We start from the raw sequence: 46,134 nt of genomic DNA, 5'->3' as shown, positions 1-46,134 counted from the left end.
GCCATCGCACCTGACAAGATCAAGGCTGATTTAGGCTGGGAGCCTGAGACCATGTTCAAGGAAGGTATCAGAAAGACCATTAAATGGTTCTTTGCGCATGAGGACTGGATGGAGCATGTTACAAGTGGTGACTATCAGAAGTATTACGATAGTATGTATAGTGGAAAATTATAATCATATATGTTACATTACTTAATGATGTATGGGGAGCTCTGTGTGGTATTAAAACCAGACAGAGCTTCGTGATTTAAAAATGTATTTCAGTTAGGAGTAAAGAAAATGAAAGGAATAATACTCGCCGGAGGATCCGGTACAAGACTTTATCCGTTAACAAGAGCGATTTCAAAGCAAATCATGCCTGTTTATGACAAGCCAATGATATATTATCCGCTGTCAACACTTATGCTGGCAGGCATCAGGGAAGTTCTCATTATTTCTACTCCCAGAGATCTGCCCATATTCGAAGATCTTTTCGGAACAGGCGAGCAGCTTGGCATGAATTTCTCATACGCAGTTCAGGAAGAGCCCAGAGGACTTGCTGATGCTTTCATAATAGGTGAGAGCTTCATCGGCAGTGACAGTGTTGCACTTGTTCTTGGAGATAACATTTTCTATGGCCAGAGCTTTAGTAAGCTCCTTAGAGAGGTGGCTTCAAGAGATAAGGGTGCCACTATTTTCGGATATTATGTTCGTGATCCCAGAGAATACGGTGTTGTTGAGTTTGATGAGAACGGTAAGGCACTTTCAATCGAAGAGAAGCCTGAGCATCCAAAGAGCAATTATGCCGTTCCCGGACTTTATTTCTACGACAATGATGTAATTGATATTGCTAAGAATGTTAAGCCTTCAGCAAGAGGTGAGATAGAGATTACCAGCGTTAATAATGAGTATCTTCGCCGTGGAACCCTCAGAGTAGAGACCATGGGCCGAGGCTTTGCATGGCTTGATACAGGTAACCACGATTCTCTTCTTGATGCAGCTGACTTTGTATGCGCATTCCAGAAGAGGCAGGGACTTTATGTGTCATGTATTGAGGAAATTGCGTATAAGAGAGGATTTATTACCAAGAAACAGCTTCTTAAACTTGCTGAGCCACTTATGAAAACGGATTATGGTAAATACTTAATAGAAATTTCAAAAGGGTTATAAGATGTATTGCTAATGATATTATTTATGTTTGTGTTATAAAATGATGGGGCAGTGTTGAAAAATATAGGATTGCAGTATTTACGCGCGATCAGTTGCATGGGGATTTTGGTTGCGCACTCTTTTGCATATGCAGAAATGAATTTTGAAGGAATGGTCGTTGCTGATATGTTGGATTATTTTGGCAGATATGGCATGCTTCAATATGTGGCATTCTTTTTTATGATTACTGGCTATTTTACTGCAAGGCAGATTAGAGAAGGTAACTGTACCGTAAAAGAGTATTATGTGAAACGTTTAAAAAGTATTTATCCTACATATTGGTCAATAGCAGCATTTTGTATTTTTATTAATCTCTCTTTTTTTCATAACTTTGAGACTACTGAGGAATTTTTAAATCATTACTTCTTTTAGCTGGTAACAGCAACACATCCTGTAGAGATGAATGGACTTTATATTTGACGATTCTGTTTTACGCTATTGCTGGACTATTTCTTATTGGAGACGCTAAAAGGTTTTATAAGCTTTTTGTTATGGTAATATTTGTGGCAATTTTAATTTACAACTCGTTTACGGTGCCGGCAATGATAGGGACTACATACGATGTTCTTGTTAAATCGGTTCCGATGGGGAGCATATTGCTTGGAGGAGTATTGTTCTTTACTGAGGAACGAGGATATGTAGCGTTTAAAAGTAATATCTGGGTGGCGATTTCTTCATTACTGGTATTTACTATAGCGTATGATTGTCTGAGGGATAAGACGCCTGTAATTATGGTTTCGGGTTACTACTTATTAGCAACTATAACTTTTTTGAGTTTTAAAAATCTAAGTATTGTTAATGAAAATAAAATATTGATGAGAATTGCTGACAATTCATATTGGATTTATCTATTACATTCGACTTTGTATATGGTTGGCTATTCTTTTCTCGTTCAGAATGGAAAGGCTTATAGAATGGTTTTACATACTTTTATTCTAGGGCTTACAGCGGGTACATCATTTTTATTGCATTGATTGTGAAAAAATCAAGAAAAGAGTTTTGCAATTAAATATATATCAAAGGGAAATTATATTAAATAAGTTGAATGTAAATTGAAAAGGTGATAAAGTACAAAGAGTTTTTTGCTTTTTGGGTATTATGAATTTAAAGGGATAGTCTAGGAAATGAGCAGGATATTGGTATCCTATTCATCGAAAATACCAACAGCTTCGCTGATATGTCATTTGATGAGTAAGGTAAAAAATGAATATGGATGTGAAACTAGGGAAATTGCAGTTGTAGATGTTCTGACCAAAGATATAGAATGGGCAGAGGTTATTCTCTTTGTGAGACCATTTGAGGTAGGCGCTTATAGGATAATCGAAGCGGGCAAAAGAGCAAATAAAAAAATAGTTGTATATCTTGATGATGATCTGCTCAATCTTCCTGAAATATATCCTAATATGGTAAGGAAAGCTCTGACAAAGTCATTATATTCAAGAAATTGCGAATATTTAATAAAAAGTCTTAAAATGTGTGATGTTTTATGGGGATCAAATCCATTCTTATTAGAGAAGTACAGTAAATATGTAGAGAATGGAAGATGCGAAATCTCAGATGTGGCATATGATTTCGACCATGTGGTAAGTCCTGTTCCTTGCGATGGAGAATTTAAGATTCTTTTTGCGGGCAATGGGGATCATGTTAAGTATTTGAATGATTTTATTATTCCTTCAATAAATAACTTGGTTGAGAGAAAGCATAGTATTTCTTTTACTTGTATAGGGATTGATCCAGGAGCACTTGATAAATGCAGGGGGAAGACTGAATACATACCATGGGTTAGAGATTTTGACGAGTACAATCGCCTGATCATGAGTAGACAGTTCGATTTGGGAGTTGCTCCAATAATGAATGACGACTTTCACAGATGTAAGTATGTTAATAAATTTATAGAGTATTCCAGATATGGTATAGTTGGAGTATATTCCAATGATTATCCATATAAAATGGTCGTGGTTGATGGATATAATGGGCTTTTGGCTGATAATAATATTGGGTCGTGGACCGATAAACTGGAATATGCGATAGAACATACTAAGAAATGCAAGGATATGATAAATAATGCGCAAGAATTGTGCCATCAGAAGTTTTCTGTTAAGCAGATGACTAGTTCTGTTTATGAGAAGATTCCGGAATTATTTAACGATGTATCCGATTATAATGCAGTAAAATATTATCCTACATGGTTTATGAATCATATCAGGAAATATGTGACCGTACTAGTAGAAAAGCATGAATACATTATGACTCAAAAAAACATAAAAAAAGATTCTGCATCAGTTCTGCTTGTATATGCAGGCTACACAACGACAACAGAATTACTGGAAAGTATAGTCAGCAGGGCAACAAAAAAGAATAATGTTCATTTAGCTGTTAGAGAAAGTACAATAGTAACAGCCAAGGATATTAGGGATGCTGATACAGTTATTTTTTGCAGAGGTGCTGATCCGTATATGGCCAGAATAGCGGAGGCGGCAAAAAAAGCACATAGGACGACAGTTCTTTACTTGGATGATGACTTGTATGGAGTTTATAAGGGAACACTGTATGGCGAGGCTTTGTTAAAGTGTTTGACAAATTGTGATATACTATGGGCATCGAATCCTCACATTTATGACAAGTACAAAGATTTTGCACCTGAAGTCAAATTTGTAGAAGGTAAGGTATTTGACCCTATTGATAATTTGTTTGACATGTCATATGCTGATGGAGAGTATTCAATTTTATATGCAGGATCGCCTTCTCATATAGAGATAATTCAGAAAATGATTGTCCCCGCGTTAAACGAGGTAAGTAAAAGTTTTAATCAGTTTAGAGCCGTATTTATAGGATTTAAAGAAGAGTCCTTATCTGGTTGTAAATTCAAGACGAAATATCTTCCGTGGTCAAAAAACATGGATGATTATAGGAAAATGGTAATAGCATCTGGTTGTCACATTGGGCTTGCAGTTATAAAAGATGATGAATTTGGAAATTGCAAATATTACAATAAATATCTTGAATATTCTAGAATGGGAATTGCGGGTGTGTATTCTAATGTAATTCCATATCAGCTTGTAGTTAAGGATAGCGTTAATGGATTAATTGTTGATAATACTTCTACAGCCTGGGCCTCAGGAATTCTTCAGTTGTTGAAAAATGAAGATAAACGACAACAGATAATCAAAAATGCGCAAGAAGATCTCCGCAGAAATTTCAATGTGGAAGAGGTTGTTGATAAATTAGTTGTTGATATGCCTGAGTTATGTGCATATCATGCCCCGGATATCAGGGTAAGATATCATACGAATCGTTTACTACACCAATTAAATTTTATTTGGCGTAAACATATAGCTTCAAGATTTTAAGGAGGATATAGAAGATGGCTATTCAATTGTTTAAAGCAAAATACGAGGTTGATGAGTGTCTCGCTGAGATTAGAGAGTGCTTAGAAGTAGGCTGGACAGGTCTTGGATTTAAAACTGTTCAGTTTGAGGATGCGTGGAAGGAGTACACAGGACTTCCTTTTGCACATTATCTGAACTCTTCAACAATTGGTTTATATCTTGCTGTTGAGATTCTTAAGGAAGAGAACGGTTGGCAGGATGGAGATGAGGTTATAACTACTCCTCTTACATTCGTTTCAACTAACCATGCAATACTTAAGTCAAATCTTAAGGCTGTTTTTGCTGATATTGATGATACAATGTGCCTTGATCCTAAGTCTGTAAGAGAGAAAATTTCAGATAAAACAAAGGCTATCATGTATGTTGGACTTGGTGGAAACACCGGCAACTATAAGGAAATCGTTAAAATCTGTAAGGAAAATAACCTTAAGCTTATTCTTGATGCTGCTCACATGGCAGGTACAAGAGTTGATGGTGAGATTCCCGGATCAGAAGCAGATGTAGTTATTTATTCATTCCAGGCTGTTAAGAACCTTCCTACCGGTGATAGTGGAATGATTTGCTTTAAGAACGGAAACTATGACGAGATCGTTAGAAAGAAAGCATGGCTTGGTATCAACAAGGACACCTATGCAAGAACAACTAACATGGGTAACTACAAGTGGAAGTATGATGTTGAGTATGTAGGTGATAAAGCTCACGGTAACTCAATCATGGCTTCTATTGGTAAGGTGCAGCTTAAGTATCTTGACAGAGATAATGCATATAGACGTCAGCTTGTAAGATGGTACATGGAGAGACTTTCAAAGTATGCTGATAAGATTAAGTTCGTAAGAATCGAGGAAGGTTGCGAGTCTTCATGCCATCTTTTCCAGATCATGGTAGAGAATAGAGACGAGCTTATGCTTCATTTAAATGCAAATGAAATTTTCCCCGGTGTTCATTACTCAGATAACACTAACTATAGAATGTATTCATATGCAAAGGGAACATGCCCTTATGCTGAGTATGTAAGTGATCATACACTGACTCTTCCTATGAATCTTTATCTTACATATGATGATGTACAGTATATTTGTGACAAGGTTATTGAGTTTGTTGAGAAGAATTAAGAGGTAATATGAATCATAATTATGAACTGAAATCAGACAAGATTACCTTAAAGCCAATGTCTTCAGTAGATAGTGAGTGTTATAGAGTTCTTAGAAACAGAAAGGATAATATTAGCTTTTTCTTTTCAGGAGCAGAAATAACACAAGATCAGCAAGCTAACTGGTATAACAAATACCTTACTGATGAAACACAGTATATGTTTAGTATTTATGAGACCGATTCCGCCAGATATATTGGCGGAATCGGAATTTATGATGTGGATAAATCAAGCGGCTGTGCTGAAGTGGGTAGAATAATTGTTGATAGGGAACTTGCCGCTGGTAAACATTATGGAGCTAAGGCAATTGAACTATTGGAGAAGTTGGCAGGTGAGGAACTAGGATTAAAGCTTCTTTATGCCAATATTTATTCTACTAATGGACCAAGTCTTAAGTCTTTTTATGGGGCTGGATTTAGCAAGGAGAAAGAAGAACAAGGCATAACAAAAGTCATATTTGAAATAGGTGAGCAATGAAATATTTAAAGAACTATTTTGGTGGAATATATAAAGATAGGTACGTCTTAAGGAGCTTGGTAAAGCAGGACTTACAAATGAAGTATAATAGGTCTGTTCTTGGAGTTGCATGGCAGATTATTACCCCTTTAGGTTTATCAATCATAATAGGACTTATATATTCTATTATTTACGGAGTGGATCCTAAGGGATTTATTCCGATATTGTTTTCGGGTTTGAATCCATGGGTATTTTTAAGTGGTAGTGCAGATGGTGGAACATTTGCTTATATAAGTGCTGAAGGATATTTAAAGCAGACACAGGTAAACCCACAGATATTTCCTATCAGAGTTGTTACTGTAAATTTTGTTAATCTGTTTTATAGCATGTTGGCATACTTCGTTGTTTTTCTTATTTTGAGTCCCTCTAGCTTTGGTTTGAGCATGCTTATGATTATTCCGGGACTTTTGATTATTTATCTGGGTGGATTGACTCTGGCCAATATGTCAAGTGCGATAACTATTCATTTGAGAGATTTCCAGCCGCTTCAGAGTTTAGTGTTACAAGGTCTTTTTTACGTAACACCTATCATATACACAACATCTATGATGGATGATAAAGGATTTTCAATCATCTATCGTATAAATCCCTTTTATTATTTAATTAATGCAGTAAGATCTCCTGCATTGGGAAATGATATTAGCGTCGCGACAATAGAAGAATGCCTGATTGTTTTGGCAGTAACTTTTGTGGCCTTTTTGATCAGTGCCATTATTACTATGAAAAATAATCATGGAATTGCAATGAAATTATAACTAGGTAAATTTATGAGTCAGATAAAATTAGAAGATATAAATTTAATTTTTAATGTATGGCATGAAAAGAGAATAAAGGACATTTTGGTTCCTGGGAGCAATAAATTCAGTTCTTTTAACGATGGTAAGGTTCATGCTCTTAATAATGTATCATTTTCTTTGGAAGATGGAGATAGACTTGCAATTATTGGGCACAATGGAGCTGGTAAGAGTACACTTTTAAAATTGATTTCCGGAATATATCCGCCTACAAGTGGAAATTTGATAGTAGATGGCAATATTTCTAGTATGTTTGAACTTGCAACCGGTTTTGAGATGGAGCAGTCTGGATGGAATAATATACGACTTAGAGGACTTATGCTGGGACTCAAACCATCTGAGATAGAGGCTAAAATGGATGAGATTGCTGAGTTCTCAGAATTGGGTAATTATTTAAATATGCCGGTAAAGTACTATTCTTCTGGTATGTTCGTGAGATTGGCTTTTTCTATATCAACATCTATAGAGCCAGACATATTATTGCTTGATGAGATTATTGCTGCTGGAGATGCGGCATTCTTGGAGAAGGCAAATGCAAGATTACACAATATGGTAAGCACATCTAAGATAATGATATTGGTAACTCATAGTATGCAGTCGGCTGTAGATATGTGTAATAAGTGTATTTGGATGGAAGCAGGAAAAGTTATAGATAGTGGTGCACCGGAAGAGATAACTAGAAAGTATATTGAGGATTCAATGAAATAAGTTATGTTATTTTCAAAAAGATATTTTGCTATTTACATAACTGGAATGTGATCTAAATTATGAATGAGTTAGCGATTGTTATAGCACTTACAGGAAGAATAGAAGACAGTATCAATGAATTAGGAACAATGGTTGAGGCGTTTGAAGAGGTTAAAACGGCTCAATTAGTGTTTGTTTACTATGATAAGAAATGGGAAACTCTTCCTATAATGCAATTATTGGAAACTAAGATAAACAATGTCAAAAAGGTAATGGTAGAGAAGCAAGATTCTCTAGCAGGATTACATAACACTGTTTTAGAAGAGATAGAAGCTGAATTTGTTTCTTTTTGGCAAGTTGGAACGGATAATGTTTCTAATAGAATAGAGATTTTTAATGATTATTCTAAATCAGATGAGCTTGGGAATATCAACTTTATTCAGAGAGAGATAAATAAGGTGGTTATCCCTAGTAATATGAATAGATATGGCTTGCTTCAGACAGGAAACTATTATGCTATAGATGATTTCTTTATACGTAAGTCATATCTGTTAAGCAATACGTTTAATGAAAACAAGCTTTTATGTGATGACTTCTTTAGGGAATGGACTTTAAGAAATTCCAGGATTGAAGATTTTTTATGCATTGGTTATCTTGGCGCACCTAGAAAAAAATATAATAGAAGATCTAAAAAAATAGTTTCTAGAGATTTGGTTGAACGATATATTATCAGGTGCGGCGCGAGTGATGAGAGCGTTGAACAGATAAATAGAAAATTTGTAAATGATTTGAAAGATTATGAAGCTGAAGAAGTAGCTGAACTTTTAAATTGCGGAAAGCAGAGTACAGCTGGTCCGAAATATAAAATAATGATTTTGGGTGGCTATTGGGAATACCATCATAATCAAATTGTTTTTATGAATTATCTCGAAAGAGTAGTAGGAGAAGGGTTCGCAACTTTTAATGTGAAACTGGATGGCGAATGTCAACCTACAGATTTACTTGATTATGACTTGGTAATATTTACAAGAACCAGAAGTGAGAATGCTGTTAAACTGGTTGAATACTGCAATAGGCAAAATATTACTTCTTTATTTATGTTGGATGATAACTGGTTTTCAATCGCAAAGGATTTCCCTGAGTATGGAGATATCTTTGTTGAGGGAAGACCGGAATATGATAACTTTATGAAAGTCGTTACTAAGTGTAATGGCGTCTGGTATTTCAACGATTTTATAAAACAAGATTTAGAAAAATTTGCTCATACACATAGATTTATTCAATCCAAAATTAGTGTGGAGAATGACCTCTTTATTCCTGAGAAAGACGTATTAGATAAAAAGGGCAAATATGTTATAGGATATAGCGGATCTCTGAGATATGATGACACTGCATTTAAAGCATTAGCAAAAGTTGCTAAGAAAAATGATAATGTCATTGTTGCTCTGATTGGAAATATGAGTGAAAAGCAATTGGAATATTTCAAAGGTATAGAAATAATTACTGTGCCATTTTCGTCATATTCAATATATGCAAAAAGAATTTCAGAAATAAAACCAGATTTATTGGTTGCTCCGCTTGATACTTCTAGAACTTCACAGTCAAAGTGTTATAACAAGTATATCGAAAGCGGAGTAGTGGGCGCTGCTTGTATTTTCTCAAATGTAAAGCCTTATACAGATGTTGTGAAAGACAATGATAATGGATTCTTGCTGGAAGAAAATACAGAGGATGCATGGTTTAATAAAATAAATGAAATAATAGCTGATTCTGAACTATTAAATAGAGTTAAGAAGAATGCCTACGAGGACGTAATGAAGAACCATACAGTTGATGCAGTTCTTCCTATTGTACTTCACAATATAGAGGTTGTTATCAATGAATGGAAATAAAATTTATAAAATAGGTTTATTATCGCATACTGGATCATTGGGTGGAGCTGAAAGAATGCTCTATTACATGGCTCAACTTTTGAAAAAAACCGACTGTTTTGAGCCAATAATGATTATTCCGACAGCAGAAGGACGCCCGTTGGAGCAATTATGTGGTGAAGAAATAGAATATAAAAGCATAGAAACATTGCCGGGATATATTTGCTTAAATGAAGATGTTGAGAATTCATTTTCATCGCTTACTGTAAGAATTAAGAATGATATTTATGATATTATTCAGGAATGTGATATTGACGTATTAATCAGTAATACACAAGTTAGCTTATGCGGTGTGATGGCTGCTTATGAAGCTGGAATTCCTACTATAGCATGGGCTCATGGTATTTTTGATCCTTTTTTACTTGGGAATGAATATGACTCAAGAATGAGGCTGATGTTTGACAGAGTAGTTTATGAGTTATGTAATAATGTCATTTTTTGCTCGAGCTGGACAAAAGAATACTATGCAAACTTTTTGGATGGTAATAGAGGCGTTGTAATTAATAACTGGTCATTGCCTTCGTCAAATGAATTAACAAATGGCGGAGACAATACTTTTATTTGCCTTAATTCATTCGAAAAAAATAAGGGAATAATAGATTTACTGAAAGCAGCTAAGATTGTTAAAGATAAGGGCTATAATTTTGAGATTCATTTATATGGAAAAAATGAATCGGACTATGAAAAAGAAATAGAGCAATTTATCAAGAAAAATGATTTGCAGGATAATGTAGTTCTTAAGAATAAGACAAAAAATATTGCTAAAGCATATACTTCTGCAACGTGTCTGGTTCAGCCTTCATATTTGGAATCGTTTGGTTTGACAATTATTGAAGCAATGTCTTATGGTGTTGTTCCTGTTTCGTATAAAAGTGGTGGACCTGACAATATTATTTGCGATGGTGTGGATGGATTTCTTATAGATCGAGGAGATTATACGGACTTGGCAAATAAAATGATTTTTGTGCTTAAAAATCCTGCAAAAATTAAGGAAATGTCTGCAAATGCAAGAGATGCGTTCGTCTCAAAGTATTCTGAGAATGCAGCGAAAGATCAGATTGTTGATTTATTACATGAGACGTTGAAGAACCCTGGAAATGATACGTCTCAAAAAGAGTTTGTATATGATCTGATTATGCTTTATCTGTTAAAAGGCCAAGGGAAGACTGGAACTAATAGTGTGCAAGCAGTTGATAGTTCATGTATAGGGGTATCTGAAAGACTTTCAAAACCCTTATCCTATGATGTTACATTTAAAACAAATAGAGTTTCCAGAATGTATGTTATTTTCACTTCTTATGCGAACGATGTTTCTGACGGAAATATGACAATTTCACTTTATGATGGTGAAAACAAACTGGCTGAAAGCAAACTTAATCTTAATAAGATAATAAATAATCAATGGTCAGAGTTTGAATTCGATACTGTTGCGGTACAAAAGGGTAAAAAGTATCGTGTCGAATTGCTGTGTGAATCTGATGATGCTTCAAGTTATGTGGTGTATGAGAAGTACCCGAAGAATGCTATATTAAGAATCGCAGTATCTAATAGTAGAAAAGTATTTGGAAGAAAAGATTCATTACTATATTATGCTGAGTAATGGAATAATTATTTGTATGTAGATTTCCTGATGAATAAATTAATAATTCATCAGGAAATTGTTATAATTTGAAATGAATTTTATGTATGGTACATTTTATGATAGACTGTAAAATCGAAAATGAATCTGCTCAAATTTCAAACAGATCAATCAATATTGATATTATAAGAATTTTAGCGGGATTATTTATTGTTGCGGTTCATTATTTTCTTGCGAATGGCTATTATCAGCAAATATTTGAGTGGCCAAATAAAAGCTTGTTTGTAATGACCTATATTCGGATATTTAACACGACTTGTGTTCCGCTGTTTATGATGCTATCTGGATATTTGCTAATAAAAAAGACAGAATTTTCAAGAGGATATATTCCGAGTAGACTGAAGCCGTTTATTATTTACATAATGTTTTCAATACTAAGGGGTGTTGTTGGAGTATATAGATTCAACGTATTTTTTACAAAAGAAACACCGATAGATATTGTTCTGGACACGATTTCTTTTAGATATGCCTGGTATATAGAGTTCTATTTTGGGTTCATCTTGCTAGTACCTTTTATTAATAAAATATGGGCAAACTGTACGTTATATGAAAAGCGGGTTCTCATTCTAGCACTAATATTTATATCAACGTTGGGACCTGTCCTTAATGTGTATAATTTTAAAGATTTAAGCTGGTGGTTAATGCCATCAAAAAATACAGAGTATAGCAAAATTATTACAGATTATTGGACGTCGTTGTATCCGTTCGTTTATTATTTCATAGGTGCTTACCTTCGGGAAAGATATTTAAAAATTTCAAAAATAATACATGCTATGCTTATTCTAATAATAACTTTTTTTGTAAGCGTATATACTTATTGGAGAAATATTGGGACTACTTTCATATTGGAAAATTGGTGCAATTATCCGTCAATACTTATTGTTGTATTATCAGTTTTAGTATTTAGTTTTGTTTTGAATTTGGATTTTTCTGGTGTGAATAATTCTCATAGAAAAATAATCAAGAAAACATCTTCGCTTATTTGGGGAGCATTCTTATCGAATGAATTTTTCCAGAATATGTTTTATCCCATAATGCTTGATTATACAACGGATTTAAAAAGCAGATTATTAGCATTCTTTATTTTTGTGCCAATAGTATTTGTTTGTTCTCTTATACTGTCATATATTATGGAAATGATATATAGTTGTTGTGTGAAACTATTTAGTTGTATTACTAATACATCTAAAAAACATATTTAGAAAGATTGTAGGAGTTGAAAAATGGGTAAAATAACAGTTGAGAAAAATGTTAATGGAATTGAAGGACTTTGTGTAATCACTCCTTCTGTTTTTGGTGATGACAGAGGATATTTCATGGAGACTTATAATGAGAAAGATATGGAGGCTGAGGGATTAAACTACAAGTTTGTGCAGGACAACCAGTCAGCTAGTAAAAAGGGTGTTCTTAGAGGTCTTCATTTTCAGATTAATCATCCCCAGGATAAGTTAGTAAGAGTTATCGTTGGTGAAGTATTTGACGTGGCAGTAGACCTTAGAGCGGGATCACCTACATTTGGAAAGCACTACGGAGTATTGCTTTCAGCTGAGAACAAAAAGCAGTTCCTTGTTCCCAAGGGATTTGCACATGGCTTTATGGTAGTAAGCGATTATGCAGAGTTTTGCTATAAGGTTACAGATTTCTATCATCCTAATGATGAGGGCGGCCTTATGTTTAATGACCCGGATATCAATGTGAACTGGCCAATTCCAAAAGGCATGACAGAAGAAGATTTGATTCTGTCTGATAAAGATAAGGTGAATGCAAGCTTTCGTGACTATTGTTCAGAACGTGGAATAGAGCTTTAATTGTAAAGGGGATACATATGAAAATCTATTTAAGACCAATTACTGAAGAAGATGGATCACTTATTGTAAAATGGAGAAACAATCCCAATGTTTCTATGCATTGTTTCAATAGGGTACCTGTTACTTTGGAATCAAATAAGAAGTTCTTTCATGAGCAAGTAGAGACCGGACGATACAAGCAGTATATTGTCGAGAGAATCGAAGAATTTACCGGTGTAGTAGTGTATCCAATCGCAACAGTTTATTTAAAAGATATTGATAGAATTAATAAACGTTGTGAATTATGTATTTTTACTAGTGATGATGAGGAATGGAATACTGAAAGTCAGACAATGGCTATAAAGAAGTTGCTGTTTATCGCCTTCGAAGAACTTGGCATGCATAAGGTTTATTCATATGTGTTTACACGATATGATGACGAGAAGCAATTACTTGAAAATGCTAAATTCAGGGTAGAGAATGTCCTTGAAAGTGAAGCAATTGGTGCGGATGGCCAGTATGATGATGCATACAGAATGGTTATATTTGAGAATGATTATAGGCAAATTGACCTTGACATATGATGTAGTAATTCATTGATATATGAAGCTGATGAAAGGGAGTTTTATGAAGATTATAAAAAAAACTAATCGTATGGAGCGTCTCTTTATATTAGCAATAATAGGATTACCAATAATTCTTTTTTGGAAGTATGTTAGCGGTGTAACAAACTTTGTTGTTGGAGATATAGCCAGTGATTGTATATATCAGACTTATCCAGATTTGGTGCACACAGCAAATAGGATATCCAATGGTGAATTTGAAGAGGGATTTACATTCCTAAGAGGATTGGGAAGCGTAGAGGATGCAGTTATAAAAGGGTTATCCAATTGGGTAACCCTTTTTGGCGCTAAAAATATCGCATATCTGTGCGCGGTAAGATGAATTTACCATCACATGGTAAGGAGTTTTTTCATCCTGCGGTAAGCAGTTTTTTACACACTGCAGTAAGCACTTTTTTACATTACTCGGTAAACACTTTTTTACATGTGCCGGTAGGGACTTTTTTACAGGCACGGTAAGAAGTTTTTTACATACTCCGCTACTTATCACTCCTGCATGTGGTGAGTAAATGAAAGGAGAAGCCAGCGGATTCCTATTATACTTATTTCATAAAGGTATGAAAGGAGATCCAATAATGCTGGGGATAAACCAAATGCAGGAAATTCAAGATCTGAAACTGCGAGGCTATACTCAGGCAGAGATCATTGCTTACTACAATGATCAGGGTATCAAGCCTCCAAGCCGGCCTACCATAGCCAAGTATTTCAACATGGATGTGGTACCGGAAAATCCCGGCGAAAAACTCGCCAAGGACAAGGCCTTTGATGTTGAGCCTTTCAGGTCAACTATCATCGCCACGGTTGAAGCAAACGATGGCAACGATTTCTGTATGTCATCCGTCTATGATCTTCTGGAAGAGAAGTTCATAGAAAACGGGGAGTATGATAAGCTTCCCGGCAATGAGCAGACACTCAGAAACTATGTGCACTATCTGAGAGACACAGGACAGATAGATACTGGTGAAGAACATCGCCGCATCTATGATCATGTATTTGACACTCCTCCCGGAGAGCAGATGCTGATCGATTTTGGCATGGAAACTCTTGACCAGAAGCACGCGATACACTTTATATGTCTTCTGCTGCGATACAGCCGTTTACTGTGCGTCTATGCTCAGGACCATAAGTATAATGCCTTAGAAGCCTGCCAGGCCATTTACAGAGCCTTCTGTAAGCTTGGCGGTCGCCCTTCAGTTCTTGTTATTGATCAGGACGCTGTTTTTGTCGCCAGTGAAACCTATGGCGAAGTAATCAAGACAAGAGTCTTCGAAGACTTCTGTACAGAACAGGATTTGAAGCTGTGGGTATGCAACAAGGCTGATCCGGAGAGTAAGGGTCCCATTGAGAACTCTGTGGGATTTGTGAAGAAAAACTTCTTCAGTGCCCGTAACATCACTTGTATAGATGATGTATGGCGTTCTCTTCCGGGATGGCTTGATCGCAAGAACAAGCGTATTCACAGGACAACTCTGCATGTACCATTCCAGGTGTTCAAAGAGATAGAACAGGGTTCACTTGGCCCAATGCTTCCGTCTGTTTATGAGACATCACCAAACAGCTTCTTCTCTACCGAATGCAAGGGAATGCCCTACGTGCTATACAGATCCTGTCGATACTCCGTGCCAAGGGAATTCGCGTACAGCAGGCTTAAATACAAGGTCACATCAGGGGAGATCCATATATATGATGAGAACCTTAACCATTTATGTACACATCTTCTTAGTGAGCGGAAAGGCAGTTACAATCAGCTCCCAGAACACAGGAAAGGTGAGTCCGGTGACTGGATTGACATCATGGAGAGGCTCCGAAAGCAGTGGAACTGTTATGATTTCCAGCACTTCATCAATGGCATCAAGAAAGAGAATCCTCGCCACATAAGCAAGCAGCTTGGTGCCATAGAGCAGTTCCTTAATGCAGAGAATCCTGACAGAACCCTTGTGGCCGAAGTCATGAAGATATGTTGTAACAACTTCAGATATCAGTTCTCGCAGTTCAAAGTGGTCTACGAGTACACCAAAGCAGGGAAGAGCCTGACCACCACAGAAGGCTTCAAAGCATCACTGAACTCAGATGCTGTTGAATACAAAAACCTTGAAGTATACGGCAAAGCCTTTAATGAACGTGTTAATCGTTCGGTCGAGGAGGCGGTCGTATGAACAGGCAGGTCATGAGAAATATAGGAAATGATCGCATCAGCATTGACAGGCTTACATCCCTGCTACAGACGTTTACATTAAAACATGCAGCAAAGGTACTTCCGGATCTGTTGGAAACAGCAGATCTGGAGGGAGCCTCCAATAAAGAGTTTCTACTATCGGTTCTTGAAACTGAGGTTGTTGGAAGGAATGAGCGCAGAAGAAAGAGAAACTATTCTGCAGCACACTTTCCGCCAAACATACATCCATTGGAGGAGTTTGATCCTGAGGAACTTGAATCAGGCATCACACAGGCACAGATAGATAAACTCAAAGATCTTTCATGGCTGGATAACGGAGGTAACCTGGTTTTTGCAGGACCTCCGGGCCTTGGAAAGACCATGGTTGCAACAGGGATAGGACTTCATGCCATCAATAGTGGCTATACAGTCTGCTTTGAAAAGATGGTCAACCTGGTAAAAATCCTTGATAATGCTGAAACAGAAAGAACTGCCGGTTTCAGACTTAAAAATCTCAAAAAGGCTCAGCTGATAATTATTGATGAGATTGGATACACACCTATCAGCCGAAGCCAGGCAAACCGGTTCTTCACGTTTGTGAGTGATACCTACGAAACCTCATCCATCATCTTCACAACCAACAAGGAGATAACTGACTGGGCTGAGATGATGGGAGACCCTGTTCTCACAACAGCTTTACTTGATCGGATTCTCCACCATGCTAACTGCTATTCCTTTAGGGGAGAATCATACAGGCTCAAGCATCCTGATTTATTCAGTTGATAAGGTGCATTACCTGACAGTGCAGGTATAAGGTTTATGTAAAGAAGTTCTTACCTAACAAAGCAAAGAACTGCTTACCTTACAGTATAAAAATCTCCTTACCATACGATGTAAAAAACTGCTTACCGTACAATGTAAAAAAGACATTACCTAACGATGTAAAAATCTGCTTGACATTTACACATATCTCATGGGAATAAGTATTGTACTGAAGATAGTACTTTCAGGATATCTCGTTTACCTTATGTTAGGGATTGTCGGAATAAGTGGTGTTAAAAAGATGATTCCTGTTCTTGGATATGAATTCAATGCTATGCTGACAACAAGAGCTGCATGGAATGTTTATCCTAATATAGCATTGCTTATAGCACTGAATTTTTATTTGATAGAAAGGTTATTGAATAACCTTTCTATATTCAATCTTCTTTTTTTTATTTTGGCAATGTTAGTTATGTATAGCGAAGTAGGTCTGTATTTTACTTTGGTATACGGAACGGTTTTGCTTATATATTTAGTCTTTAGATTAGTCCATCTCAAAAAAATCAAAGTTAAAATTTTATTTGGTTCAGCTCTAGTACTGATTTTTTCTTCATCATTTTTTATACTTGGTAAATTTGATGAGATTTTTGCATCTACAAGATTCAATGACAATTATAGTAATTTTCTTTTGATGTTGCCCAAATGGTATGAAGGAATACAGCTGTCTTACTTAGAGGATGCATTCAGAAGAACTATAGGTCAGACTATAGGTGGGATTCATACGGATTTTATCGGTACAAGCAATCTTATTGGTGGCCCAGCATTGTATTGTGGAATTATTGTTCTTCTACTTGTTCCTGTAGCTTTTTATAATTTGGACAGAAAAAATAAAATACTTTTTGGACTGTTATACATGTTGTCTATAGCTTATATTTGTATACCAATAATAAACATAGTATTTAATGGTTTTTCTTTTTCTGAAATGATGTATAAAATGTCATCATTTTGGATATCTATTGTATTTTTGTTAAATATCAGCATTTTTCTATATAACGTTGAAAAAAATAGAATTAAAAAAAGGTAGTTTATTTGTAATAAATGCTACATTTACCATTTTTGTTCTGATTATGTTTAAAATGCTCTTAGAAAAGAGTGTGGCAAGAATAATTGATTGGTTGATCAGTTTGTTTTTTATAATAGCATATTGTGTAATTATTAACGCATATTTTATTAGGAGAAATAAAAAATTCTGTTATGTCCTTTTTGCAATGCTATGTATAGAGAGTATAACTGTGTCATGGAATGTTATTAATGATAGGCAAACTTATACAAACGACGAAATAGTTGCAGAATATGACAATGGTAGCTTGGTTGTAACTAAGGCTGACAATTCATGGTACAGAATAGAGAGTCGGTGCCCCAGTCCTAGTTGTTGGTGTGGTTCTTATATTGGCAATTATAATGGATTAGAGAGCTATATTGGCGGACTTGGAATATCAAATGAAATAATAAGCTTTTGCAGGTCCTTAGGTTTACCGGAAGTTGAAGGCAAAAAACAGATGGGTACTGGTGGGAATATTTATGCAAATGCTTTGCTTGGCGTTAAATACTCCATTATGAAAGACCAGCCTCTATACGAATATGGCTTAGAGCGCCTAGACAGTTTTGGCGAAGAAAATGTATATTACAACCAATTATGCCTTCCTTTGGCTTACGTTTACGACTCATATATTTCGAAAAAAGACTTTGATCAGATGACAATTCTAGAGCGAAATAGATCGATACTTCAGGGAGTAGTTTTGGAAGATGAAGACAACGGTTTAAAGAGGTTCACGGCTAATGATCTTGAAAAAGTTGAAATACAAGAGACAGAACAAATTGATTTAAAGCAGAGTCAGGGATGTATTAACATACAACCTTCAGAAAAAAACGTTTCTGTTTTGCAATTGGAAATGGAGGATGATGTTGTTGTACCGGATTTTATTGTAGAGTATTGGGGCGATGGCACTGATTTCGGGAAAATGAAATTATTAGAGGCAGAAACTCCAATAGAGGTTTGTGCCAATACTAATAATATAAGTATTACATACGATAACAGTCTTCTTCCTATTGTGAAATGCCTGAATATTTATAGATATGACAAGAATAGGTATTATGAGCAGATACAGAATTGTGTTGATAAACTTCAAGCAAATGGCATGAAAGTTGAAAGCGTTGACAGGCACAAAATTATCGGTAGCATTTCATCTAACACAGATGGAATTATGGCCACATCAATTCCATGGGATTCAAAGTGGAAGATTATGATTGACGGCAAAGAGTCACCACTGATTAAAGTCAATGAAGGATTTATTGGTGCCAAAATAACTGAGGGAAATCATAACATTACTTTTGAATATCCATATACTTCATGGTTCGATTCGGTAAAATATATATTATTTGCTAAAATATTGTTGATGATTTTCATGTTTTCTGCTGTAGTCATGAAAATTAATATGAAAAGATAACTACTTTATTAAGCGAAGTTTAAAGCTTTTTAGTACAGATAGTGTCTGGGTAACATTAGATATTTATTTGACATCGAAAATGCTATCACTTTGGCTTAATGGAGTCGACCATACTTTATAGTGGTGGGCATTCTAGAGTAATGGTAAAATTTAATATATGAGGGAATGTATACTGTGACTAATTGTATTAGCGTTGAATGTTTCGCTTTATTATTTATATCATTTTTTCCCAATATGATTTAAAAAGATACACTAATAGAATGCGAAATGGAAGATTAATGAGAGTCTTGAAGATAGGAACACCCTGTCTTTTATGATCATAATATCTGTAATAGCATAATAAGTATTAGAATGGTTAATATGATTAATAAAACGGTAAAAGTTGGAATTATTGGGACTGGAAATATCGGATCTGATCTGCTTATGAAGGTGCAGAAATCAGATTGTTTGGAATGTGGTATCTTTGCAGGTCACAATCCGGACTCAAGAGGAATAGAGTTCGCCAAAGAGCTGGGAGTGCCGACGACCTATGATTCAATCAGGTATATTCAGGAGCACCCGGACTGCTGTGACATTGTATTCGATGCTACATCAGCAAAAGTTCATTCAATGAATGCACCTATTCTTAAGGAACTGGGAAAATATACGTTGGATCTGACACCTGCACATGTGGGCAAGTTCTGTGTGCCATTAGTAAATCTTGATGAGGCTATGAAGCAGGATAATGTCAATCTGATAACTTGTGGAGGCCAGGCAACAGTCCCTATTGCCTGTGCGCTTGCATCAGTTGCTGATATTAAATATCTGGAAACGGTATCTACGATAGCCTCTAAATCAGCAGGACCAGGAACAAGAAATAATATTGACGAGTTTACACAGGTAACCAAGGAAGCTCTTATCGAACTCTCGGGAGTAAAGAACACAAAAGCTATTATAGTGCTAAATCCGGCGGAACCTCCGATAAAAATGCACAATACGGTGTATGCGCTTATTGATGATCCTGACATGGATAAAATAACAAAAGCCGTACATGAAATGGAGCAGAAAATAAGAAAGTATGTGCCAGGGTATAAAGTAATAGTTGGACCTGTTTATGAAAATGGCAGGGTGACTACAAGTATTCAAGTAACAGGATCCGGTGATTATCTACCGCCGTACGCGGGTAATCTGGATATAATCACTTGTGCAGCAGTTGAAATAGCAGAGAACTTTGCAAGGGAGAAATTACTAAAGTGAGTAGAATTAGATTTTTCGATGCAACGTTACGAGATGGTTCACATGCGATAAAACATCAACTTACAAAAGAGACTATAACATCGTATTGCCGTGCTATGGATGATGCGGGTATGTATACTATTGTTGTTGGTCATGGAAATGGACTTGGTGCATCGTCGCTTCAGGTAGGACTTTCTCTTCTTTCAGAGGAAGAGATGTTGACAACGGCCAGGGAGAATCTTAAACATACGAAGCTTGGTGCATACTTAATACCCGGATTTGGTACGATCAAGGATAACATCGAACCGGCTATCGAGTATGGTGTTGATCTTTTTAAGATTGGCTGTCATTGTACGGAAGCGGATACAACAAGACAGCACATAGAGTTTGTAAGAAATAAAGGGTTAGAAGTTTACGGAATACTAATGATGTATCACATGGCTTCTACTGAGAAAATACTTGAGGAAGCCCAAAAGATGCAAACCTATGGTGCAAATGGCGTAATCCTGATGGATAGTGCTGGTGCATCTACACCGGAGATGGTAAAACGGACTATTGCTACGCTTGCGGATTGCCTTGATATCAAGGTTGGATTCCACCCTCATAATAATTTGGGACTAGCAATATCCAATGCATATATAGCTATCAAGGAAGGCGCATCAATAATTGATGGTACGTTAAGAGGCTTTGGTGCCGGTGCCGGAAATGTACAGCTTGAAGCCCTTTCAGCGCTGTTACAGAAAGAAGGATATGAACTTAATCATGATCTTTATAGGCTTTTTGATGTAAGTAAAGAAATCGTTAAGCCAATTATGCCTGAAGACAGAGCTCTTACAGATATAAGTATAGTAAGTGGTATGGCAGGTATTTTTTCAGCTTTTAAAATTCACGTACTTAATGCTGCTAAGGAGTTTAATGTTGATCCGAGAGATATCATGATGGAACTTGGTAAGAGAAAAGTAGTAGGCGGTCAGGAGGATATGATAGTGGAGGTTGCGGAGCAACTGGCTAATCCTATAAAGTCTGACACAGAATCATATATGTTGGAGTCGTTATCATAGTAATTCTTTGGGGTTGATGGACAATAGGAGAGTTCGATAATGAATGTTTCTGAGTATATTTTCGATTACTATAATAGGAAGGGTATAGATTCTGTTTTTATGGTTACCGGTGGACAGGCTATGTACCTGGATGATGCCGTAGGTAGGAATAAGAATTACAAAATTATTTGTCATCATCATGAACAGGCATGTGCAATGAGTGCAGATGCTTATGGACGAATAAAAAATAAGCCTGCAATTGCACTTGTAACTGCAGGCCCCGGAAGTGTTAATGCTCTTAATGGTGTTGTAGGTGGATATACGGACTCTGCGCCTATGATAGTAATTTCCGGTCAGGCTAATCTCTCATTTGTACAGTATGAGGATAAGACTAATATTCGACAGTTTGGTGTTCAGGGAATTAATATCAGATCGCTGGTGGAAGGAAATGTAAAATATTTCATCACTATTGATGATGTAAAGAAGTTAACCTATTATCTTGAATCGGCATATCTGGCAGCAACTACAGGAAGACCCGGACCCGTCTGGGTTGATGTTCCATTAGATATACAGAGAGCAGAAGTTTCGTTAGATGAGCAGATAAAAAAGCCTGAACCTGATGATTATAGTGACGGATATCTTTTAGACAAGACGATAGATTCCGCAATTAAAAAGCTGCAGTCTGCTAAAAGACCCGTTTTTCTTGCAGGGCAGGGAGTGTCCCTTTCCGGTTCAAGAGAGATTTTCAGAGAGCTTGTTGAGAAAACAAAGATTCCGGTTATTACAGCACGTTTGGGAATAGATTTGATTGAGTCAGATAGCAGGTTTTATGTAGGAAGACCAGGTAACTATGGCGAACGTTCAGCAAATTTTGGGATTCAGAATGCAGACGTTATAATTTCGCTTGGATGCAGACTGGCATCTTCGCTTGTTGGCCATGCACCTGAGCAGTTTGGTAAAAATGCATACAAGATTGTTATCGATATTGATGAAGAAGAGCTTAAGAAACCCGGAGTAAAGATACAGGAGAAGGCGAAGCTAGATTGTAAGGCATTTATTGAGGCTCTTTTAGAGCGGATAAATAGCGTTAATCTTCCTGAATATGAACAGTGGGTTGAGCAATGTAATACATGGAAGAAAAAGTATCCGGTAGTACAGCCTGAATATAAGGATGAGAAGCCTGTTAATTCATATTACTTTATCGATAAGCTTTCTGAGCTTGCTCCGGATAACGCTAATATTCTCGTAGATACCGGATCATGCTTCCATGTGGCTTGCCAAACATGGAAGGTAAAGAAGGGGCAGCAGTTCCTTACAACCGGAGGACTTTCTTCAATGGGTTACTGGTGTGCAGGTATCGGAGCATGTGTTGCCAATGGTGGTGATGAGACGATTATCATTACAGGTGACGGAAGTCTCCAGATGAATATTCAGGAGTTTGCGCCTATCCATCACAACAATATGCCCATAAAAACATTTGTGCTCAATAACAACGGATATCTGCTCATTCGTACTACACAGCGAAATTTTATGGATGACAGATTTGTAGGAGAAGGACCGGATTCAGGCGTATGGTGTCCGGATCTTGAGAAGATAGCAAATGCGTACGAGATGCCTTTTGTCCGTATAGAAAGTGTTGATGAGATAGAGGAGAAAGTAAAGCAGGTATTCGTGACAAAAGGACCGGTTATCTGTGAGGTTATGACACCGGAATGGCAAAGACTTATCCCCAGGATTACATCTGAGAAAATGCCGGATGGCAGATTGGTGGCGCATGAATACTCAGACATGTTCCCGTTCCTTTCAAGAGAGGAATATGCGGAAAATATGATAGCTGAGAAGTAATTAGAATGTCTGCTGAAGATATGTGATCAGGTTTGTATTTTAAAGGCGGTACTTAATGAAAAAGATTGTTGTTTCAGGTGCGACAAGTATGATTGGTACAGCACTGATAGATTCTGCAATTGCGGATGGTACTGAAGTGTACGCTATAGTCAGACCGAATACCAGTAGAAAAAGCAGACTTGTGGAACATGATTATGTGCATTCGATTGTTGGTTCACTGGATAATTTAACAGATATAGATGGTATTCCTGATGATTGTGAAGTGTTTTATCATTTTGCCTGGGCTGGAACAAGTAAAGAAGAAAGAGATGATGCCAGGATTCATGAGAAGAATATCAGATATACATTGGATGCTGTAGAACTGGCAAGTAGGATTGGGTGTCGCAGATTTGTAGGTGCCGGATCCCAGGCAGAGTATGGCATAGTTGATGGGCTAATAAATGATAATACCAGATTTGCACCGGTGATTTCTTATGGAATTGCTAAGTATGCTTCCTGTATTCTCAGTAGGAAGCTGTGTGAAGAAAAGGGTATGGAACATGTATGGGGAAGGATATTTAGTGTTTATGGTCCCCATGATAATGAGTGGACAATGCTGAAAAAAGCTATAGATTCTTTCCGAAGGGGTGAGGTGGTTAAGTTTTCTGCCGGAACCCAGCCATGGAATTATCTGTATGAATCTGATGCGGGAGATATATTTTATAGTCTTGGAAAAATTAAAGTAAAACCAGGGGAATATCCGATTGCAGATAGCAAATCCAGACCATTACGAGAATATATTTTGAAGATGATGGAGGTTTATGGACCTGACGCCAAGGCAGAATTTGCTTCTGATGACGGAAGAAAACTTCAAGGGTTAGAGGTTGATGCCAGTAAGACATTCGAAGCTGTTGGGTTTGAACCGAAGATCAAGTTTGAAGAAGGCATTAGGAAGATGATAGAGTTTTGTAATTAAATTGATAAGGCGAGGTACTAGTAAAAACCAGATTAATCTATAGGAGAAGTCACAATGAAAGTGGTAATCTTAGCAGGTGGTTATGGAACAAGAATATCTGAGGAGTCACAGTATAAGCCTAAGCCGATGATTGAGCTTGGTGAACAACCTATCTTGTGGCATATAATGAAGTATTATTCATCATATGGATATGACGAATTTATTATATTAGCTGGCTATAAGCAGTATGTAATAAAGGAGTATTTTGCGGATTATTTCTTACATAATTCTGATGTCTCGTTCGATTTGTCTACCAATAACATGACAGTTCACAACAATAATTCTGAGAAGTGGAAGGTAACAGTTATAGATACCGGCATTGATACTATGACAGGCGGTCGTGTAAGGAGAGTGAAAGATTACATAGGGAATGAACCTTTTATGCTCACTTATGGTGATGGCGTCTGTGATGTGAATCTTAATGCGCTTAAAGAATACCATGAGAGTCATGGAAAGATAGCTACCATTACAATGGTTAGCATTGCACAGCAAAAGGGTGTACTTGATGTCATTGATGGCAGGATTACAGCCTTCCGGGAAAAAGATAATAAGGATGGCGCTTTCATTAACGGCGGGTATATGATATTAAATCCCGAAATATTTGACTATCTTGAGGGAGATGAAACGATTCTTGAGCAGGAACCCATGAGGAGACTTGCTGCTGAAGGACAGCTTATGGGATTTAAGCATACCGGCTTCTGGCAGTGTATGGATACCCAGAGAGAGAAGGTAAGACTTGAAGAACTATGGGAGAGCGGAGAGGCACCCTGGAAGAGGTGGTAATTTATGAGTGCACAGGAAGAAGCAAAGAAACAGATACTTGATCTGGTAGCAGATTATGCCAGAAATTATCACAATCAGAAAAAGGATTTTAAAGAGGGTGACCGCATTTCATACGCATCACGTGTATATGATGAGAAGGAAATGGTTAACCTTGTAGACAGCGCTCTTGAGTTCTGGCTTACATCAGGAAGATATACAGATGAGTTCGAGGCTAAGCTTGCTAAGTATCTTGGGGTTAAGTATTGTTCACTTGTTAACTCTGGTTCATCAGCTAACCTTGTGGCGTTTATGACACTAACTTCACCGCTTCTTGGAGATAGAAGGGTAAATCGTGGTGACGAGGTTATTACTGTGGCAGCAGGATTCCCCACAACTGTAACGCCTATCATCCAGTATGGTGCTGTACCCGTTTTCGTTGACGTTACTATTCCCGGATACAATATCGATGTTAATGAGCTTGAGAAGGCTCTTTCTGATAAAACCAAGGCTGTTATGATAGCACATACACTTGGTAATCCGTTTGATCTCAAGGGAGTTAAGGAGTTCTGCGATAGGCATAATCTGTGGCTCGTTGAGGATAACTGTGACGCCCTTGGTTCACAGTATGAGATTGACGGTGTATGGAAATTCACAGGTACAATCGGTGATATCGGAACTAGCAGCTTCTATCCTCCGCACCACATGACAATGGGTGAAGGTGGAGCTGTTTATACTGATAATGCACTTCTTAATAAGATTGCAAGATCATTCCGTGACTGGGGACGTGATTGCGTATGTCCTTCCGGCTGCGATAATCTTTGTGGACATAGATTTGACAAGCAGTATGGAGAGCTTCCTCTTGGTTATGATCATAAGTATGTATATTCACACTTTGGATATAACCTTAAGGCTACAGACCTTCAGGCTTCTGTTGGCTGTGCACAGCTTGATAAGTTCCCTGGTTTTGTTGAGAGAAGAAAATATAACTTTAAGTTCCTTAAGGATCTTCTTATTAAGGGCGGTGCTGAGGATAAGCTGGTACTTCCTGTTGCTACGGAAAATTCAGATCCCAGTTGGTTTGGCTTTATCATGACTTGTAAAGATGGAGTTGACAGAAATAAGGTTGTTGATTATGTAGAGAGTCACGGCATACAGACAAGAATGCTCTTTGCAGGAAATCTCACAAAGCATCCTTGCTTTGATGAAATGCGTGCGGCAGGTGAAGGCTACCGTGTAGTCGGCGATCTTGCCAACACCGACAAGATTATGGCTAATAGTTTCTGGGTTGGTGTATATCCCGGAATGACAGATGAGAAGCTTTCATATATGGCAAAGATAATTCTTGAGGCTGTTTCGTGATGTGATTCGTTCAGTATTATCTGATCATGAGAGGAATTACTTTTATGGATTTTGCCAAGATGAAGAATTTTTATAATGGTAAGAGAGTATTTCTTACAGGGCATACAGGCTTTAAAGGGAGCTGGCTTTCTGTGATGCTAAGTATGATGGGGGCTGAGGTTTATGGATACTCACTGGCACCTAACACTGACCCCAGTCTTTTTGGAATACTTGGATTGTCAGACCAGATGCATTCTATCATAGGGGATGTCAGGGATTTTGAGGCACTTGAGAAAGCTTATGAGGAAGCTGATCCTGATGTTGTGCTTCACCTTGCCGCGCAACCTATTGTTCGTGATTCCTACAAGGATCCTCGTTATACATATGAAACCAATGTGATGGGAACAGTGAATATATTAGAGTGCCTTAGAAAACATCCCGGTGCTGTAAGTTTTCTGAATGTGACAACGGACAAGGTGTACGAGAATAATGATCTTGAAAATCACGGTTTTAAAGAAGATGAGAAGCTTGATGGCTACGATCCCTATTCAAATTCCAAGAGCTGCTCTGAGCTTGTGACTCATTCTTATAAGAAGTCATTTTTCTCTGAGGATGTTTCACCTGCCATTTCGACAGCAAGAGCCGGTAACGTAATTGGTGGTGGTGATTTCGCAAATGACCGAATTGTCCCTGATTGTGTTCGCGCAACCATAAAGGGAGAGAGCATCATTGTCCGTAATCCCTATTCAACAAGACCTTACCAGCATGTACTTGAGCCACTTGCAGCATATCTGATGATTGCCATGGAACAGGCTTTTGATAAGAAGTACGCAGACTATTACAACATAGGTCCCCGTGATGAGGACTGTATAAATACAGGTGATCTTGCTGATTTCTTTGTTAAGTACTGGGGAGAGCCTGCAAACTGGAAAAATATGGCCGAGGCAAATGCTCCTCACGAAGCAAGCTTCCTTAAGCTTGACTGCTCTAAGGCTCGTGAGACCTTTGGTTGGGAACCTGTATGGCATGTCGAGGATGCTATACGCGAGACTGTTGAGTGGTATAAGGCTTGGAATGATGGTAAAGATATGATGGAGTTTACAAAGGGACAGATAGAGAGCTTTATTGGATAATTGTGGCGCTGTGATAATCACAGCGCTATAATAATTTCTGAGAATAATACAAAACATTAGATCAGGGATAAATGTGAGGAAAATAGTTTCAGTAATAATACCAGTTTACAATGGGCAAAACTACATAGAGAACATTTTTCGTGAGTTACAATCTCAGACTTATCAGAATTTGGAAGTGATTATGATTGATGATGGATCTTCTGATGATTCTGCTATTGTTATAGAAGAGTATACTAATTCTTTTGTTTATGAAAATGGCACAGATGGAATAGTATTTAGGCTTATCAGGCAGCAGAACACAGGACAGGGCGGAGCTCGTAATCGTGGAATAGAAGAGGCTACCGGGGACTATCTAGTTTTCATGGATCAGGATGATAGGGTTAAAGAAGACTATATCGAGAAACTGCTCGGTGTTGCCGAGGATGATGGCAGTGACATAGTTATTTCGGGTTATGAGCATATTATTGTTTCAGGTGAAGTCAAAGAGCATGTGGAACTAACAAATAACGAGTGGTGCCGTTTTATGAATATTACTCCTTGGGGTAAAATCTATCGACGGGATTTTATTGAGAGGGAGAATATCAGATTTTTACCGGTACCTCTTGGAGAGGATATATATTTCAATGTGTTAAGTTATTCCCGTGCACAGAAGGTTTCCTATACAGATTATGTTGGATATCAATGGGTGATAAATGAGAGCTCTGTTTCCAATACGGTTCATAGGGCTGTCAGTGAAGAGTCCCATATTTTGACGCTCTTTGATGCACTGGTCAGAATGGATGGAGCTGATAAGTGGATGAGAGATGAGCAATTTGAGTATTTCATGCTAAAGACAGGTATTTTTCACATCTTATATGCAGCGAAGGGAACGGATGCTAAGGCTCTTATCGGTTACAGAGATGAAGTGTTCAGGTGGCTTAATGACAAGATGCCTGGGATTGAGCGAAACAGGCTAATTACTTTTAAAGGACCTGAAGGAGAGAGAAGTAGTGTGGCAAGGGCCATATTTATTTATATGAAGCTTAGGCGTTTTCATCTTGATGGAGCATTTCTCAGGGTATTCCGACTTGGAAAAAGATAGATTTCTCCATTAACGTAAGGATTTATGATCCTTAAATGATATAATAGAAAAAATAGGCGAAAAGCTTATTAAGATAATCAACTAATAAGGAGGGCTCCAAAATGGCAGAAATGAACATAAAGGCTATGTATAAGTTATCTTACGGATTATTTGTTTGTACTGCAGTGCGTGGTGATAAGAAAAATGGCTGTATTATCAACACCGCTATTCAGGTGGCATCAGAACCTAATCGTATTTCTATTGCTGTGAACAAAGCGAACTTCACCCATGACATGATAAAAGATACCGGTGTTTGCAATGTATCTGCCATCAGTAAGGACGCAGGCTTTGATCTGTTCAAGCATTTTGGATTCCAGTCAGGAAGAGATGCTGATAAGTTCGGAGCAGACTACGATGCCTCCAATTATGCCATAGCTGAGAATGGCGTGCCCTATATTACCAGTGGCACAAATGCATATTTCTCTCTTAAGGTTGAGCAGGAGGTTGACCTTGGCTCCCATACACTTTTCATCTGTGAGCCCACATTTATGACAGTTTTATCTGATACCGCATCCTGCACCTATGAGTATTATCAAAGTGATATTAAGCCAAAGCCGGAAGCAGTTGGTACAACTCCTAAGGGTGAGACAGTATGGCGCTGCCGGATCTGTGGCTATGAGTGGGTTGGAGAAGAACTTCCCGATGACTTCATTTGCCCTATCTGCAAACATCCCAAGGCTGATTTCGAGAAGCTGATAAGATGAGGAATTACTCTTAACTTCCAGTAAATTTTGAAACTCAATTGAAAATTTAGGCGAAAAAGCCCAGAAAACTGTATGACACACAAAAATACTAAGAAAAGCAAGTTCCTGTGGGATTTAGTTGATCTCTCTTACACCATGGAGTGTGAGCCTGAAGAATGGGAAGCGTTACAGCTGGAACGCTATATAAATCAGGAAAGGAACCCTGAACTTCGAGAAGCCTTAGAAGATCTTGACGAATTTCTATTTGGATAATTATAAGCCCTACTGGTAGGCAAATTGAGCCTGTCAGCAGGGCATCTTTTTTTGAGTGGTAAAACTATTGGAAGTTAAGAGATAAATTGACGTATATTCGAACTTGTGTTTTTCGAACAGATGTTCCATAATGCTTTATGAATATATATAAATTATAATTAAAGGGAAGATTGCATTATGGAAGAAAACAAAAAGGTCAAGTGGCATCCTGCGTTCTATGGCGCGATAGAGTACGAGCTCAAGGATGACCGTAATCATTTGGAGTTTGAGAGTGAGCATCAGCTTTCCAAGGAACCGCTGAAGATGGATATGCTCATTATCAAGAAGTCAGATGATATCAGAATTAAGAAACCAATAGGTTGGATTTTTCGGGAACATAACATAGTTGAATATAAGGCTCCGGGAGATGCGCTCACTATAGATACTTTGTATAAGACTGTTGGTTATGCTTGTATTTACAAGGCTTTGGGTAATTCTGTGAATGAGATCCCAAATGATTCGATGAGTATATCATTATTTAGAAATGCGTATCCTCGCGAATTGATGAGTATGCTTTCGCAGATCGGGGCTTGTGTAGATAATCCACATCAGGGAATCTATTACATTAATGGGATAATTAATATTCCGTTGCAGATTGTTGTAACAAGGCAGGTATCTCCTGAGGATTACTCTGCTTTAAGGGTACTTACGGATAATGCAGATAAAGAGGATGTTCGAAGGTTTATAGAAGAGACTGCAGAACTTACCATGCCTATAGACAGGCAGAATACAGATGCTGTTTTGCAGGCAAGCGTACAGGCGAATTTTATGTTGTATGAGCAGATAAGGAGAGAAGGAACTATGTGTGAGGCTTTAAGAGAACTCATGAAAGATGAGATTGAAAAAGAAGTTGAAGTAGAAAGAGCGAAAGCTATAGAAGAAGGAAGAGCCGAGGGAAGAGCCGAAGGAAGAGCCGAAGGAAGAGCCGAAGGAAGTCTTGAAACTTTATGCGCCTTGGTTAATGATGGGCTGATTGACATTAAGGAAGCTGCCAGGAGAATGAATATGACTGAAAAAGCTTTTGGCCAGAGTCTTAAGGAGATTTGCGGATAATATAAATTCAAGAGAACAATGGAAAATAGCATTTTTCTAACTTCAAAGAGGAGGGCTCCAAAATGGCTGCATTATCAACACCGCTATTCAGGTGGCATCAGAACCTAATCGTATTTCTATTGCTGTGAACAAAGCGAACTTCACCCATGACATGATAAAAGATACCGGTGTTTGCAATGTATCTGCCATCAGTAAGGACGCAGGCTTTGATCTGTTCAAGCATTTTGGATTCCAGTCAGGAAGAGATGTTGATAAGTTCGGAGCAGACTACGATGCCTTCAATTATGCCATAGCTGAGAATGGCGTGCCCTATATTACCAGTGGCACAAATGCATATTTCTCTCTTAAGGTTGAGCAGGAGGTTGACCTTGGCTCCCATACACTTTTCATCTGTGAGCCCACATTTATGACAGTTTTATCTGATACCTCATCCTGCACCTATGAGTATTATCAAAATGATATTAAGCCAAAGCCGGAAGCAGTTGGTACAACTCCTAAGGGTGAGACAGTATGGCGCTGCCTGATCTGTGGCTATGAATGGGTTGGCGAAGAACTTCCCGACGATTTCATATGTCCTATCTGTAAACATCCTAAAGCAGATTTCGAGAAGCTGATAAGATGATGAATCTCTGATATATATTAGAAAGGCAACCGATAAGCAACCAAAAAGCAACCATTAAAGTTGCTTTTTGGTTGCTTTTTAATCTACAATACCGCTAGATGTAATATAATAGTTATGCTGCCTTGCCGGCAATTATGTTAATAATTTGAAAAGTGAAAATATGGAATGAATAAACAGATATTTACTGCAAAAGATCACACTTTTACGATCTGTGCATACGGAGAAAGTAAATATATAGAGGAATGTATACAGTCCGTGACATCGCAATCCTTGCAGACAAATGTGATCATGTGCACTTCGACTCCGTCTGAATTTTTGGAAGGACTTGCAAAGAAATATGGCATATCATACTTTGTAAATGAAGAACGTAAGTTTAACAGTGATATTGCTACAGATTGGAATTTTGCTGTAAGCTGTGCCAATACAAGACTGGTCACCATTGCCCACCAGGATGATCTGTATAAAAAGGATTTTGCCAAGAAGGTAGTGGAACATTTTAATGGAACGAAGAGACCTTTGATTGCATATACAGATTACGCTGAGCTTAGGAATGGGATAGAGGTTTCAGATATAAAGAATCTAAATATCAAAAGAATCATGTTGTTCCCGCTAAGACCAAGGTTTATGTGGCCTTCCAGATTCATGAGACGAAGGATGCTGTCCTTTGGCTCTGCCATATGTTGCCCATCAGTTACCTATGTTCCGGAGAATCTTCCAAGGCAGCTTTTTATTCCGGGATATAAAGGCGGCATTGACTGGCAGGCTTGGGAGAGGTTTTCCAGACGCAAGGGAGAGTTTGTTTTTGTTAATGATATACTGATGGTTCATAGAATTCATGATGATTCTGAGACTACAGCTCTTATAAACGGAAATACCAGAACCCGAGAAGATTTTGAGATGTTTTGTAAATTCTGGCCGAAACCGATAGCGCATATCATAGAGCATTTTTATAAGAAAAGCGAAGATTCCAATAATTTATGATATAATGTAATGTCAAACTTATAATCTACTTTTAATGGTTATAACGGAAAGGAAGTAAAAATGGCTAAAAAAGCACTTATTACAGGAGTTACTGGTCAGGATGGTTCATACCTTGCAGAGTTTTTGCTGGATAAAGGGTATGAGGTTCACGGAGTGATACGTCGTTCATCCGTTGATTATAGAGAGAGAATTGCTCATCTTGAAGGGGAACCAGGCTTTCATCTTCACTATGGAGATCTTGGTGATTCCATGAGTATTATGCAGGTTGTAAGTAAAGTAAGACCTGATGAGATATATAATCTTGCTGCACAGAGTCACGTTCAGGTTTCTTTTGATTCACCTGAGTTTACAGCTGACGTTGATGCAACAGGTGTACTTAGAGTTCTTGAAGCAGTTCGTCTTTGCGGACTTGCTGATACTTGTCGTATTTATCAGGCATCTACTTCAGAGCTTTATGGTAAGGTTGAGGAAGTCCCTCAGAATGAGAATACACCTTTCCATCCCTACAGCCCTTATGCTGTTGCCAAGCAGTATGGATTCTGGATCGTCAAGGAATACAGAGAAGCTTACAATATGTTCTGCTGCTCAGGTATTTTATTCAATCACGAGTCAGAGCGCAGAGGTGAGACATTTGTTACAAGAAAAATTACCCTTGCAGCAGCTCGTATTGCGCAGGGCAAGCAGGATAAGCTTTATCTTGGTAATCTCGATTCACTTCGTGACTGGGGTTATGCAAAAGATTATGTAGAATGTATGTGGCTCATTCTTCAGAATGATAAGCCTGAGGATTTTGTCATTGCTACAGGTGTTCAGCATTCTGTACGTGAGTTTGCTACTCTGGCTTTCCATCATGCCGGAATCGAACTTGAGTGGAAGGGTGAAGGTATAGATGAGAAGGGTATCGACAAGGCTACAGGTAAGGTTCTTGTAGAGGTTAGTCCTGATTTCTACAGACCTACCGATGTTGTTAATCTTTGGGGTGATCCCACCAAGGCAAAGAATGAACTTGGCTGGAATCCTACAAAGACCAGCTTTGAAGAGCTTGTTGAGATCATGGTAAAGCATGATATGGAGAAGGTTGCGGTTGAACGTGCCGGTGAGCACATCAAGATGAATCTTGCAGAGTATCTTGAGAAGGGCGTTGTAAAGTAAATGAACATAATTCTTTTATCCGGTGGTTCCGGACAGCGTCTTTGGCCCCTTTCCAATGATGTAAGGTCAAAGCAGTTTATTAAGATCTTTAAAGATGAAAATGGCACCTATGAGTCTATGGTTCAGCGTGTCTACAGACAGATTAAGGAAGTAGATGCTGATTCCAATGTAACTATTGCGACAAGCAAGACTCAGGTTTCTGCAATAAATAACCAGCTTGGTCCGGATGTTGGAATTTCAATTGAGCCCTGCAGAAGGGATACCTTCCCTGCAATTGCTCTTGCAAGCGCGTATCTTCATGATAAGCAAGGGGTTAATATGGATGAGCCTGTTGTAGTATGCCCTGTTGATCCTTATGTCGACAGAGCCTATTTTGAGGCGCTTAAAAAGTTGTCCGATCTTGCTGCCAAGGGTAGTGCAAACCTTACACTTATGGGAATCGATCCCACATATCCTTCTGAGAAGTATGGTTATATCATTCCTGAGGATAAAAATGATGTATCGAAGGTTACAGCTTTCAAGGAAAAACCAGACGTAGAGACTGCTAAGGATTACATTTCCAAAGGCGCTCTCTGGAATGGTGGTATCTTTGCATACAAGCTTTCATACCTTCTTGATAAAGCGCATGAGCTCATAGATTTTTCAGACTATGATGATCTTTTTGCGAAGTATGAGACACTTGATAAGATTTCATTTGATTACGCTGTAGTTGAGAAGGAATCCAGCATCAATGTCATCCGCTTTGGTGGTATGTGGAAGGACCTTGGAACCTGGAATACGCTCACAGAGGCAATGCAGGAAAATGTAATAGGGGATGCTCTTCTTAATGAGACCTGCGAGAATGTACATGTTATTAATGATATGAACGTTCCTGTAATTGTCATGGGTATCAAGAACGCAGTAATCGCATCCTCTCCCGAGGGAATTCTTGTATCGGATAAAGAACAGAGTTCCTATATTAAGCCTTTCGTTGAACAGATTGAGCAGCCCATCATGTTTGCTGAGAAGTCATGGGGCAGCTATCAGGTTATAGATGTTGAGAAGGATTCAATGACCATCAAGGTTACGCTTAACCCCGGTCATTCAATGAACTACCACAGCCATGACAGAAGAGATGAGGTTTGGAACATTGTTCGTGGCTCAGGTAAGACCATCGTTGATGGCATCGAGCGCAACGTCACTGCTGGCGATGTTGTTGCCATGGCAGCAGGATCCAAGCACACTGTCATCAATACCGGAGACGAAGTGCTTCAGATCATCGAAGTTCAGCTTGGCGCTGAGATTTCAGTAGAGGATAAGCATAAATACGAACTTTGATATATTGATTTATAAGTGATGCCATTTTACACCCTTAGGGTATAAAATGGCGTTTGCTTTAGATGAATACACCCTTAGCTATATAGCCGGGAGAGTTTACTTTTTACTTATGGAAAAACGTGTGATATGAAGAATTATCGGTTAAAGATGTTAATATATTGCGCATTTGTGGCAATAATCATATTTGCTGCATGCATTATTTTTTTTAGAAAAGGAAGAAATGACAACGAGGTTTTTAGGAATTTTCTTAAAGATACCCGATATGTAGTTCATGCAGGTGGCTTTGTTCAAAGTAGCAACGGTGAGCTTTTGCCTTATACAAATAGCAGAGAGTCATTAGAAACGTGCTATGAAAATGGTAACAGGGTTTCTGAATTTGATTTTGCGCTAACTTCTGATGATGAGCTTGTCTGTGCCCATTATCATGATGGCTGGGTATGGGGATTCGAGTTCACACAGGCTCCGACCAAGGAAGAGTTTCTTAAGGCAAGATTCATGAATGAACTTACATCCATGAGCTTATCTGATCTTGTGGATTTTATAAAAGAGCATCCGGATTTTTATGTGGTAACTGATTGTAAAAAGAAGAATAAGCATTGCTGCGAGAAAATTAAAGAAATGTGCCCGGATTTACTTGATCATTTCATTGTACAGATATATCACAGGGATCAGTATCAGGAAATTTATGACATGGGGTTTCACAGAATTATTTATACGCTATATAAATGTAAGGAAGAGGAGCTTCAGAAAGAGGTGTTAACAAAGGATGTGAAGGAGATGAATCTGGTAGGTGTCACTCTTTCTGTTGATAGAGCTCAAAATAAGGATTGGCTTAAGGCTTTACTGGATACAGGTGTTCCGCTTTTTGTTCACACGGTTAATGAGACGGATGAGATGAAATCTTATTTTGATGAAGGTATTGCCGGAATATATACAGATGTAAGCGACATGAATCTTCAGTATTGGGATACGGAGATGGAGTAAAAGTGGAGGAAAAGTATTTGAATAGACAAAAATGGATATGCCTTTTGGTTGCAGGATTTTTACTGTCAGCATATTTCTTCGCATACACAGTTCCTACATACATGAAAAGTACTCCGAAAATCACGGAAATTGATCCGCCGTCAATTGCGGACCAGAATGGACTTGGTGATGATAATACTATAACTATAAAAGGTGAAGGGCTAAGCGATGCTATAGCGGTATATGTCAACGGTGAATGGAATGGTATGAATCGGATTGTTGAGAAAGATGATAATCATGTGGTGGTGAAGCTTATAAAAAAAATAAGAAGAACACCTGGGACATACTACATTCAGGTTCAGGTCAAGGTGAACAGTGATATTGACAGGCTTTCAAATAAGCTACCATTTGTTGTGGAAGGTGATGTGGAATAATAGATGCAGAATTTGAGTTTGGCGAGAATCAGAAGAGTTATTACGGTAGTGTTTTTTTTAGTGGTATTCCTGATAGGATATCACTATTTAAGAATATTTTATTTAGTGGGAAAGCTGGGACTACTGCGTGGCAGCTTTTATTTTTATGTGCTGTCTTGGGAATTGCTGGTGTTTTTTTCAGCATATTATGTATTTGTCAGGAAAAAGCGGAATATCAGCATAAAACTGGCAATTCCAATAAGTTTTGTTATTCCTGTGCTGGCTGTTTGGGTGACAGAATCCTGTTGGAATAATATGTTGAGAAATATACATGTTCCTGCAATTATTATTAGTATCTGTATTTATGCTATATTGGAGTTGGGTTTCCTGTTGCTTTTTGGGAGCTTTAACGCAGCATATATAATGACAATACTAGTTGCATTTATGTTAGGCACTACCAATCATTTCGTCGAAGCTTTCCGCGGAGATTGCTTCAAGGCATCAGATATTCTTGTTGCGGGGACTGCTGCGAAGGTTGCGGATCAATATAATTTTGTGCTTACAGATGGAATTGTCAGACCGTTGATCCTTCTGTTATGGGTAATAGTTATTACCAGATTTTTCTCATTTCCTTACATTAAGGGAGCGAAGAAAAGAGCTATCATGGTAGGGGCTGGTATCGTTTATCTTGTTTTTGAATATTTGTTATTCCTAAATGTTCCTATTTTTGACAGATTTGGATATGAGATTTATCCTGTGAGGCCACAGGACTCTTATGCTGAGTATGGTGCTACTGCCGGATTTGTCATGACTCTGCAGGATTCAAAGATAAAAGTTCCTGAGAACTATAGTAGAGACGAGGTAGAAGGCTTACTTGCAACATATGAGGATAACACTGACAGTATTGAGGATATGCCTACGGTAATAGCTATAATGAACGAAGCCTTTTCTGATCTTAGTGTTTTAGGAGATTTTGAAGCTGAAGATTATATGGCTGATTGGTATGGGATTTCGGATTATACTATGCGCGGATTTGTGTATGTCCCTGTATGTGGCGGAGGAACAGCCAATAGTGAATTCGAATTTTTAACCGGACTTTCTATGGCGGGATATAATGTTGGGGTTTATCCTTATCAGCAATATAATCTGAAGAATGCTTACAGTATTGGGCATGACCTGAAGAGAATTGGTGCTGAAACAATTGCTTTTCATCCATATAATGCGTTTAATTATAATCGCAAAAACGTATACAAGTATTTTGATTTTAATAACTACTATTCAAGGACAGATATGGATCCGGACTCACCGGTCATAAATTGGGGAATATCTGATCAGGCAGATTACAATAAACTTATAGAACTCTATGATAACAGCAGTAAGCCATCATTTGTTTTCAATGTGACTATGCAGAATCATGGTGGATATACCGATTCTCTAAACATTGACTCTTATGTTTCCGTTGGTGATGACTATAAAATGTACCAGAGCATGATAAATTATTTAACTCTGGTAAGAGAATCTTCTATAGCTTATAAGAATCTGGTTGATCATTTTAGGAATGTTGATGAGAAGGCCGTGATTGTGATGTTTGGAGACCACCAGCCAGCAATTTACGACGGTTCCATAGAAGCTTTATATGAAAATGACGGAAGTATCGAAAACGCTGCCCATAGATACATGACACCTTATATGATTTGGGCTAACTATGATCTGGGAAAAGGGCAGATCGAAAAAGATATGAGCCTTAATTACCTTGCTGCAAACATGTATGAGCTTCTTGGAATAAAGACTGATTACACCGGATACCTTCTGGATCTTCAAAAAGAATTTCCGGTTATTGGCGTTTTTGGATATGAAGACGCTGCCGGTAACTGGCATTCGTATTATGAACAAAACGACAGAATAGATGAGTACTTCCGCGTGGAGTACCATGAACTGACGGGGAAATAAGCGAAAGTTTGACCTCCACTGTTATAATGTGTTATATATAACATCTAAGATTAGACACAATTAACTAAGATAATTAGTATTTTCGCGAAAGGAATATTTAATATGTGCGGAATAGTTGGATTTATTGGTAAGCATCAGGCAGCTCCCATTCTTCTTGAGGGACTTTCCAAGCTTGAGTACAGAGGCTACGACTCTGCAGGAATCGCTGTAAGAAATGCTAAGGAGAGAGCTGAGGTTGTTAAGGCTGTTGGTCGTCTTAAGAATCTTGAAGAGAAGACTGACAATGGTAAGTCTGTAGTTGGATGCTGCGGTATTGGTCATACCAGATGGGCTACACATGGCGGCCCTTCACAGACAAACGCTCACCCGCATGTTTCCGGCAACTGCACAGGCTCTGCTTCAGGTCCTGTTGAATCAGCTGTTGTTGGCGTACATAACGGAATTATTGAGAACTATCAGGAACTCAAAGAAAAGCTCGTCAAAAACGGTTATGAGTTTTATTCTGATACAGATACAGAGGTTGCAATTAAGCTTATTGACTACTACTACAAGAAGTATAAGATGGGCCCCATCGATGCACTTGCCAAGACCATGGTACGTGTACGCGGATCCTATGCTATTGAAGTTATGTTCTCGGATTATCCGGACGAGATCTATGTTGCAAGAAAAGACAGCCCCATGATCATCGGTATAAATAATGGTGAGACTTTTGTTGCATCAGATGTTCCCGCTATTCTTAACCATACTAAGAATGTTTACTACATAGGCAACAACGAGATGGCACGCCTCATCCCCGGTAAAGCTGAGTTCTACGACCTCAACGGCGATCAGATTGAGAAAGAGCTTGTTGAGATTAAGTACACTGCTGAAGCAGCAGAGCGTGGCGGCTATGAGCACTTCATGATGAAGGAGATTCACGAGCAGCCTAAGGCTATCCAGGATACCATCAATTCACTGGTAAAGAAGGGTGAAGTAAATCTTTCAGAGGTTGGTATTACTGACGAAGAGATTAAGAATATCTCATCTATTACAATCGTTGCCTGCGGTTCCGCATGGCACGTCGGAATGGCGGCTCAGTATGTAATCGAGGACCTTGCAAGAATTCCTGTAAGGGTCGAGCTTGCATCAGAATTTAGATACAGAAAGCCTATCCTTGAGAAGGATGCTCTTGTAATCTGCATTTCACAGTCAGGCGAGACAGCAGATACTCTTGCAGCTCTTCGTGAAGCCAAGGATAACGGCGTAAAGACTCTTGCTATCGTTAACGTAGTTGGTTCATCTATCGCAAGAGAAGCAGATCACGTTCTTTATACACTTGCAGGACCTGAGATTTCAGTTGCTACAACCAAGGCATACAGCTGCCAGCTTGTAGCTACATATCTTCTTGGTCTCCGCTTTGCAATTGTACGTGAGAAGATATCAAAAAAGGATTACACAAACTATATTTCAGAGATCACCAGAATCCCTGAGTGCATACAGAAGGTGCTTGATGATAAGGAAAGACTTCAGTGGTTTGCAGCTAAGATTGCAAATGCCAAGGATGTATTCTTTATCGGAAGAGGTATCGATTATGCCATCGGCTTAGAGGGCAGCCTTAAGATGAAGGAAGTATCCTACATTCACTCAGAGGCCTATGCTGCAGGTGAGCTTAAGCATGGAACCATCAGCCTTATCGAGGATGGTACTCTTGTAATAGGTATCCTTGGACAGGATGATCTCTATGAAAAGACAATCTCCAACATGGTTGAATGTAAGAGTAGAGGCGCATACCTCATGGGCCTTACAGCTTATGGAAAATATGAGATCGAGGATACAGCAGACTTTGTAACCTACGTTCCTAAGATGGACAAGCACTTCATTGGTTCACTTGCGGTTATCCCGCTTCAGCTTCTTGGATACTACGTATCGGTAGCAAGAGGTCTTGATGTTGATAAGCCAAGAAACCTGGCAAAGAGCGTTACTGTAGAATAAAAATCAAAAGTGCCGGCAGAATCAAATCTGTCGGCACTTTTTTATAGCGGAGTCGGAGGGATTCGAACCCTCGTGCCCAAAAAGGACAAACGCATTTCGAGTGCGCCTCATTACGACCACTTTGATACGACTCCATGCACGTTTTACGCGCTTTTTCATTATACGAGGATGAATGTTTTTAGTCAATAAAGTTATTGTTGGTGCGCCAAATATTCGGTATAATATCATGGATGAAAAAGACACATTTTGTGTCCTGAGTTTTGTTTTGGGAGTAGGGCTTTTAATGGCATACGTAGCTTTATATAGAAAATTCAGACCGCCCATTTTCGATGATGTGAAGGGGCAGGATCATATTGTTACGACGCTGAAGAATCAGATCAAATCTGACAGAGTTGGACATGCCTATCTGTTTTGCGGAACAAGAGGTACAGGAAAGACCTCTGTAGCAAAAATAATGGCAAGAGCTGTCAACTGCGAGACACCAAAGGATGGAAATCCCTGCGGCGAGTGTCCCACTTGTAAAGCGATTGAGTCGGGAGCAGCCATGGGCAATGTCATTGAGATAGATGCTGCTTCTAATAACGGCGTTGAGAACATCAGACAGATCATTGATGAGATCTCATATTCACCCACAATAGGTAAATACAAGGTTTATATAATCGACGAGGTTCACATGCTCTCGACGGGCGCTTTTAATGCGCTCTTAAAGAGTCTTGAGGAACCACCGTCATACGTAATTTTCATTCTTGCCACCACAGAGGTTCACAAAATCCCAATTACGATTCTTTCAAGATGTCAGCGTTATGACTTCCACAGAATCACCATTGATACAATAACTGACAGACTTCGCGAAGTCGTAGATGCAGAGAATGTAGCGGTTGAGGATAAAGCCCTTAGATATATTGCCAAGGCAGCAGATGGTTCCATGAGAGACTCACTAAGTCTGCTGGATCAGTGCATTGCTTTTAACTACGGTGAGGAGCTGACCTACGACAGAGTTCTCGGTGTTCTTGGAGCAGTTGATACAAAAGTTTTCGGCGACCTCTTTTCATATCTTATCAAGCAGGATGTTACAGGGGCCTTGGAGCTTTTATCCGAGATAGTTATTCAGGGCAGAGAGCTTGCACAATTTGTCAGCGATTTTATCTGGTATCTGCGCAATTTGATGCTGGTTACAGCTTCCGACAATATGGAAGATGCTGTGGATATGTCTACCGACAATCTCCGCACGCTAAAAGAACTATCTGAAGGAACGGATGTAGATACCATAATGCGTTATATCAGAGTGTTCTCAGAGCTGTCAGCAAACTTGCGTTTTGCGACTCAAAAACGTATTCTTATAGAGGTTACTCTGATTCGTATTTGTAAGCCGCAGATGGAGGATAGCAACGAGGCATTGACTGACAGAGTGCGTATCCTTGAAGAAAAAAATGCAGAATCCGAGAAGATTCTAAGCGGCATAAAAAGCGGCAAGATCGCTGTGAATTCAATTTCCGGCGGAGCAGGTGCTCCTGCAGGTAGATTATCTGACGAAGCAGCTCCGATTGAAACCCAGAAGCAGGAAGCTCTTGAGCTCGCTGTGGCAGAGGATGTAAAAAGAGTAGTTAATGACTGGGGAAGGATTCTGATAAAAATGCAGAATCCCATGCGAATTTACTTAGAGAAAGCGGTTCTTAGCCAGGGAAATGACGGCAAGCTTTTCATAGTTCTTGGCGTAAAGGAACGGGTTGATAAGTATAATGAAGAGCCCGGAAAAAGTGAGCTTTCAGCGGTTCTTGATGAAGCAATAGGTAAGCATGTTGATTTTGAAATGAGATATGCAAGCCAGGACAGGCCAGTTTCGGAACAGTATGTCAGCCTTAACAATATCCACTTTGATATTGTAACTGAAGATGAGGAGAGCATGCCGGATGTTCCTGAAATCATGGGCAACGGTTCTGATGATGACATAACAGATGGCTTTGATAATTCCGGCGGCGACATCATAACAGGCTATGATGATGAAGATTATGGCCCACCATCAATGATGGACAATGAGAATGCATATAGCGAACAGCAGATGAGCGATGAAGAGAATGCATTCGAAGAAAAAGATGATAACGATGAAACCACTGAATAAGAAAATGGAGGATTTATAAATGGCAAAACGTGGAGGATTTCCCGGCGGAATGCCCGGTAACATGAACAATCTTATGAAGCAGGCACAGCGCATGCAGCGCCAGATGGAGGAGAGCCAGAAGGAGCTCGAGACCAAGGAGTTTAAGGCAAGTGCAGGTGGCGGTGCTGTAGAGGCTACAGTTACAGGTTCAAAGAAGCTTACAGCGATCACAATCGCACCTGATGCAGTTGATCCCGATGATGTAGAGATGCTTCAGGACATGATTGTTGCAGCGGTTAACGAAGCTATGGATCAGGCAGATAAAGCTCAGGGTGACATCATGGGCAAAATGACAGGCGGCCTTGGAGGTCTTGGAGGACTTTCATTTTAATGGATTTATACAGCGGACATATTAATAAGCTTATTGAAGAGCTTGCTTCACTTCCCGGTATAGGTGGAAAATCTGCGCAAAGACTTGCTTTTTATCTGATAGGACTTCCTAAGGACAGGGTAAAAAGACTTGCGGATTCGATAGTAAATGCCAGGGAAAACGTGCACTACTGCAAGGAGTGTTATACGCTGACGGATGATGAGCTCTGTCCTATCTGTGCAAATGAAAAGCGAGATCACCGCACCATAATGGTCGTTGAGAATACCCGTGATCTTGCTGCTTATGAAAAAACAGGAAAATACGAAGGCGTATACCACGTGCTTCACGGAGCAATTTCACCCATGCTGGGTATAGGCCCCGGCGACATCAAGCTGACGGAGCTTGTTACAAGGCTCCAGGGAGAGGATGTGGATGAGGTAATAATTGCCACCAATTCCAGCCTTGAGGGCGAAACCACAGCTATGTATATCAGTAAGCTTATAAAACCTACGGGGATAAAGGTTACGAGAATTGCCAGCGGAGTGCCTGTTGGCGGCGACCTTGAATATATTGATGAAGTTACATTGTTACGAGCATTGGAAGGCAGAACAGAACTTTAATGTAAACGGAGGAAAATGAAATGACTGTAAAGAGGGAGTTTTTGGGAGAATCAAAACAGGGTGCACCTATCTATGGCTACCATATCACAAATGAAAAGGGCACAGAGCTCAGCGTAATGAATTATGGTGCCGCAATTCGTGGCATAATCGTTAAGGATAAGGATGGAAACAAGGTTGACGTTGCCCTTGGTTATGAGGATATTTCCGGATACTATGGCAACGATTGCTTCCTTGGCGTTGTTGTTGGCCCCAGTGCAAACCGCGTTGATAAGGGTACTTATACCATTGATGGAAAAAAATTCACCATGGCTATCAATGACGGTGAAAACAATCTCCACAGTGATTTTGATAATGGTCTTCACAAGAGAGTTTGGGATGCTGATGAGTCTGAAGACAGCGTAACCTTTACTCTTAAAGCTGAGGATGGCGATATAGGCTTTTCGGGAAACAGAGAGTTTAAGGTAACATACAGTCTCTCTGAGGATGATGCTGTTTCAATTCACTACCATGCAACCAGTGATGCTAAGACTCTTATGAACATCACTAATCATTGTTATTTCAACCTCTCCGGTCACGGTGCAGGTTCTATCTGTGATCACGTTGCACAGTTCAATTCAAGTACAACCACACCTGTTCGCGCAGGCCTTATTCCCACAGGCGAATATGCCAGCGTAGAGGGAACTCCTTTTGATTTCAGAAATGAGAAGGCTATCGGCAAGGATATAGATGCTGACAACGAACAGCTAAAGCTTGGCGGCGGCTATGATCATAATTTCTGTATTGATGGTGCTGACGGAACAAGAAGACTTTTTGCTACAGTTAAGAGTCCAAAGACCGGCATTACAATGCAGTGCTACACCACACTTCCTGCATTCCAGTTCTACTCAGGAAACTTCCTTGATGCAGAAGGCGGCAAGGACGGGGTTACCTATAAAAAGAGAGAGGGCTTCTGTCTTGAGACTCAGTTCCATCCGGATTGCATCAATCACGAGAAATTCCCGGATCCCGTGTTTGGACCGGAGCGCGAGTACGATTCTATTACGGTATATAGGTTTATTTAAGTTTTATGGCTGAAGTCAGAGATTTTACCAAGTATATAAAAAGAAATTCAGATAATGAAGAAGAGGACGAGCAGGAATACCGCGAGCCCTCGTATACAGAGAAGATACGAAAACACAAAATAGCGGTAGCTGTAAGAACAGTGGTGATTATAGCCATCCTGTGTCTTCTATCTGCAGCTATATATATCAGCTGGAGAGACAAGCACTTTACGGAAAGTTCTGTTACTGCCAGTGTAAGAATATCGGATTCTGTAGGGGCAAGTGCTATTAATCTTGACGGATATGTTCTTCAGTACAGTAAGGATGGAGTTAGCTGTATCAATGCAGCCGGCGAGCAGCTGTGGAACAGAACATACCAGATGCAGAATCCCACAATTCATACCTGTAAAAATGTAGTGGCAATAGGTGATTATAACGGTCACAATATATACGTTGCCAATACAGGCGGATCTCTTGGCGAGATAGAGACCAATCTTCCTATCAGAGATTTTTGCGTGGCATCACAGGGAGTAGTTGCTGCAGTGTTGGATGATCAAAATGTGACATGGATTTATCTGTTTGATCCATCCGGAAATACACTTGCGAGCTTTAAGACCACAATGCAGGATAGCGGATATCCTGTAGATGTTAGCATTTCTCCAAGCGGAGAGCTTGTTTGCGTATCATATCTCAAAGCTGATAACGGTAGGATTAAGACAAGCGTTGCGTTTTTTAACTTTGGTGCAGTAGGACAGAATAATACCGATAATTACGCAAGCGGATATGATTATCCCGAAACGGTGGTACCCTATGTGCAGTTTATGAATGACAGTAAGATATTTGCTGCAGCGGATGACCGCATTATGTTCTTTTCCGGTAACGAGGTTCCGACAAGCCAGACGGAAGCCATGACAGGCGACGAAGAAATCAAATCTGTTTTCTACAATGAATCCTATGTAGGTGTTGTTTTCATTAATAACACTGAAGAAGGAGCATACAGACTTCAGGTCTATAATACTCAGGGGAGTCTCGTGACAAAGGTTTTCTTCAATATTGAATATGTAGATGTGTTCTTTGATAACGAGCAGATTGGAGTTTATGGCGAAAGTGAATTCCTTCTTTGCGACATGAATGGAAATGAAAAATTCAGAGGTAATTTTGATCGAGCCGTTAAGGTAATGATACCTACCAATGTCAGAAGTAAATTCCTTTTGGTTACGGATGGATCAATAGATACCCTTGAACTAAATTAATAGGGATAAATAGTATGGATATCGTGAATTTTATTACTCAACCGCAGGTGATAGTGACACTTGCGGTTGTCATTATGTTAATGTGGAGAATTGCATACGGATATAAATACGGGCTCATATCTGAACTTCTTGAAATAGCCGCCCTGGCAGTAGGCTTTGTTGTGCTTAATCTGACAGCAGGTATATTGGATAAGTTCTTAAACGGTGGGGGGCTTAATATAATTTCTTCTATAGTAAGAATAGCGGTTGTGGTTGCAATCTACAGAGTAATCCAGGGCATCTCAAAAGGCGTAAGGGGATCCAGAAATGTACCAATGGTCAGTTCGGTAAATAAACTCCTTGGTTCGGCCTTTGGCTTTATCGAGATTTATATCTGGTTAAGAATCCTGAATTACATTATTGGTTACGACTTTGAAGGTGCCATAAAATTTACAATTACATCGTTAATCGACCTATTTAATTAATTTTTTATTAATTCAAAAATTCTCATTGACACCATAAGAGGTGGATGGTATATTTATATTCGCTCGCTACGAGTGATAGAAACGACTGACCGGAAGGCTTCAGCGACTACACAAAAAGCGAACAAAAATAAATTAAAAAAGTTCTTGACAAAAAGAGCTGCAAATGATAATCTATCAGAGTTGCGGCTGACAAGCCAAGACAAAGCACTTTGACAATGGAATAGTAATGCAACCCTGAAAATTCCAAAAAGAAATTTCAGAGAACAAAACAAACCTAACAAGGTAAAAACGGACAGA

At 38.8% G+C, this 46,134-nt stretch carries 42 protein-coding genes, 1 tRNA gene and 2 pseudogenes; 44 read left to right on the top strand and 1 reads right to left on the bottom strand.

Annotated features, from left to right (window positions below):
• From G608_RS24510 to glmS, 38 genes and pseudogenes are all read left to right on the top strand, one after another.
• Nucleotides 1–174 (top strand): annotated as a pseudogene (locus tag G608_RS24510) (dTDP-glucose 4,6-dehydratase); the annotation flags it as partial.
• Between the two features lie 105 nt (nucleotides 175–279).
• Nucleotides 280–1,149: a glucose-1-phosphate thymidylyltransferase RfbA gene (rfbA, locus tag G608_RS0115865; protein ID WP_026496833.1), complete on the top strand. Its 870-nt coding sequence runs from the start codon at nucleotides 280–282 to the stop codon at nucleotides 1,147–1,149.
• Between the two features lie 54 nt (nucleotides 1,150–1,203).
• On the top strand, nucleotides 1,204–1,560 hold the full coding sequence (locus G608_RS24180) for an acyltransferase family protein (protein ID WP_026496832.1): 357 nt from the start codon (nucleotides 1,204–1,206) through the stop codon (nucleotides 1,558–1,560).
• Between the two features lie 44 nt (nucleotides 1,561–1,604).
• A complete protein-coding gene (locus tag G608_RS24175) occupies nucleotides 1,605–2,162 on the top strand; it encodes an acyltransferase family protein (protein WP_026496831.1) in 558 nt (185 codons plus the stop codon).
• Nucleotides 2,163–2,375: 213 nt separating this feature from the next.
• On the top strand, nucleotides 2,376–4,538 hold the full coding sequence (locus tag G608_RS0115850) for a glycosyltransferase (protein WP_196810227.1): 2,163 nt from the start codon (nucleotides 2,376–2,378) through the stop codon (nucleotides 4,536–4,538).
• 14 nt (nucleotides 4,539–4,552) lie between these two features.
• A complete protein-coding gene (locus G608_RS0115845) occupies nucleotides 4,553–5,689 on the top strand; it encodes a DegT/DnrJ/EryC1/StrS family aminotransferase (protein WP_026496829.1) in 1,137 nt (378 codons plus the stop codon).
• Nucleotides 5,690–5,697: 8 nt separating this feature from the next.
• Nucleotides 5,698–6,204, top strand: coding sequence for a GNAT family N-acetyltransferase (locus G608_RS0115840; protein ID WP_026496828.1), 507 nt, complete (start codon nucleotides 5,698–5,700; stop codon nucleotides 6,202–6,204).
• Complete coding sequence (locus tag G608_RS0115835) at nucleotides 6,201–6,998, top strand: ABC transporter permease (RefSeq protein ID WP_026496827.1); 798 nt, start codon at nucleotides 6,201–6,203, stop codon at nucleotides 6,996–6,998. Before G608_RS0115840 ends, G608_RS0115835 begins: the two co-directional genes overlap by 4 nt.
• 12 nt (nucleotides 6,999–7,010) lie before the next feature.
• Nucleotides 7,011–7,745 (top strand): ABC transporter ATP-binding protein, encoded by a 735-nt coding sequence (locus G608_RS0115830; RefSeq protein WP_026496826.1) that lies wholly within the window; start codon nucleotides 7,011–7,013, stop codon nucleotides 7,743–7,745.
• Between the two features lie 59 nt (nucleotides 7,746–7,804).
• Nucleotides 7,805–9,616, top strand: coding sequence for a glycosyltransferase (locus G608_RS0115825; protein ID WP_026496825.1), 1,812 nt, complete (start codon nucleotides 7,805–7,807; stop codon nucleotides 9,614–9,616).
• A complete protein-coding gene (locus tag G608_RS0115820; RefSeq protein ID WP_026496824.1) occupies nucleotides 9,603–11,255 on the top strand; it encodes a glycosyltransferase in 1,653 nt (550 codons plus the stop codon). The genes G608_RS0115825 and G608_RS0115820 overlap by 14 nt, the downstream gene beginning before the upstream one ends.
• Before the next feature lie 98 nt (nucleotides 11,256–11,353).
• A complete protein-coding gene (locus tag G608_RS0115815; protein ID WP_196810226.1) occupies nucleotides 11,354–12,496 on the top strand; it encodes an acyltransferase family protein in 1,143 nt (380 codons plus the stop codon).
• A gap of 21 nt (nucleotides 12,497–12,517) precedes the next feature.
• Entirely contained in the window at nucleotides 12,518–13,102 is a 585-nt protein-coding gene (gene rfbC, locus G608_RS0115810; RefSeq protein ID WP_026496822.1) for a dTDP-4-dehydrorhamnose 3,5-epimerase, read from the top strand.
• A gap of 17 nt (nucleotides 13,103–13,119) precedes the next feature.
• Nucleotides 13,120–13,665 (top strand): GNAT family N-acetyltransferase, encoded by a 546-nt coding sequence (locus tag G608_RS21530; RefSeq protein WP_051209432.1) that lies wholly within the window; start codon nucleotides 13,120–13,122, stop codon nucleotides 13,663–13,665.
• Between the two features lie 43 nt (nucleotides 13,666–13,708).
• Nucleotides 13,709–14,026 (top strand): hypothetical protein, encoded by a 318-nt coding sequence (locus G608_RS0115800; RefSeq protein ID WP_026496821.1) that lies wholly within the window; start codon nucleotides 13,709–13,711, stop codon nucleotides 14,024–14,026.
• Between the two features lie 271 nt (nucleotides 14,027–14,297).
• On the top strand, nucleotides 14,298–15,860 hold the full coding sequence (locus G608_RS0115795) for a DDE-type integrase/transposase/recombinase (protein ID WP_196810225.1): 1,563 nt from the start codon (nucleotides 14,298–14,300) through the stop codon (nucleotides 15,858–15,860).
• Nucleotides 15,857–16,642, top strand: a complete 786-nt coding sequence (istB, locus tag G608_RS0115790) for an IS21-like element helper ATPase IstB (RefSeq protein WP_196810224.1) — start codon at nucleotides 15,857–15,859, stop codon at nucleotides 16,640–16,642. Before G608_RS0115795 ends, istB begins: the two co-directional genes overlap by 4 nt.
• A gap of 244 nt (nucleotides 16,643–16,886) precedes the next feature.
• A complete protein-coding gene (locus G608_RS0115785) occupies nucleotides 16,887–17,705 on the top strand; it encodes a YfhO family protein (RefSeq protein ID WP_026496818.1) in 819 nt (272 codons plus the stop codon).
• Entirely contained in the window at nucleotides 17,677–19,128 is a 1,452-nt protein-coding gene (locus G608_RS0115780) for a YfhO family protein (protein ID WP_026496817.1), read from the top strand. Before G608_RS0115785 ends, G608_RS0115780 begins: the two co-directional genes overlap by 29 nt.
• A 360-nt stretch (nucleotides 19,129–19,488) precedes the next feature.
• Nucleotides 19,489–20,364 carry an acetaldehyde dehydrogenase (acetylating) gene (locus tag G608_RS0115775; RefSeq protein WP_035795927.1) on the top strand — a complete coding sequence of 292 codons (876 nt, stop codon included), beginning with the start codon at nucleotides 19,489–19,491 and terminating at the stop codon, nucleotides 20,362–20,364.
• Complete coding sequence (dmpG, locus tag G608_RS0115770) at nucleotides 20,361–21,404, top strand: 4-hydroxy-2-oxovalerate aldolase (RefSeq protein ID WP_026496815.1); 1,044 nt, start codon at nucleotides 20,361–20,363, stop codon at nucleotides 21,402–21,404. Before G608_RS0115775 ends, dmpG begins: the two co-directional genes overlap by 4 nt.
• Before the next feature lie 39 nt (nucleotides 21,405–21,443).
• Entirely contained in the window at nucleotides 21,444–23,228 is a 1,785-nt protein-coding gene (locus tag G608_RS0115765) for a thiamine pyrophosphate-binding protein (protein WP_026496814.1), read from the top strand.
• Nucleotides 23,229–23,283: 55 nt separating this feature from the next.
• Nucleotides 23,284–24,183, top strand: coding sequence for an NAD-dependent epimerase/dehydratase family protein (locus G608_RS0115760; protein ID WP_026496813.1), 900 nt, complete (start codon nucleotides 23,284–23,286; stop codon nucleotides 24,181–24,183).
• 54 nt (nucleotides 24,184–24,237) lie between these two features.
• Nucleotides 24,238–25,005, top strand: coding sequence for a glucose-1-phosphate cytidylyltransferase (rfbF, locus tag G608_RS0115755; protein ID WP_026496812.1), 768 nt, complete (start codon nucleotides 24,238–24,240; stop codon nucleotides 25,003–25,005).
• A 3-nt stretch (nucleotides 25,006–25,008) separates the two neighbouring features.
• Complete coding sequence (gene rfbH / locus G608_RS0115750) at nucleotides 25,009–26,343, top strand: lipopolysaccharide biosynthesis protein RfbH (RefSeq protein ID WP_026496811.1); 1,335 nt, start codon at nucleotides 25,009–25,011, stop codon at nucleotides 26,341–26,343.
• Nucleotides 26,344–26,387: 44 nt separating this feature from the next.
• The gene (rfbG, locus tag G608_RS0115745) at nucleotides 26,388–27,455 is read left to right on the top strand and encodes a CDP-glucose 4,6-dehydratase (protein WP_051209430.1); all 1,068 of its coding nucleotides are present in this window, start codon (nucleotides 26,388–26,390) and stop codon (nucleotides 27,453–27,455) included.
• 73 nt (nucleotides 27,456–27,528) lie between these two features.
• Nucleotides 27,529–28,536 carry a glycosyltransferase gene (locus G608_RS0115740; protein WP_196810223.1) on the top strand — a complete coding sequence of 336 codons (1,008 nt, stop codon included), beginning with the start codon at nucleotides 27,529–27,531 and terminating at the stop codon, nucleotides 28,534–28,536.
• 110 nt (nucleotides 28,537–28,646) lie between these two features.
• The gene (locus G608_RS0115735; protein ID WP_026496808.1) at nucleotides 28,647–29,279 is read left to right on the top strand and encodes a flavin reductase family protein; all 633 of its coding nucleotides are present in this window, start codon (nucleotides 28,647–28,649) and stop codon (nucleotides 29,277–29,279) included.
• A 72-nt stretch (nucleotides 29,280–29,351) separates the two neighbouring features.
• A complete protein-coding gene (locus tag G608_RS23685) occupies nucleotides 29,352–29,531 on the top strand; it encodes a hypothetical protein (RefSeq protein ID WP_026496807.1) in 180 nt (59 codons plus the stop codon).
• A 177-nt stretch (nucleotides 29,532–29,708) separates the two neighbouring features.
• Nucleotides 29,709–30,623: a hypothetical protein gene (locus G608_RS21525; RefSeq protein ID WP_051209428.1), complete on the top strand. Its 915-nt coding sequence runs from the start codon at nucleotides 29,709–29,711 to the stop codon at nucleotides 30,621–30,623.
• Nucleotides 30,624–30,669: 46 nt separating this feature from the next.
• Nucleotides 30,670–31,245 (top strand): annotated as a pseudogene (locus G608_RS24505) (flavin reductase); the annotation flags it as partial.
• A gap of 165 nt (nucleotides 31,246–31,410) precedes the next feature.
• The gene (locus G608_RS0115715) at nucleotides 31,411–32,226 is read left to right on the top strand and encodes a glycosyltransferase (protein ID WP_051209426.1); all 816 of its coding nucleotides are present in this window, start codon (nucleotides 31,411–31,413) and stop codon (nucleotides 32,224–32,226) included.
• 60 nt (nucleotides 32,227–32,286) lie between these two features.
• A complete protein-coding gene (gene gmd / locus G608_RS21515) occupies nucleotides 32,287–33,378 on the top strand; it encodes a GDP-mannose 4,6-dehydratase (RefSeq protein WP_051209424.1) in 1,092 nt (363 codons plus the stop codon).
• Nucleotides 33,379–34,695, top strand: a complete 1,317-nt coding sequence (locus G608_RS0115705) for a sugar phosphate nucleotidyltransferase (RefSeq protein ID WP_026496805.1) — start codon at nucleotides 33,379–33,381, stop codon at nucleotides 34,693–34,695.
• A gap of 126 nt (nucleotides 34,696–34,821) precedes the next feature.
• Nucleotides 34,822–35,679: a glycerophosphodiester phosphodiesterase family protein gene (locus tag G608_RS0115700; RefSeq protein WP_026496804.1), complete on the top strand. Its 858-nt coding sequence runs from the start codon at nucleotides 34,822–34,824 to the stop codon at nucleotides 35,677–35,679.
• A gap of 17 nt (nucleotides 35,680–35,696) precedes the next feature.
• Entirely contained in the window at nucleotides 35,697–36,092 is a 396-nt protein-coding gene (locus tag G608_RS0115695) for a hypothetical protein (protein WP_026496803.1), read from the top strand.
• A 402-nt stretch (nucleotides 36,093–36,494) separates the two neighbouring features.
• The gene (locus tag G608_RS22640) at nucleotides 36,495–38,021 is read left to right on the top strand and encodes an LTA synthase family protein (RefSeq protein ID WP_207637698.1); all 1,527 of its coding nucleotides are present in this window, start codon (nucleotides 36,495–36,497) and stop codon (nucleotides 38,019–38,021) included.
• Nucleotides 38,022–38,123: 102 nt separating this feature from the next.
• Nucleotides 38,124–39,992 carry a glutamine--fructose-6-phosphate transaminase (isomerizing) gene (glmS, locus tag G608_RS0115685; protein WP_026496802.1) on the top strand — a complete coding sequence of 623 codons (1,869 nt, stop codon included), beginning with the start codon at nucleotides 38,124–38,126 and terminating at the stop codon, nucleotides 39,990–39,992.
• A gap of 47 nt (nucleotides 39,993–40,039) precedes the next feature.
• On the opposite strand, the gene G608_RS0115680 is transcribed toward glmS, so the two are convergent.
• Nucleotides 40,040–40,126 (bottom strand) — tRNA-Ser (locus G608_RS0115680).
• Between the two features lie 149 nt (nucleotides 40,127–40,275).
• On the opposite strand from G608_RS0115680, the gene dnaX reads away from it, so the two are divergent.
• From dnaX to G608_RS0115650, 6 genes are read left to right on the top strand one after another with little or no spacing between them, the layout of a single operon-like run.
• Nucleotides 40,276–42,111 (top strand): DNA polymerase III subunit gamma/tau, encoded by a 1,836-nt coding sequence (dnaX, locus tag G608_RS21505; protein WP_081677468.1) that lies wholly within the window; start codon nucleotides 40,276–40,278, stop codon nucleotides 42,109–42,111.
• 19 nt (nucleotides 42,112–42,130) lie between these two features.
• The gene (locus G608_RS0115670; RefSeq protein ID WP_026496801.1) at nucleotides 42,131–42,481 is read left to right on the top strand and encodes a YbaB/EbfC family nucleoid-associated protein; all 351 of its coding nucleotides are present in this window, start codon (nucleotides 42,131–42,133) and stop codon (nucleotides 42,479–42,481) included.
• Complete coding sequence (gene recR, locus G608_RS0115665; RefSeq protein WP_026496800.1) at nucleotides 42,481–43,080, top strand: recombination mediator RecR; 600 nt, start codon at nucleotides 42,481–42,483, stop codon at nucleotides 43,078–43,080. Before G608_RS0115670 ends, recR begins: the two co-directional genes overlap by 1 nt.
• Before the next feature lie 20 nt (nucleotides 43,081–43,100).
• On the top strand, nucleotides 43,101–44,141 hold the full coding sequence (locus tag G608_RS0115660; RefSeq protein ID WP_026496799.1) for an aldose epimerase family protein: 1,041 nt from the start codon (nucleotides 43,101–43,103) through the stop codon (nucleotides 44,139–44,141).
• Nucleotides 44,142–44,146: 5 nt separating this feature from the next.
• On the top strand, nucleotides 44,147–45,373 hold the full coding sequence (locus tag G608_RS0115655) for a DUF5711 family protein (protein WP_026496798.1): 1,227 nt from the start codon (nucleotides 44,147–44,149) through the stop codon (nucleotides 45,371–45,373).
• Nucleotides 45,374–45,387: 14 nt separating this feature from the next.
• Nucleotides 45,388–45,837: a CvpA family protein gene (locus tag G608_RS0115650; protein ID WP_026496797.1), complete on the top strand. Its 450-nt coding sequence runs from the start codon at nucleotides 45,388–45,390 to the stop codon at nucleotides 45,835–45,837.
• Nucleotides 45,838–46,134: the final 297 nt, after the last annotated feature.

The sequence above is a fragment of the Butyrivibrio sp. WCD3002 genome (assembly GCF_000424265.1).
Lineage (GTDB): Bacteria > Bacillota > Clostridia > Lachnospirales > Lachnospiraceae > Butyrivibrio.
This window is presented reverse-complemented; position numbering and strand designations above follow the sequence as displayed.

Excerpts from the sequence above, each read along its gene's own strand:
- G608_RS0115840 (WP_026496828.1), top strand. The coding sequence starts at position 5,698 with ATGAATCATAATTATGAACTGAAATCAGACAAGATTACCTTAAAGCCA.
- glmS (WP_026496802.1), top strand. The coding sequence starts at position 38,124 with ATGTGCGGAATAGTTGGATTTATTGGTAAGCATCAGGCAGCTCCCATT.
- G608_RS0115715 (WP_051209426.1), top strand. The coding sequence starts at position 31,411 with ATGAATAAACAGATATTTACTGCAAAAGATCACACTTTTACGATCTGT.
- rfbA (WP_026496833.1), top strand. The coding sequence starts at position 280 with ATGAAAGGAATAATACTCGCCGGAGGATCCGGTACAAGACTTTATCCG.
- G608_RS0115820 (WP_026496824.1), top strand. The coding sequence starts at position 9,603 with ATGAATGGAAATAAAATTTATAAAATAGGTTTATTATCGCATACTGGA.
- rfbH (WP_026496811.1), top strand. The coding sequence starts at position 25,009 with ATGAGTGCACAGGAAGAAGCAAAGAAACAGATACTTGATCTGGTAGCA.
- rfbF (WP_026496812.1), top strand. The coding sequence starts at position 24,238 with ATGAAAGTGGTAATCTTAGCAGGTGGTTATGGAACAAGAATATCTGAG.
- G608_RS0115835 (WP_026496827.1), top strand. The coding sequence starts at position 6,201 with ATGAAATATTTAAAGAACTATTTTGGTGGAATATATAAAGATAGGTAC.
- istB (WP_196810224.1), top strand. The coding sequence starts at position 15,857 with ATGAACAGGCAGGTCATGAGAAATATAGGAAATGATCGCATCAGCATT.
- G608_RS21530 (WP_051209432.1), top strand. The coding sequence starts at position 13,120 with ATGAAAATCTATTTAAGACCAATTACTGAAGAAGATGGATCACTTATT.
- G608_RS23685 (WP_026496807.1), top strand. The coding sequence starts at position 29,352 with ATGACACACAAAAATACTAAGAAAAGCAAGTTCCTGTGGGATTTAGTT.
- dnaX (WP_081677468.1), top strand. The coding sequence starts at position 40,276 with ATGGCATACGTAGCTTTATATAGAAAATTCAGACCGCCCATTTTCGAT.
- G608_RS0115830 (WP_026496826.1), top strand. The coding sequence starts at position 7,011 with ATGAGTCAGATAAAATTAGAAGATATAAATTTAATTTTTAATGTATGG.
- rfbC (WP_026496822.1), top strand. The coding sequence starts at position 12,518 with ATGGGTAAAATAACAGTTGAGAAAAATGTTAATGGAATTGAAGGACTT.
- G608_RS0115825 (WP_026496825.1), top strand. The coding sequence starts at position 7,805 with ATGAATGAGTTAGCGATTGTTATAGCACTTACAGGAAGAATAGAAGAC.
- G608_RS0115795 (WP_196810225.1), top strand. The coding sequence starts at position 14,298 with ATGCAGGAAATTCAAGATCTGAAACTGCGAGGCTATACTCAGGCAGAG.
- G608_RS21525 (WP_051209428.1), top strand. The coding sequence starts at position 29,709 with ATGGAAGAAAACAAAAAGGTCAAGTGGCATCCTGCGTTCTATGGCGCG.
- recR (WP_026496800.1), top strand. The coding sequence starts at position 42,481 with ATGGATTTATACAGCGGACATATTAATAAGCTTATTGAAGAGCTTGCT.
- G608_RS0115815 (WP_196810226.1), top strand. The coding sequence starts at position 11,354 with ATGATAGACTGTAAAATCGAAAATGAATCTGCTCAAATTTCAAACAGA.
- G608_RS0115775 (WP_035795927.1), top strand. The coding sequence starts at position 19,489 with ATGATTAATAAAACGGTAAAAGTTGGAATTATTGGGACTGGAAATATC.
- G608_RS0115800 (WP_026496821.1), top strand. The coding sequence starts at position 13,709 with ATGAAGATTATAAAAAAAACTAATCGTATGGAGCGTCTCTTTATATTA.
- G608_RS22640 (WP_207637698.1), top strand. The coding sequence starts at position 36,495 with ATGACAATACTAGTTGCATTTATGTTAGGCACTACCAATCATTTCGTC.
- G608_RS0115845 (WP_026496829.1), top strand. The coding sequence starts at position 4,553 with ATGGCTATTCAATTGTTTAAAGCAAAATACGAGGTTGATGAGTGTCTC.
- G608_RS0115655 (WP_026496798.1), top strand. The coding sequence starts at position 44,147 with ATGGCTGAAGTCAGAGATTTTACCAAGTATATAAAAAGAAATTCAGAT.
- G608_RS0115650 (WP_026496797.1), top strand. The coding sequence starts at position 45,388 with ATGGATATCGTGAATTTTATTACTCAACCGCAGGTGATAGTGACACTT.
- rfbG (WP_051209430.1), top strand. The coding sequence starts at position 26,388 with ATGGATTTTGCCAAGATGAAGAATTTTTATAATGGTAAGAGAGTATTT.
- G608_RS0115705 (WP_026496805.1), top strand. The coding sequence starts at position 33,379 with ATGAACATAATTCTTTTATCCGGTGGTTCCGGACAGCGTCTTTGGCCC.
- G608_RS0115765 (WP_026496814.1), top strand. The coding sequence starts at position 21,444 with ATGAATGTTTCTGAGTATATTTTCGATTACTATAATAGGAAGGGTATA.
- G608_RS0115660 (WP_026496799.1), top strand. The coding sequence starts at position 43,101 with ATGACTGTAAAGAGGGAGTTTTTGGGAGAATCAAAACAGGGTGCACCT.
- G608_RS0115785 (WP_026496818.1), top strand. The coding sequence starts at position 16,887 with ATGTTAGGGATTGTCGGAATAAGTGGTGTTAAAAAGATGATTCCTGTT.
- G608_RS0115760 (WP_026496813.1), top strand. The coding sequence starts at position 23,284 with ATGAAAAAGATTGTTGTTTCAGGTGCGACAAGTATGATTGGTACAGCA.
- G608_RS0115735 (WP_026496808.1), top strand. The coding sequence starts at position 28,647 with ATGAACATAAAGGCTATGTATAAGTTATCTTACGGATTATTTGTTTGT.
- G608_RS0115700 (WP_026496804.1), top strand. The coding sequence starts at position 34,822 with ATGAAGAATTATCGGTTAAAGATGTTAATATATTGCGCATTTGTGGCA.
- gmd (WP_051209424.1), top strand. The coding sequence starts at position 32,287 with ATGGCTAAAAAAGCACTTATTACAGGAGTTACTGGTCAGGATGGTTCA.
- G608_RS0115670 (WP_026496801.1), top strand. The coding sequence starts at position 42,131 with ATGGCAAAACGTGGAGGATTTCCCGGCGGAATGCCCGGTAACATGAAC.
- G608_RS0115850 (WP_196810227.1), top strand. The coding sequence starts at position 2,376 with ATGAGTAAGGTAAAAAATGAATATGGATGTGAAACTAGGGAAATTGCA.